Origin of the sequence: Azospirillum picis, from assembly GCF_017876115.1 — a bacterium.
Classification (GTDB): domain Bacteria; phylum Pseudomonadota; class Alphaproteobacteria; order Azospirillales; family Azospirillaceae; genus Azospirillum; species Azospirillum picis.
In genome coordinates this window covers 335865-392592 of the sequence record NZ_JAGINO010000002.1, presented here as the reverse complement: position 1 = coordinate 392592, position 56728 = coordinate 335865, and the positions used below count along the sequence as shown (strand labels likewise).

The 56728-nt window shown below is 69.4% G+C and carries 49 protein-coding genes and 1 pseudogene (1 of these 50 running past the window's edge); 24 read left to right on the top strand and 26 right to left on the bottom strand.

All coding sequences use genetic code 11. The features are described 5' to 3' along the window. Together J2850_RS04310 and J2850_RS04305 are read right to left on the bottom strand one after the other, a co-directional pair. Positions 1-1691, bottom strand: partial view of a cache domain-containing protein gene (locus tag J2850_RS04310; RefSeq protein ID WP_209979096.1) — the 5' portion only. 496 nt of this gene lie to the left of the window's left edge; 1691 of the gene's 2187 nt are visible here — the first part of the coding sequence; it begins with the start codon at positions 1689-1691; the stop codon falls past the left edge of the window. A 264-nt stretch (positions 1692-1955) separates the two neighbouring features. Next, positions 1956-2708, bottom strand: coding sequence for a PhoH family protein (locus tag J2850_RS04305; protein ID WP_209979094.1), 753 nt, complete (start codon positions 2706-2708; stop codon positions 1956-1958). A 955-nt stretch (positions 2709-3663) separates the two neighbouring features. Between J2850_RS04305 and minC the strand changes: the two genes are divergently transcribed. The 8 genes and pseudogenes from minC to dgcA all read left to right on the top strand — a co-directional run bounded on the left by minC (position 3664) and on the right by dgcA (position 12188). Further along, a complete protein-coding gene (minC, locus tag J2850_RS04300) occupies positions 3664-4455 on the top strand; it encodes a septum site-determining protein MinC (protein WP_209979093.1) in 792 nt (263 codons plus the stop codon). Positions 4456-4549: 94 nt separating this feature from the next. After that, a complete protein-coding gene (gene minD, locus J2850_RS04295; protein WP_209979090.1) occupies positions 4550-5365 on the top strand; it encodes a septum site-determining protein MinD in 816 nt (271 codons plus the stop codon). After that, complete coding sequence (minE, locus tag J2850_RS04290) at positions 5362-5733, top strand: cell division topological specificity factor MinE (protein WP_209979088.1); 372 nt, start codon at positions 5362-5364, stop codon at positions 5731-5733. Before minD ends, minE begins: the two co-directional genes overlap by 4 nt. Before the next feature lie 334 nt (positions 5734-6067). Beyond that, positions 6068-7435 carry a CRTAC1 family protein gene (locus tag J2850_RS04285; RefSeq protein ID WP_209979086.1) on the top strand — a complete coding sequence of 456 codons (1368 nt, stop codon included), beginning with the start codon at positions 6068-6070 and terminating at the stop codon, positions 7433-7435. A gap of 382 nt (positions 7436-7817) precedes the next feature. Continuing rightward, positions 7818-8342, top strand: a complete 525-nt coding sequence (locus J2850_RS04280; RefSeq protein ID WP_209979085.1) for a PAS domain-containing protein — start codon at positions 7818-7820, stop codon at positions 8340-8342. A 793-nt stretch (positions 8343-9135) separates the two neighbouring features. Beyond that, positions 9136-9627: pseudogene (locus J2850_RS32300) on the top strand (methyl-accepting chemotaxis protein); the annotation flags it as partial. A 385-nt stretch (positions 9628-10012) separates the two neighbouring features. Continuing rightward, the gene (locus J2850_RS04270; RefSeq protein WP_209979080.1) at positions 10013-11047 is read left to right on the top strand and encodes a methyl-accepting chemotaxis protein; all 1035 of its coding nucleotides are present in this window, start codon (positions 10013-10015) and stop codon (positions 11045-11047) included. 148 nt (positions 11048-11195) lie between these two features. Beyond that, positions 11196-12188: an N-acetyl-D-Glu racemase DgcA gene (gene dgcA / locus J2850_RS04265; protein WP_209979078.1), complete on the top strand. Its 993-nt coding sequence runs from the start codon at positions 11196-11198 to the stop codon at positions 12186-12188. 13 nt (positions 12189-12201) lie between these two features. Here the strand turns inward: dgcA and J2850_RS04260 are convergent, their stop codons facing one another. Then, entirely contained in the window at positions 12202-12612 is a 411-nt protein-coding gene (locus J2850_RS04260; protein WP_209979076.1) for a 4a-hydroxytetrahydrobiopterin dehydratase, read from the bottom strand. A 208-nt stretch (positions 12613-12820) separates the two neighbouring features. On the opposite strand from J2850_RS04260, the gene J2850_RS04255 reads away from it, so the two are divergent. Next, complete coding sequence (locus tag J2850_RS04255; protein ID WP_209979073.1) at positions 12821-13426, top strand: uracil-DNA glycosylase; 606 nt, start codon at positions 12821-12823, stop codon at positions 13424-13426. A 159-nt stretch (positions 13427-13585) separates the two neighbouring features. On the opposite strand, the gene J2850_RS04250 is transcribed toward J2850_RS04255, so the two are convergent. After that, entirely contained in the window at positions 13586-14245 is a 660-nt protein-coding gene (locus J2850_RS04250; protein ID WP_209979071.1) for a class I SAM-dependent methyltransferase, read from the bottom strand. A gap of 239 nt (positions 14246-14484) precedes the next feature. On the opposite strand from J2850_RS04250, the gene J2850_RS04245 reads away from it, so the two are divergent. Next, positions 14485-15237 (top strand): CHAP domain-containing protein, encoded by a 753-nt coding sequence (locus J2850_RS04245; RefSeq protein ID WP_307353943.1) that lies wholly within the window; start codon positions 14485-14487, stop codon positions 15235-15237. A 35-nt stretch (positions 15238-15272) separates the two neighbouring features. Further along, the gene (locus tag J2850_RS04240; RefSeq protein WP_209979067.1) at positions 15273-15704 is read left to right on the top strand and encodes a hypothetical protein; all 432 of its coding nucleotides are present in this window, start codon (positions 15273-15275) and stop codon (positions 15702-15704) included. Between the two features lie 556 nt (positions 15705-16260). Here the strand turns inward: J2850_RS04240 and ubiA are convergent. Beyond that, the gene (ubiA, locus tag J2850_RS04235; RefSeq protein WP_209979065.1) at positions 16261-17208 is read right to left on the bottom strand and encodes a 4-hydroxybenzoate octaprenyltransferase; all 948 of its coding nucleotides are present in this window, start codon (positions 17206-17208) and stop codon (positions 16261-16263) included. Between the two features lie 126 nt (positions 17209-17334). Here ubiA and J2850_RS04230 point away from each other — a divergent pair, with 126 nt between their 5' ends. From J2850_RS04230 to J2850_RS04220, 3 genes are all read left to right on the top strand, one after another. Then, positions 17335-17805: a response regulator gene (locus J2850_RS04230; protein ID WP_307353942.1), complete on the top strand. Its 471-nt coding sequence runs from the start codon at positions 17335-17337 to the stop codon at positions 17803-17805. Positions 17806-17891: 86 nt separating this feature from the next. Then, complete coding sequence (locus J2850_RS04225) at positions 17892-18704, top strand: 16S rRNA (uracil(1498)-N(3))-methyltransferase (RefSeq protein ID WP_209979063.1); 813 nt, start codon at positions 17892-17894, stop codon at positions 18702-18704. 36 nt (positions 18705-18740) lie between these two features. Further along, positions 18741-20105 carry a glutamate--cysteine ligase gene (locus tag J2850_RS04220; protein ID WP_209979060.1) on the top strand — a complete coding sequence of 455 codons (1365 nt, stop codon included), beginning with the start codon at positions 18741-18743 and terminating at the stop codon, positions 20103-20105. Between the two features lie 144 nt (positions 20106-20249). On the opposite strand, the gene fdxB is transcribed toward J2850_RS04220, so the two are convergent. The 11 genes from fdxB to J2850_RS04165 form a co-directional block, all read right to left on the bottom strand. Then, positions 20250-20543 carry a ferredoxin III, nif-specific gene (fdxB, locus tag J2850_RS04215; protein ID WP_209979058.1) on the bottom strand — a complete coding sequence of 98 codons (294 nt, stop codon included), beginning with the start codon at positions 20541-20543 and terminating at the stop codon, positions 20250-20252. Between the two features lie 56 nt (positions 20544-20599). Beyond that, positions 20600-20800 (bottom strand): CCE_0567 family metalloprotein, encoded by a 201-nt coding sequence (locus J2850_RS04210; RefSeq protein WP_209979056.1) that lies wholly within the window; start codon positions 20798-20800, stop codon positions 20600-20602. Positions 20801-20818: 18 nt separating this feature from the next. Beyond that, positions 20819-21295, bottom strand: coding sequence for a NifX-associated nitrogen fixation protein (locus tag J2850_RS04205; RefSeq protein ID WP_209979054.1), 477 nt, complete (start codon positions 21293-21295; stop codon positions 20819-20821). Between the two features lie 4 nt (positions 21296-21299). Continuing rightward, positions 21300-21695 (bottom strand): nitrogen fixation protein NifX, encoded by a 396-nt coding sequence (gene nifX, locus J2850_RS04200; RefSeq protein ID WP_209979051.1) that lies wholly within the window; start codon positions 21693-21695, stop codon positions 21300-21302. Between the two features lie 38 nt (positions 21696-21733). Next, positions 21734-23125 carry a nitrogenase iron-molybdenum cofactor biosynthesis protein NifN gene (nifN, locus tag J2850_RS04195; protein ID WP_209979049.1) on the bottom strand — a complete coding sequence of 464 codons (1392 nt, stop codon included), beginning with the start codon at positions 23123-23125 and terminating at the stop codon, positions 21734-21736. A 5-nt stretch (positions 23126-23130) separates the two neighbouring features. Then, complete coding sequence (gene nifE / locus J2850_RS04190; protein WP_209979047.1) at positions 23131-24537, bottom strand: nitrogenase iron-molybdenum cofactor biosynthesis protein NifE; 1407 nt, start codon at positions 24535-24537, stop codon at positions 23131-23133. Between the two features lie 166 nt (positions 24538-24703). Next, the gene (locus tag J2850_RS04185) at positions 24704-26194 is read right to left on the bottom strand and encodes a methyl-accepting chemotaxis protein (protein WP_209979045.1); all 1491 of its coding nucleotides are present in this window, start codon (positions 26192-26194) and stop codon (positions 24704-24706) included. Between the two features lie 419 nt (positions 26195-26613). Beyond that, the gene (gene nifK / locus J2850_RS04180; RefSeq protein ID WP_209979044.1) at positions 26614-28173 is read right to left on the bottom strand and encodes a nitrogenase molybdenum-iron protein subunit beta; all 1560 of its coding nucleotides are present in this window, start codon (positions 28171-28173) and stop codon (positions 26614-26616) included. Positions 28174-28204: 31 nt separating this feature from the next. After that, on the bottom strand, positions 28205-29644 hold the full coding sequence (gene nifD / locus J2850_RS04175) for a nitrogenase molybdenum-iron protein alpha chain (protein WP_209979042.1): 1440 nt from the start codon (positions 29642-29644) through the stop codon (positions 28205-28207). Between the two features lie 199 nt (positions 29645-29843). Continuing rightward, on the bottom strand, positions 29844-30740 hold the full coding sequence (nifH, locus tag J2850_RS04170) for a nitrogenase iron protein (RefSeq protein ID WP_209979040.1): 897 nt from the start codon (positions 30738-30740) through the stop codon (positions 29844-29846). Positions 30741-31000: 260 nt separating this feature from the next. Next, complete coding sequence (locus tag J2850_RS04165) at positions 31001-32350, bottom strand: hypothetical protein (RefSeq protein ID WP_209979038.1); 1350 nt, start codon at positions 32348-32350, stop codon at positions 31001-31003. Positions 32351-32536: 186 nt separating this feature from the next. Here J2850_RS04165 and J2850_RS04160 point away from each other — a divergent pair, with 186 nt between their 5' ends. From J2850_RS04160 to J2850_RS04140, 5 genes are all read left to right on the top strand, one after another. Then, positions 32537-33415 carry an NAD(+)--dinitrogen-reductase ADP-D-ribosyltransferase gene (locus J2850_RS04160; protein ID WP_209979036.1) on the top strand — a complete coding sequence of 293 codons (879 nt, stop codon included), beginning with the start codon at positions 32537-32539 and terminating at the stop codon, positions 33413-33415. Between the two features lie 61 nt (positions 33416-33476). Beyond that, entirely contained in the window at positions 33477-34385 is a 909-nt protein-coding gene (draG, locus tag J2850_RS04155; protein ID WP_209979035.1) for an ADP-ribosyl-[dinitrogen reductase] hydrolase, read from the top strand. Between the two features lie 4 nt (positions 34386-34389). Further along, on the top strand, positions 34390-34875 hold the full coding sequence (locus J2850_RS04150) for an ArsC/Spx/MgsR family protein (RefSeq protein ID WP_209979033.1): 486 nt from the start codon (positions 34390-34392) through the stop codon (positions 34873-34875). 66 nt (positions 34876-34941) lie between these two features. Continuing rightward, a complete protein-coding gene (locus J2850_RS04145) occupies positions 34942-35712 on the top strand; it encodes a class II glutamine amidotransferase (RefSeq protein ID WP_209979031.1) in 771 nt (256 codons plus the stop codon). Between the two features lie 142 nt (positions 35713-35854). Next, complete coding sequence (locus J2850_RS04140) at positions 35855-36478, top strand: FMN-dependent NADH-azoreductase (protein ID WP_209979030.1); 624 nt, start codon at positions 35855-35857, stop codon at positions 36476-36478. Positions 36479-36606: 128 nt separating this feature from the next. Here J2850_RS04140 and J2850_RS04135 read toward each other — a convergent pair whose 3' ends face one another. From J2850_RS04135 to J2850_RS04105, 7 genes are all read right to left on the bottom strand, one after another. Beyond that, positions 36607-38115: an AMP nucleosidase gene (locus J2850_RS04135; RefSeq protein ID WP_209979028.1), complete on the bottom strand. Its 1509-nt coding sequence runs from the start codon at positions 38113-38115 to the stop codon at positions 36607-36609. A gap of 71 nt (positions 38116-38186) precedes the next feature. Then, the gene (gene ftsY, locus J2850_RS04130; protein WP_209979026.1) at positions 38187-39575 is read right to left on the bottom strand and encodes a signal recognition particle-docking protein FtsY; all 1389 of its coding nucleotides are present in this window, start codon (positions 39573-39575) and stop codon (positions 38187-38189) included. A 43-nt stretch (positions 39576-39618) separates the two neighbouring features. Next, positions 39619-40890, bottom strand: a complete 1272-nt coding sequence (mtaB, locus tag J2850_RS04125) for a tRNA (N(6)-L-threonylcarbamoyladenosine(37)-C(2))-methylthiotransferase MtaB (RefSeq protein ID WP_209979024.1) — start codon at positions 40888-40890, stop codon at positions 39619-39621. After that, positions 40887-41738: a diaminopimelate epimerase gene (gene dapF / locus J2850_RS04120; RefSeq protein WP_209979022.1), complete on the bottom strand. Its 852-nt coding sequence runs from the start codon at positions 41736-41738 to the stop codon at positions 40887-40889. The genes mtaB and dapF overlap by 4 nt, the downstream gene beginning before the upstream one ends. Positions 41739-41876: 138 nt before the next feature. Next, positions 41877-42320 (bottom strand): GtrA family protein, encoded by a 444-nt coding sequence (locus J2850_RS04115; protein ID WP_307353933.1) that lies wholly within the window; start codon positions 42318-42320, stop codon positions 41877-41879. Beyond that, a complete protein-coding gene (locus J2850_RS04110) occupies positions 42317-43471 on the bottom strand; it encodes a glycosyltransferase family 2 protein (protein WP_246512789.1) in 1155 nt (384 codons plus the stop codon). Before J2850_RS04110 ends, J2850_RS04115 begins: the two co-directional genes overlap by 4 nt. A gap of 102 nt (positions 43472-43573) precedes the next feature. Continuing rightward, a complete protein-coding gene (locus J2850_RS04105) occupies positions 43574-45199 on the bottom strand; it encodes a hypothetical protein (RefSeq protein WP_209979019.1) in 1626 nt (541 codons plus the stop codon). Positions 45200-45487: 288 nt separating this feature from the next. Between J2850_RS04105 and leuD the strand changes: the two genes are divergently transcribed. Together leuD and leuB are read left to right on the top strand one after the other, a co-directional pair. Beyond that, positions 45488-46099, top strand: a complete 612-nt coding sequence (gene leuD, locus J2850_RS04100) for a 3-isopropylmalate dehydratase small subunit (RefSeq protein WP_209979017.1) — start codon at positions 45488-45490, stop codon at positions 46097-46099. 69 nt (positions 46100-46168) lie between these two features. Continuing rightward, complete coding sequence (gene leuB / locus J2850_RS04095; protein WP_209979015.1) at positions 46169-47284, top strand: 3-isopropylmalate dehydrogenase; 1116 nt, start codon at positions 46169-46171, stop codon at positions 47282-47284. Positions 47285-47377: 93 nt separating this feature from the next. On the opposite strand, the gene J2850_RS04090 is transcribed toward leuB, so the two are convergent. Together J2850_RS04090 and J2850_RS04085 are read right to left on the bottom strand one after the other, a co-directional pair. After that, positions 47378-47668 (bottom strand): con-10 family general stress protein, encoded by a 291-nt coding sequence (locus tag J2850_RS04090; RefSeq protein WP_209979014.1) that lies wholly within the window; start codon positions 47666-47668, stop codon positions 47378-47380. Positions 47669-47794: 126 nt separating this feature from the next. Continuing rightward, on the bottom strand, positions 47795-48682 hold the full coding sequence (locus J2850_RS04085) for an HpcH/HpaI aldolase/citrate lyase family protein (protein ID WP_209979012.1): 888 nt from the start codon (positions 48680-48682) through the stop codon (positions 47795-47797). Positions 48683-48900: 218 nt separating this feature from the next. Here J2850_RS04085 and J2850_RS04080 point away from each other — a divergent pair, with 218 nt between their 5' ends. From J2850_RS04080 to pdxY, 3 genes are all read left to right on the top strand, one after another. Then, positions 48901-49575 carry a phosphatase PAP2 family protein gene (locus J2850_RS04080; protein WP_209979011.1) on the top strand — a complete coding sequence of 225 codons (675 nt, stop codon included), beginning with the start codon at positions 48901-48903 and terminating at the stop codon, positions 49573-49575. Positions 49576-49821: 246 nt separating this feature from the next. After that, positions 49822-53403: a DEAD/DEAH box helicase gene (locus J2850_RS04075; protein ID WP_209979009.1), complete on the top strand. Its 3582-nt coding sequence runs from the start codon at positions 49822-49824 to the stop codon at positions 53401-53403. Positions 53404-53499: 96 nt separating this feature from the next. Beyond that, a complete protein-coding gene (gene pdxY / locus J2850_RS04070; protein WP_209979007.1) occupies positions 53500-54360 on the top strand; it encodes a pyridoxal kinase PdxY in 861 nt (286 codons plus the stop codon). Positions 54361-54424: 64 nt separating this feature from the next. Here the strand turns inward: pdxY and J2850_RS04065 are convergent, their stop codons facing one another. Then, entirely contained in the window at positions 54425-56662 is a 2238-nt protein-coding gene (locus J2850_RS04065; RefSeq protein WP_209979005.1) for an ATP-binding protein, read from the bottom strand. Positions 56663-56728: the final 66 nt, after the last annotated feature.

Below are 56728 nucleotides of genomic sequence, written 5' to 3'. Positions count from 1 at the left end.
GGCGCGGCGTTGATCGCGGCGACGTTGAGCAGGAAGGCGTCGACCATGCCGTGCAGGCCGTCCGCCTGCCGGGACAGGGCGGCGGCGGCATCGAGCAGCGCGCCGGCCGAGCGTTCGGTCTCCCGCGCCGCGTCCGACACCGCGTCGATGCTGCTGGAAACCTGCCGGGTTCCCTCCGCCGCCTCGCCGGCGCTGCGGGCGATCTCGCCGGTCGCGGCCCCCTGCTGCTGGACGGCGGCGGCGATCGAGGTGCCGATCTCGTCGCCGCGGGCCACGACCGATCCGATCTCGCGGATGGCGCTCACGGCGGCGCCGGTCGCCGCCTGCACGTCGGCGATGTGCTGGACGATCTCCTCGGTCGCCCTGGCGGTCTGGCCGGCGAGCTGCTTCACCTCGCCCGCGACGACGGCGAAGCCTTTTCCCATCTCGCCGGCGCGCGCCGCCTCGATGGTCGCGTTGAGGGCCAGCAGGTTGGTCTGGCCGGCGATGCCGGCGATCAGGTCCGCCACCTCGCCGATCCGGCGGGCGGCACTGCCCAGCCCGTCGATCCGGGCGCCGGCGCGCTGCGAGGCTTCGACGGCCTCGGTCGAGATGGCCGACGAGGTCACCACCTGCTCGCCGATCACCGCGATGGACCCGGTGAGCTGCTCGGCCGCCGCCGCCACCGTCTGCACGTTGGTGGTGGCCTGCTGCGAGGCGCCGGCGACACGGGCGGCGTCGCGGCGGTTGCGATCGGCGGTGGCCGACAGGCTGCGGGCGGTCGACTCCAACGTTCCGACGGCGCTGCCGACGGTGCGGATCGTCTCAGCCACTGTGGCCTCGAAGCGGCCGGTCAGCCGCTGCATCGCGTTGGCGCGCTGCCCGGCCACCCGGTGCTCGATCCTCTGCCGCTCCCAGTGGCGGGCGAGGTCGATCTGCTGCACCCGGAAGACCTCGACGGTGCGCGCCATGGCGCCGATCTCGTCGCCGCGCGCGGTGCCGGGCACCGTGGCGGCGCTGTCGCCGCCGGCCAGCGCCTGCATGGCGCCGCCGAGCGCGCCAAGCGGCCGGACGATGGCGCGGCTGACCAGGAACGCCAGCAGGACGGCCGCCAGCCCGATGCCGAGCCCGATGCCGGCCAGCCGCAGCGCCGCCGCCCGGAACGCGTCCTCCACGTCGTCGATGTAGATGCCGGAGCCGATCAGCCAGCCCCAGGGCGCGAATCCCATGACGTAGGACAGCTTGGCGACCGGCCGGGCCGTGTCCGGCTTCGGCCAGAGATAGTCGACGAAGCCGGCCCCGTCGGCCTTCACCACCCGTACGAACTCCGCGAACAGCCGCTTGCCGTCGGGGTCGGCGGTCCGCGACACGTCGCTGCCGTCCAGCTCCGGCTTGATCGGGTGCATGACCATGCGCGGCGTCAGGTCGGTGAGGAAGAAGTATTCGCCGCCGTTGTGGCGCAGCGCCTTCAGCGCATCCTTCGCCGCCCTCTGCGCCGCTTCCCGGTTCAGCGCGCCGGAGCGTTCCTGCGCCTCGAAATGGGCCAGCAGGCCGTGGGCCACCTCCACCACCGTGCGCGTCTTGTCCCGGCGGTCGCCCATCATTTCCGCGCGCAGGCCCAGCAGGCTGACCGCGGCCAGCAGGACCAGCCCGGCCCCAGCCGCCGCCAGGATCAGCCCGATCTTCCCCCTGATGCTGATGCGTTCGAACATGACGACGCCCCCTCCCCCCGCGGGGCGCTGATGCCCCTGGATTTCGTGGGGACCTTTGCCGGGGCGGGAATCGCCGTCAAGGCGGAATGCCGGTCATGCCGATTTTCTGTTTAAATGAATGTCATTTTTGCAACCATAAAACGGTGTGGTCCCGCAGCGGTCCCATCCCATCCCGTCCCGGACCGGGAGGCGGTGAAACCCGCCGGAGGCAGGGCGGGAGACGGGGCCGGAGGGGGCGGCGCCGGGGCGCCACCCCCGTGCCGGTCACAGGACGGTGAGCATGCTGGCGACCAGCGGGTGGCGGACGATGTCCTTCTCGTCGAGCCGCATGACCGCGATGCCCTCGACCGCCTCCAGCCGGCGGGCGATGTCGGCCAGTCCCGACAGGTTGTCCAGCAGGTCGGTCTGGTCGGGGTCGCCGGTCAGCACCATGGTGGAATGCCAGCCCAGCCGGGTCAGCAGCATCTTGATCTGGGCATAGGTGCAGTTCTGCGCCTCGTCGATCACGACGAAGGCGTTGTTCAGGGTCCGGCCGCGCATGAAGCCGACCGGCGCGATCTCGATGGTGCCGTCGGCCATCATGGTGCGCAGCCGCTTCGACCCCAGCCGGTCGGTCAGCGCGTCGTAGAGCGGGCGCAGGAAGGGCGCCATCTTCTCGTGCAGGTCGCCCGGCAGGTAGCCGATGCTCTCGCCGGCCTCGATGGCCGGGCGCGACAGGACGATGCGGTCGACGCTGCCCGACTCCAGCGCCTCCACCGCCGAGGAGATGGCGAGGTAGGTCTTGCCGGTGCCGGCCGGACCGAGAGCCAGCACCAGGTTGTGGGTGCGGATCGCCTCCATCAGCAGCTTCTGGTTCGGGTTCTGCGGCTTGACTTTGCGGAGATAGCTCTGGTCGCGGCGATCATCGTTCCCGAGCGGATCCCAGCCGTAGGCGGCAGGGCCCCCGACGCCCGGAAACAGCGGGTGGACGGTGGAGTCGTCCGCCGTGGCGATGCCTTTGCTCGAACGCTTGGCCATGTCGCATCTCCTTGAAGGATGGGGGTGGCGCCGGTTCCGGGCACAAAAAAAGCCTCCCGCAGGGGGAGGCTCGATCGGCCGCATGGCTGGAAGTGGGTCAGGGCTGCCGCCGGGCGCTGTGCCGGAACCGGATGTGCCGGTGCGGGCCGGCGATGCGGGCTCGCGCACGGGGTGCCGCCACGCCCGAGTCCGCTTCCCGGGCCGCCGCTCGCTGGCCGGATGGTGCCGGAGCGGTCGGGGTGGGGCAGGCGGGTCCCGGAGGGCGGAACAAGGTGCAAGAGAACCTCATCGTCGATGGAGGCCACGCAACACGACTGTACCGGTGATAACGTCCGCCGTCAGGCAGAATTGCGTCCGACGCAAAATATTCATACCAGATGTGGTGGGGGTGCCGCAGGAATCCCGATGGAGCGGCGATGGTAACCCTTTTCGCAGAGGCGCCGGCGTCCGGTCGCTGGCCTTCCGGCCGATACCCCCGAAAGGTTTTGCCGCTATCGGCGGCATTCATTACTATGACCGTCCTTGGGGGAAATCGGACGTTTCGCTGCAACCCGTTCCCATCGCTCTCCGGCCCGTCGCCGCCGTCGACGGTCGTGCCTGTCGCGACCGCCGTGCCCGGTGCGGGACGACCGCATGCGGCCGGCCGGCTCCGGCCGGTGCCCGCACCTCGCCGCCTTATCCGGTGGCCGGGTCGCGGCGGCATGGGAAGGGGGTGCTGGGGATGGACGGCTTGGCTTTCGATTGTCACCTGGGCATACCGGGAAAGTCTTGAAAGCGAGCGGCGCTGACGGCTAGAAGGCGCGGATTGGCTGACCAAGATGCCGGCGTCGGGGGCCGACGGCCCTCCGGCGGGTCCGGGCCGCGGGTGTGTGCTCGCGTGCGGCATCCGCACGATCGGGCCGCGCGTCGCGGACGCCCGGCAGATGGGACGGCGGGAACGAACGGGAAGGCTACGGTGAGCAGCGCCAGTCAGGTCGCCGAACGGGATGTGCCGTTCCAGTTGCGTGGCAATTCCTTCACCATGATGGTGCTGAAGGTCTTCGCCCCGGCATCTCCGGATTTCTTTACCCTGCTGAACGTCAAGGTGCGCCAGGCACCGAACTTCTTCCGCAACGCGCCGGTGGTGCTGGACTTCGACGACCTGCCGGAGTCCGTCGTCTTCGATCTCGGCGCCTTCGTGGCGCAGGTCAGGGCGCAGCACCTGCTGCCGGTGGGCTTCCAGGGCGGGCCGCAGAGCGTGCGCGAGGCGGCGATGGCCGTCGGGCTGACGCCGATGCCCTCGGGCCGCGCCGCCCGGCTGGAAGAGGTGGTGAAGGCCCCCGACCCGCGGGCCGGCGAGCAGCCGGGCTCCGGTGCGGCCTCCGGCGGGGCGGCGGTGGCGGCGCCCCAGGTGCTGATCGAGGTGGTGCACCGCCCGGCGGTGATGGTGACCGAGCCGGTCCGCTCCGGCATGCGGGTCTATGCCGAGAAGACCGACCTGATCGTCGCCAGCTCGGTTTCCCCGGGGGCGGAGCTGCTGGCCGACGGCAACATCCATGTGTATGGCGCACTGCGCGGGCGGGCGCTCGCCGGCTTCTCCGGCGATCCCAACGCCCGCATCTTCTGCCACAGCCTGGAGGCGGAGCTGCTATCCGTCGCAGGCAACTATCGGGTTAGTGAAGACATTGGCAGTGACTTCCACAAGAAAGCCGTGCAGATTTTCCTGCGCGAGGGCGTGCTGAGCATGGAGTTGCTGAAGGGCGTCTAAGGGTTCGAGCGACAGGGTCTTCTCCGGGGGCGGCAATCCCCGGAATTTCTATCGTATCGGTGACGGCAACTTTGGGATTATGGGAGAGGCTCCGTTGAGCAAGATCATCGTCATGACCTCCGGCAAGGGCGGTGTCGGCAAGACGACCTCGTCCGCGGCCTTTGCGACCGGGCTGGCGCTTCGCGGCTTCAAGACGGTCGTCATCGACTTCGACGTGGGTCTGCGCAACCTCGACCTCGTGATGGGCTGCGAGCGCCGGGTCGTCTTCGACTTCATCAACGTCATCAATGGCGAAGCGAAGCTGAACCAGGCCCTCATCAAGGACAAGCGGATCGAGAACCTGTACATCCTCCCGACCTCGCAGACGCGCGACAAGGACGCGCTGACCCGCGAGGGGGTGGAGAAGGTGCTGAACGAGCTGTCGAAGGAGTTCGACTACATCCTGTGCGACAGCCCGGCCGGCATCGAGCGCGGCGCGCTGATGTCGCTCTATTTCGCCGACCACGCCATCATCGTCACCAACCCCGAGGTGTCGTCGGTGCGCGACAGCGACCGCATCCTCGGCGTGCTGAACTCGCGGTCCCGCCGGGCCGAGCAGGGGCTGGAACCGGTGACCCAGCAGCTCCTGCTGACCCGCTACGACCCGGAGCGCGTCGAGAAGGGCGAGATGCTGAAGGTGGACGACGTGCTGGAGATCCTGGCGATCCCGCTGCTCGGCGTCATCCCGGAAAGCCAGGCGGTGCTGCGCGCCTCCAACGTCGGCATGCCGGTGATCCTCGACGAGGCGTCCAACGCCGGGCTGGCCTACTCCGACGCGGTCGGCCGCTTCCTCGGCGAGGACATCGACCACCGCTTCGTCACCCCCCAGAAGAAGGGCCTGTTCAGCCGGCTCCTGCGGAGGAGCGCATGAGCATCTTCAACTTCTTCCGCGCGGCCCCGCGGGCATCGGCGGTGCAGGCCAAGGAGCGGCTGCAGATCGTCATGGCGCACGAGCGCGCCGGGCGCAGCGGTCCCGACTATCTGCCGATGCTCCAGCAGGAGCTGCTGGCGGTCATCGCCAAGTACGTCAACATCGACGAGAACAAGGTCGAGGTGAAGCTCGACCGCGGCGGCGACTGCTCGACGCTGGAGGTCAACATCGAGCTTCCGGCCCGCGAGCAGGCCAAGGCGGCCTCCGCCGCCAAGCCGGCGGCCGACAAGCCCGGCAACGACCACGCGGCGGCCAAGCGGTCGGTCGGCGGCTCCGTCGGCAACGCCGGCGCGAAGAAGCGGATTTGACCGGTACCGGTTCGGCCTGAGCCGGCTCGTTCCGGCTGGCCCGGGCCGGGCCGGTTCAGTCCGGGCCGGGCCGGCGCGGGATCGGACGTCATCCGGCGCGGCCTTGCCCCATGACCGCCGCCCGCCCGGCTTTGCGGTACCCGCATTGCGGTCGGGCGGCGGCCACCATACCCTGGCGGGCATAGGCGGTCCCTGATCGTCCGTCCGGCTTTACGCCGGTGCGGGGACGGGGTATCAACGGGGATACGCCGCTCGAAAGGCCAATGGCTCCAATGGGCTGTGGCGGCGGCTGACCGATACGGGACAAGACCGACCACCGGACAAGAGGGTGCCGATGTTCCTGGATTGCTCGTCGCTGCTCGTCGAGAACCCGCCGCGCCAGTCGAACGGGATGGCGGTCACGGACATCGACGGCGATGGCGCCCTCGAACTGGTCGTGACGGGCTTCCGCACCGCCAACCTCGTGTTGAAATGGGTGGATGGCCGCCTCGTCGACGTCGCCGACCCGCTGGTCGCCGACCCGTCGGGGCCGGCGCTCGGGCTGGCGGCCGCCGACATCGACGGCGACGGGCGCGAGGAGCTGTATGTCGTCAACTGCGACCGCGCCACCGGCAGCAAGGACATGGCCGATCGGCTGTTCGCCTGTTTCGGCAGCCACTGGCTCGACCTCTGCGCGCAGGCCGGCAACGCCGGGGCTGCCAACCACACCGCGGCCGGTGCCGTGGCCGCCCTGGACCGCTGGGGGCATGGCCGCTACGGCTTCCTGGTGGCGACCGACGGCGGGCCGCTCCGGCTCTATGAGCTGACCCGTCGCGGCCGGCTGGAGGACGGGGCCGAGGAGGCGGGGCTCGACGCCATCGGCGCGGCACGCGGCGTCACGGCGCTTCCCATCGTGTCCGACCACATGGATGTGGTCACCGTCAACGACGGCGGGCCCAACCAGCTCTTCCGCAACCTGGGCGACGGCAATTTCGAGGAGATCGCCGAGGAGCGCGGGATCGCCGATTCGCGCCCGTCGGGCCGCGCGGTGGCAGCACTCGATGCCGACGGCGATGGGCTGTTCGACCTGCTGGTCGGCACCTGGGACGGGGCGCAGCGCCTGTTCCTCCAGCGCATGGGCGGCGGTTTCGTCGAATCCGCCGGCCCGGACCTGTCGATGCCCGGACGCATCTTCACCGTCGTCGTCGCCGACTTCGACAATGACGGGTACGAGGAGCTGTTCTTCCATGCCCATGGCGAGCCCAACCGGCTGTTCGGCTGGCGCCATGACCAGTGGCAGGAACTGGAGACGGGCGACGCGGCGGAGCCCAAGGGCATGGGCACCGGCGCGGTGGCCATGGACATCGACGGCGACGGCCGGCTCGAACTGGTGCTGGCCCATGGCGACGGCACCGCGCAGCCGCTGTCCGTCTTCCGTCCGGCGGCGAACCACAATGGCTGGCTCCGGGTGCAGCCGCTGACCCCCTTCGGCGCACCGGCCCGCGGCGCCGTGGTCGACCTGACCGCCGGGGGGCGGCGCCAGCGCCGGGTCGTCTGCGCCGGGTCCGGCTATCTCTGCCAGGGCGAGCCGGTGGCCCATTTCGGCTTGGGGCCGCTGCATCAGGTGGAGCAGATCGAGGTGCGCTGGCCGGACGGCACCGTGGTGACGGTCGACAACCCGCCGGCCGGACGCCTGCTGACCATTCCCTATCCGCCGGAATGAAGGCCCGTCCGCCCGACCTCCCGCAGCGCCGGCCCGCTTGAGCAGGTTTTCCGGCCTCCGCCCGCGGACGGGCGGGCTCGGAAAACCTGAAAAACCATGGAGCCCGGAGTTTTCTCCAGGCCGGGCCTGTGGCCGGAACTGGAGAACCCTGCCTGGCGGTCCGTCCGGTCGGCTGGCCAGGCCGATCATCCGGAGTCGGATATTTCACCGTTGCAATCCGTAGGGTCTTTCGCGAACGCTTCCACCAATTTACAGTGACGGCGATTGCGGCACCCGCATTACGGGTTTTCGCGCGGCGCGCCGATCCGGACAGGGGTTGTCCGTCTCCCGCCCTGCGCTCTCGCCGCTGCGGACGCGATGCGGGCGGGAGGCCTGAAGTCACATGGCACGGCGCGACGTTCCCCTGACCGGGGTGGAACGCTTCTTCGACCCGGACGAAGTCATCGTCTCGAAGACCGACCTGAAGGGTCGGATCACCTATGCGAACCGGGTGTTCCAGCGTGTCGCCGGATACAGCGAGGCCGACCTGATGGGCGCCCCCCACTCGATCGTCCGCCATCCGGACATGCCGCGCTGCGTCTTCAAGCTGCTGTGGGACACGCTGGCGGCCGGGGCGGAGATTTTCGCCTACGTCGTCAACCGGGCCGCCAACGGTGACCATTACTGGGTCTTCGCCCATGTCACACCAAGTTTCGACGCTGACGGGCGGGTGATCGGCTATCACTCCTCGCGCCGGGTGCCGGAGCGGTCGGCGCTGGACAAGGTGGTCCCGCTCTATCGCCGGCTGCTGGAAATCGAGAACGGCCACGCCGACCGCAAGCTGGGGATGGAGGCGGGATTCGCCGCCGTCGTCGCCCTGCTCGCCGAAAAAGGGATCGGGTATGACGAATTCGTCTTCTCTCTCTAAGGCGGGCCTGCTCACCGCCCTCTGTGCGGCGGCGGTGGCGGCGGGGATCGTCCTCGACGCCCTCGACCTTGGCGGCGCCGGCCCGCGTGCCCTCCTCGGGGTGCTGGCCCTGGCCGCGGTGGCGGCGGCGGCGGTCCATCTCCGCCGCGTCGGCGCGGTGGTGGAGCGGCTGGCGGCGGTGAACCGGTCGATCGCCGCCGGCGACTTCGAGGCGCGGGTGACCGGCATCCGCGAGGGCGGCGGCCTCGGCGCGCTGATGCATGCCACCAACGACGCCATCGACCGCACCGACGCCTTCGTGCGCGAGGCCACCGCGTCGATGCACGCGGTGTCGGAGCACAAGTATTTCCGCCGGATCATGCTGCGCGGCATGAACGGCGGCTTCCTTCACGCCAGCCGGACCATCAACGCCGCCACCGAGAGCATCGCGCGGAAGGTGACGGGCTTCGCCGGAGTGACGGTGCGCTTCGAGGGCGAGATCCAGAGCGTCTGCACCGGGGTCGCGGAAACCGCCCACCGGCTGGAGGTGTCCGCCCGGCTGATGGAGACCGACGCCACCCACGCGACCGGCAAGGCCTCGTCGGTCGCCGCATCGGCGGCGCAGACCGGCGGCAATGTCGGCAGCGTCGCCGAGGCGACCGAGGAACTGTCGGCCTCGATCTCGGACATCGCGCGGCAGATCGCCGAGGTCGCCCGCGTCGCCGAGACGGCGGCCGGCGAGGCCGAGCGGTCGAACGCGCTGGTCGGCACCCTGTCGGGGGCGGCGCGCACGGTCGGCGACGTGGTGACGCTGATCAACGACATCGCCACCCAGACCAACCTTCTGGCGCTGAATGCCACCATCGAGGCCGCGCGCGCCGGCGAGGCCGGCAAGGGCTTCGCGGTCGTGGCGCAGGAGGTCAAGCGCCTGGCCGACCAGACCGCCATGGCCACCGGCGAGATCGCCGGGCAGATCGCCGGCATCCAGTCCTCCACCGACGAGGCGGTGGGCGCCATCGTCGGCATCGGCCGCACCATCCAGTCGATCAACCGGATCGCCGCCGGCATCAGCGCCGGCATCGAGCAGCAGGGATCGGCGGTGCGCGAGATCGTCGCCAACATGGAGCAGGCCGCCGTCGGCACCCGTGCGGTGTCCGACGACATCCAGCAGGTCACAGACGCCGCCTGCCGCACCAGCGGCACGGCGCACGAGGTGTTCGCCGCCTCCGAACGCATGGCCGCCGAGGCCGACCGCCTGACGCGCGAGGTCCAGCATTTTCTGGAGGAAATGCACCGCGTCGCCTGACGACGCCCCGATGGCGAGCCGGCGCCGGGCAAGGCAACTGCCTGGCGAATGTGCATGAGGCATGGGGGGATTTTTGCGATGCGGAATGGTTCTGGCGTCTTTTCGAGATTCACAGCATTTTTGTTGCGTATTTTTGAAGAAATCATATTACGTTCCGGCAACACAAATGCCGCGTCCACGAACGGTTGAGCAGGCGGTCGCCAGTTTGCCCGCTGTTTCAGCATCTTAACCGAACGCTACTTCCGAGAGTCAGGGTGCCCACCCGCCGCCCGCGGCCGAATGCCGCGGAAATGATGATCGGCGCGCGGGGAACGGGCCTCCGGCAACCGTTGGCATGGCTTTTGATGGGATGACGGCAGGGACGGTCAAGACGGGGGACAAGACGATGAGCATGGCGGGCACCGATCTGTTCGAACTGTCGCGTGGCGTGCTGGATGTGGCGTCCAAGAAGGTGTCCTTGATCGAGGACATCACCCGGCGCACCAAGATGCTGGCGATGAACGCCCTCATCGAGGCGGCACGGGCCGGCGACGCCGGGCGCGGCTTCGCCGTCGTCGCCAACGAGGTCTCGGAGATTTCCACCCAGGTCAACAGCATCACCAAGGAGCTGCGCTCGGAGATCGTCGCCCGCGTCGATCATCTCACCACCACCGGCAGCGCCATGGTGCAGGAGATGCATGGCAAGCGGCTGGCCGACCTGTCGCTCAACATGATCGAGATCATCGACCGCAACCTTTACGAGCGATCCTGCGACGTGCGCTGGTGGGCGACCGACAGCGCGGTGGTCGATTGTGCCGCCGATCCTGCGGCGGAGGCGCGCCGCCATGCCTCGCGCCGGCTCGGCGTGATCCTGGAGTCCTACACCGTCTATCTCGACCTGTGGATCGCCGACCGCAACGGCGTGGTGATCGCCAACGGGCGCCCCGACCGCTATGCCGGCGCCGTCGGCTCGCGGGTGTCGGACGAGGCCTGGTTCCGCCAAGCGCTGGCCACCCGCAACGGCGGCGAGTTCACGGTGGGTGACGTCGCCCGCAACCGTGCGCTGGAGGACCGCGTCGTCGCGACCTATGCCACCGCCATCCGCCGCGACGGCGAAGCCGACGGCGAGGCCATCGGCGTGCTCGGAATCTTCTTCGATTGGGAGCCGCAGGCCGCGGCGGTCGTCGAAGGGGTCCGCCTGGAGGAGGGCGAGCGCGAACGGTCGCGCTGCCTGCTGCTCGATGCCCGCCACCGGGTGATCGCCTCCTCCGACGGCCGCGGCCTGCTGACCGAGACGGTGCCGCTGCGCCGCAATGCCGCGACCATGGGCCACTATATCGACGACAAGGGCAGGTTCGTCGGCTACGCCCTGACCCCCGGCTACGAAACCTACAAGGGCCTCGGCTGGTACGGCGTGATCATCCAGGACCAAAAGGGCTAGCGTCGGGACCGCGGTTGGGGCCACCGCCGGGGCGCAGACGCTCGAACCGCGGATCCTCCGGGAAGGCCCGGCGCGTTCGCGCCTGTCGCATTGCCGGGCGGGGCCGGGATACACTCCCGGCCCCGTTCCGATTCTGGGTGCCCGTGCCATGTCCGCCATCCGCCTGACCGTCAGCCGCGAAGCCTTCCCCATCCGCGGCGCCTTCCGCATCTCGCGCGGGGCGAAGACCGAAGCCCATGTCGTGGTGGCGGAGGTCTCGGACGGCGAACACCGCGGGCGCGGCGAATGCGTGCCCTATGCCCGCTATGGCGAGAGCGTCGACGGCGTGGCGGCGGCGTTGGAGGCGATGGCCGAGGCGGTAGCCGGCGGGCTGGACCGGCAGGCGCTGTCGCGGGCGATGGCTCCGGGAGCAGCGCGCAATGCGCTGGACTGTGCGCTCTGGGATCTGGAGGCCAAGCGCTCGGGCATGCCGGTCTGGCGCTTGGCCGGGCTGGACCGTCCGCCGGAGCCGCTGGTCACCTGCTACACGCTGAGCGTCGACGAGCCGGCGGCGATGGCCGAAGCGGCGCGCGGCCGGGCGGCCCGCCATCCGTTGCTGAAGATGAAGCTGACCGGCGACGGCGACCTGGAGCGCGTGGCCGCCGTCCGCGCCGCCGCCCCGGCCGCCCGGCTGGTGGTGGATGCCAACGAGGGCTGGACACTCGACCAGTTGCACCGCTTCGCGCCGGTCCTCGCCGGCCTCGGCGTCGAGATGATCGAGCAGCCGCTGCCCGCCGGCCGGGACGAGGCGCTGCGCGGGATCGACTGCCCGGTGCCGCTCGGGGCCGACGAATCCTGTCACGGCCTGGAGTCGCTGGAGCGGCTGCGCGGGCTCTACCGGGTGGTGAACGTCAAGCTGGACAAGACCGGCGGGCTGACGGAGGCGCTGGCGATGACCCGGGCCGCCCGCGCCTCCGGCTTCGAGGTGATGGTCGGCTGCATGGTCGCGACCTCGCTCGCCATGGCCCCGGCGGTGCTGGCCGGGCAGGGCGCACGCTGGGTCGACCTCGACGGCCCGCTGCTGCTGGCCAGGGACCGGGAGCCGGGGCTGGTCTATGACGGCGCCGTCCTGCAGCCGCCGGCGCCGGAGCTGTGGGGATAGGGGCGCGCCGGCCTCACCCCTCCTGCACGTAGGGCGGCGGCTCGGTGCCGACCGCGGCGGGGACGTAGGGCGCGTCGGCCAGACCGTTGACCTTGGCGGCCATCACGAAGTCGTTCTCGTGCAGGCCCCTGATCTTGTGGGTCCAGAAGGCGACGGTGCAGTGGCCCCAGCCGTAGCGGATCTCGGCATGATGGCCCTCCGCCTCGCAGAGCGTGCCGACCTGGGACGCGAAGGCCTGGGCCTGGGCGAAGTCGGGGAAGCGGAAGTCGCGCTCGATGCGGTCGGGATCCTCCTTCAGGACCCAGCCCGGAACCTGGACCAGGTAGGAGGCGGCCATGGCGCGGTCCATCGGTGGTATCCCGCCACGGCAGGGCTCGCAGGTCCTGGCGGCGAGATCCTGTGTCGACGGTGCTTGCGGTGTCATTCCGGTTTCTCCTTTGTTGATGGCCCTTGATGGTGGCGCTTGCGGTCTCGGGCCGGAGTGTGATCGGTTCGGGCGAACCCGCCTGAACCGTGAATCACGCGGAAAACCAAAAACTTAGAGTTCCGCCTGGAATGGTGGGTTCGGGCGCCCGCTCCGGCAAGTCCGGCTGTCCGCCTGCTCCCCTCGCTCGACCAAATGGAAGCCGACCATGACCGATCTCCGTACCGATATGCCGTTCGCCGACTACCAGTTCCCGGCCAAGCCCGTCGACGGGCCGCGGCTCGCCATCGTCGGCGAGGCGCCGGGGGCCGAGGAGGCCCGCCGGGGCACGCCCTTCGTCGGCCGCAGCGGCAAGCTGCTGGACGAGTCGCTGGCCGCGGTGGGGATCGAGCGTGCGGAGTGCCTCGTCGCCAACGTCTTCCGCTACCAGCCGCCCGGCAACAAGGTCGGCCACTTCTTCGCCTCGCGCGCCCGTGCCCGCAAGGAGGGCAGGGAGATCGACGAAAGCTGGGGCGCCTTCGGCACTTCGGACCGGTTGCTCGCCGAGTTCGCCGGCGAGATCGAACACCTGCGCGCGACCCTGGCCGACTACCGCCCATCGGTCATCGTGGCGCTCGGCCGCACCCCGACCTGGGCGCTGACCGGCGAGAACGGCATCATGCAGCTCCGCGGCAAGGTCCTGCCCTGCCGCCTGCTGGACGGGGTGGAGGTCGTGCCGACCTTCCATCCCAGCTACCTGCTGCGCGGCCAACTGGTCGAACAGCCCACCTTCCTCGCGGACCTGCGCCTGGCGGTGTCACGGCTGAACCGCTGACACGCCCGTCCTTTGATACGCCCGCCTGTTGAAATGCCGGCCCATAGAAAGGCCGGGCGCCTGGAGTGTGATCGTTTCAAGCGGTATCGCTTGAAACGAACACACGGAAAACCAAAAGCCTAGACTCTGTCTGTTGCGTCAATAAGCACCAGGCAGAGTCTAGGCGTCCGGCAGCAGGCGCCAGATGGTGGTGTCGCGCGCCTCGCGGTCCTCCAGTTCCAGCGAGGTTGGGACGGTGTAGGCGCCGACCCGCTCGATGCCGCTGGTCGGGACGTAGGCGCGGCCGGGGTCGCCCAGCAGCACCAGCGTGCCGGTGGCCGCGACGCCGCGCAGCCATGCGGTCACCCGTTCGGCCATCGGGCGCTCGTAGCAGACGTCGCCGGCCAGCACGACGTCGATGCCCGGCAACGGGCGGTCGACCAGATCGGCGCTGACCGGCTTGACCTCCACACCGTTGGCCCCGGCGTTGAGGGCGATGGCGGACAGGGCGAAGCGGTCGATGTCGCAGGACTGCACCCGTGCCGCCCCGGCCCTGGCCGCGGCGATGCCGACCAGCCCGGTCCCTGCGGCAAAATCGAGCACCGACTTGCCGGCCACCAGCTCGGGCCGGTCGAGCAGAAGCCGCGCCACCGCCTGGCCGCCGGGCCAGGCAAAAGCCCAGTAAGGCGGCGGCAGATTCGTGGCGGCCAAGGTCTCCTCGGTGGCTTGCCAGAGCGCAGTCACTTCGGTAGCAAGATGAAGCTGGATTTCCGGCAACAGCGGCGTGGTCGTCAGCGTCGTGTTGTCGCGGACGAAATCATGTGGCGACTGGTTGTTCATACGAGGATTCCCAAGGAGCTCCGCTGTTGGCGGGATGACCGTCGGCGGCCCATGAATGTTACATAATTCAAACGGTGTAGACACAGCTCTAAACCCGTGTTACCCGTTCCAACAGGGAACACAACGGGATTGGGGGAGTCATGCGGCAGAGGGGAACCGCCATCGGCCTTTCGTTTGCGGCTTTGATCGCGCTGAGCCCCCTTACCGTGTCGACGGCCGCCGCACAAGACGGCGATTGCGTGCGTACCGTCCGCTCGCTCTCCGATTTCACCATCCGCGGCGATGCCTGGACCTGGTGGGACCATGCGGCCGGCAGGTACGACCGCGAGCACCGCCCCAGCATCGGCTCCGTCCTCGTCTTCAAGCGCACCGGCATCATGCGCCGCGGCCACGTCTCCCTGGTCAGCGCGGTGATCGACCGCCGCACCATCGAGGTCGACCACACCTGGATCGCCGGCGACGGCCTCCAGCGCGGCATGCGCGTTGTCGACGTTTCCAAGAACAACGACTGGTCCTCCGTCCGCGTCTGGCACGAGCCGACCGACCAACTCGGCCTGCGCGTCTACGCCGCCTACGGCTTCATCATGCCGGAGGACGGGGACGAGTCTGAGTCGCGCGAAAACCGGATGCTGGATGCCGGCGACCGCGGCATGGACCATGGCTTCAGCAGCGCGCCGCGCGGCCGCGGGAAGGCGGGCGATGGCCCGCGCATCGTCGAGGCGTCGCTGCACCCGCAGAAGGGCGTGACAGTGTCCGCCCGCAATCGCGGCAAGTCGCACTCCGCCACGGTCGTCGCGTCGCACGCCCCGCAGAGGCCGCAGCGCACCGACGTCGCCGTGCTGCCGTCCCGCAAGCCCGGCGCCTCGCACGCCGCGCCGGCCGCGACCACCGAGGTCGCCGCCCTTCCGACCATCCGGCATGGCGCCCCTCCGTCCCGCAAGCCGGGAGCCGGCAATTCCGTCGCCCAGCTCGCCGACCGGAACGAACGCTGAGCGTTTCTTCGAACGTCGTGGTGGAGGCCAAGCCGATGCCAAAGAAGAGCTTGCTTCTGTTTCTTGTCCTCTTGAGCGGCTGTATCACCACCAGCCGCGAAGGCGAAGTGGTTAACTCGCTGAAGGGGAAAACCCTGGCGGAAGCCAGGGCGCGGCTTGATCCGATCATGGGAGCGCCGATATACCCCAGGCCTCCCCCCGCCATCATTGCCGATGCGTTCCCTCCCGATATGGATCGGAATGCCGATGGGACGATCACCTATATCTGGCAGAGAGATACGGGATACTATGACGTGACCCGCCCGGCCGGTGGCTACGTGGACACGTCGCAGGGCCGGCCGATTGTGGTCGAAAATTACCAGAACGAGCGGACCTACACGGCGTGCAGGGTGACGATCAGAGTCGATCGCCAAGACGTCATTGTACGTTCGAGCGTCGCAGGCTGTGGTTCCTCTCTCCCCTTCTAGAGTGTGATCGGTTCAAGCGGACACGCTCGAACCGTGAATCATACGGGAAAGACAAAAGGCTAGAGTCTGTCAGAGGCTTCAATGAGCATCTGACAGACTCTAAGCAGCGTTCGCAGGATTTTCGAGCGCGCCGAGCTGTGTAAGAGGTTCGGAGATCCTGGCATCCCGGCGGTCCTAAACCAGCGGTCATTGATGATGCCCACTGGTCTCCGCAAGAGCGGCGCGGTGCCGGCCCGTGCCCCCGCACGGTCGCTCCCGGCCGCAGGCTTCACGAACTCCGTCGCCCGGTTCACCGATTGCCGCGAGCGGATTCCCACGAGTGCTGAGCGGGCTTTTCCGGAATTCCGGGACGGGACGGCCCCCGTCCTGTTGCTTCCCATCCGGTCCGGCGGTGCCGGGTCTCCGAACCCGTCTCACATGCTCCTCTTCCGCGAAAGCGGAGAAAGGTCGGGGAGGGGGCCGGCTCGCGCGATCGGGTGGCGGACAGCGGGGCGGGCGCCAAATCCCAACGGCCCCTCAAATCCATCGCCCAAATCCATCGCCGGGGAATCCGTCGTCAGAGCTTCCCGGCCAGGATCGCCGCCAGTACCAGCCAGCCGAACCAGCGGTTCGACTTGAACTTGTCCAGGCAATCCCCCTGGTCGTCGGGCCGCCATGTGGCGACCTGCCAGGCCAGTTGCAGGCAGGCCAGCGACAGCACCGGCAGGAACAGCCCGCCCAGCCCAGCGAGCCTGCCGCTGATGCCGATCCCGGCATAGGTCAGCGTATAGAAGCCGTAGATCCAGATCTTGCTTTGGTCGCCGAGCCGCAGCGCCGTCGACTTGACGCCGATCCGCGCGTCGTCCTCCTTGTCCTGGTGGGCATAGATGGTGTCGTAGCCGAGCGTCCAGGCGACGCCCGTCGCGTACAGCACCAGGGCCGGCCAACCGACCTCGTCCTGCACCGCCGCCCAGCCCATCAGGGCGCCCCAGTTGAAGGTCAGGCCGAGAAACGCCTGCGGCCACCAGGTGATGCGCTTCATCAGCGGATAGGTGAAGACCAGCGCCAGCGACAGGACGCCGAGCCCGATGGCGGTGGTCCCCAGTTGCACCAGGATCAGCAGCGACACCAGCAACTGGAGTCCCAGGAAAACCAGCGCCTGTCGGACCGACACCTGTCCAGACGGGATCGGGCGCGACCGGGTGCGCTCCACCATCGCATCGAACTTGCGGTCCAGGATGTCGTTGACCGTGCAACCGGCACCGCGCATCAGCACCGCCCCGACCGCGAACAGCGCCATCAGCCACAGGAGCGTCGGCCAGTTCCGGAAGGGCTGCGGCATGGCCAGCGCGACGCTCCACCAGCACGGGAACAGCAGCAGCCAGGTGCCGATCGGACGGTCGAGCCGCGCCAGCGTGACATAAGGCCGCAGGCGGGCCGGGACCAATCGGGCGACCCAGCCGTTCTGTCGGATGTCCGTGAAGCCCGGCTGTGGAATGCCGGGACCGGGAATGGGGGTGGGCATGACGGCGGCGTTTCCGCTGTGCTATGGAAGAAGGGTGAACGGTGATCGGGGCGAAGGTATCGGGCGGCTGTTCGGCCGGCAAGCGCCACTGGCCTGGGGGAAGGCAAGACGGATCGCTGTGACATTGTGCTCGTAGGGCTTGCGCCCGCCAAAATCGCACCAATACTGTTTATTCGGCACAACTTCAGCGAATCGCAACCATCGATGGACATGAGCGCAACAGCGGATCGTTTCGCCGTCGTGATCGACGACGAGTCGATCATCCTGGCCGGAATGGAAATCATGCTGGATACCTGGGGATACCGGGTGCTCGCCGCTGAAGACGTCGAGACCGTGCTGGCGAGGCTCCCCGCCGGATCGGCTCCAGATGTGATCCTGTCCGATTACCGCCTGCGCGACGGCTGGTCGGGCATCTCCGCGATCCGCGCGGTGCGCGAGGTCTGCAAGGCCGAGGTGCCGGCGATCATCCTGACCGGAGACACCGGTCCGGAGCTGATGGCCGCCGCGAAGGCCGAACAGGTGACGATCCTGCACAAGCCGGTCCAGCCCAACGATCTGCGCCGCAAGATCGACGCCCTGCTTGCCGGGCCGGGCTGACCCCCGCTGCCTTGCTCCCGCTGCCCTGCTGACTTGGCTGCCGGCTGACGGCTATAGTCTGCGCGCCCCCCGCGGAGACGACAGCCATGGCCGACCCGATCAAGACCCGCCTCTATGTCGACAGCCCCCTGGCCGATGGCCAGTCGGTTGGCCTCGACCATGAGCGCGCCCATTTCCTGCGCCATGTCCTGCGCCTGGACCGCGGCGATTCGGTCGCGGTGTTCAACGGCCGCGACGGCGAGTGGCGCGCGGCGATCGACGGCTTCGGCAAGGGCTGGTGCTCGCTGACCGTCGCCGAGCAGCGGCGCGGGCAGGACACCACCCCCGACCTCTGGCTGCTGTTCGCGCCGCTGAAGAAGGGGCGGATCGACTTCGTCGCCGAGAAGGCGACGGAGATGGGCGTGTCCCGCCTCTGGCCGGTCTTCACCCGCCGCACCGACCCCAACCGGGTCAACCTCGACCGGCTGCGCGCCAACGCGGTGGAGGCGGCCGAACAGTGCGAGCGGCTCGGCGTGCCGGAGATGGGCGATCCGCTGCCGCTCGACCGGGTGCTGGCCGGCTGGCCGGCGGAGCGGCGCCTCTACCTGTGCGCGGAGGCCGGGATGGCCCGCCCCTTCGCCGAGGTGCTGCGGGACGCGCCGGGCGCCTCCGGCCCCGCCGCGCTGCTGGTCGGGCCGGAGGGCGGCTTCGACCAGTCGGAACTTGACGAACTCGTCAAACTCCCCTTTGTTGTTCCGGTGGGATTGGGTCCGCGCATCCTGCGGGCCGACACGGCCGTGGTGGCGGCGCTGGCTTGCTGGCAGTCCTTGGCCGGGGACTGGACTGCCGGGGGAAGCGACCGGCGCCCGCCTTTCCGCGCGCCGGCCCACTCACCGCCCGGCCAGCCCTCCGCTGACTGACCGGCCGCCCTCCGTCCACTTCCCGCGAGAGACTTCATGTCCGCACCCCCGACCACGCGCGGCGAACCCGTCACCGACCGCCGGCAACTGGTGGCCTATCTCGAGTCCGGCTGCAAACCGGCCGCCGACTGGCGCATCGGGACGGAGCACGAGAAATTCGCCTACCGCACCTCCGACCTGCGGCCGCTGCCCTATGACGGGCCGGACGGCATCGGCGAGCTGCTGACCCGGCTGACCCGGTTCGGCTGGCAGCCGGTGGAGGAGAACGGCAAGGTCATCGCGCTGGTCCAGGACAACGCCAACATCACGCTGGAGCCGGGCGGGCAGGTCGAGCTGTCCGGCGCGCCGCTGGAGACCCTGCACCAGACCTGTGCGGAGGTGCACCGCCACCTGCGCCAGGTGAAGGAGGTCGGGGCCGAGCTGGGCATCGCCATGATGGGGCTGGGCTTCCAGCCGAAGTGGCGGCGCGACGAGATCCCGTGGATGCCCAAGGGCCGCTACAAGATCATGCGCGACTACATGCCGAAGGTCGGCTCGCTCGGTCTCGACATGATGACGCGGACCTGCACCGTGCAGGTGAACCTGGACTACGCCTCCGAAGCCGACATGGTGAAGAAGTTCCGGGTGTCGCTGGCCCTGCAGCCGATCGCCACCGCGCTGTTCGCCAACTCGCCCTTCACCGAGGGCCGTCCGAACGGCTTCCAGAGCTTCCGCAGCCACATCTGGACCGATACCGACCCGGACCGCACCGGCGACATCCCCTTCGTCTTCGAGGACGGCTTCGGCTTCGAGCGTTACGTCGAGTATCTGCTCGACACCCCGATGTACTTCGTCTACCGCGACGGCACCTACATCGACGCCGCCGGCCAGTCCTTCCGCGACTTCCTGGACGGCCGGCTGCCGGCGCTTCCCGGCGAGGTGCCGCTGCTGACCGACTGGGCCGACCACACCACCACCGCCTTCCCGGAAGTGCGGCTGAAGAAGTACCTGGAGATGCGCGGCGCCGACGGCGGTCCGTGGCGCAGCCTGTGCGCCCTGCCGGCGCTGTGGGTCGGGCTGCTCTACGACCAGGTGGCGCTGGACGCCGCCTGGGACCTGGTCAAGGACTGGACGGCGGACGAGCGCGCCCACCTGCGCGCCGAAGTGCCGCGGACCGGCCTGCACACCGGCTTCCGCGGCCGGACGGTGCGCGACGTCGCGCTGGAGGTGGTGGCGATCGCCCGCGACGGCCTGGCCCGCCGCGCCCGCAACGACAACTGGGGCGACGACGAGACCCACTTCCTCGACACCCTGCAGGTCATCGCCGAGAGCAACCGCAGCCCGGCCGACGAGCTGCTGGAGAAGTTCCACGGCCCGTGGGGCGGCAGCGTCGACCCGGTGTTCAAGGAGTATGCCTACTGAGTGTTCGCTGGTGGGGGAAGGTTAGACCCCCACCCCGACCCTTCCCCGCTGGGCGGGGGAGGGGGATAAGCGCTTCTTCGGGAAAGTGGCGGCAGTCCCTCCCCCGCCCAGCGGGGGAGGATAGGTGGGGGTCTAAATCTGCCCCTACGCCGCCACCGGCGCATGGCTGATGCAGCTCTTCGAGCAGACCTTGGAGCAGCTCTCGCAGCCGATGCAGTTGGCCGCCTCCTTGACCGTCATGATCTTCTTCTCGGCCTCGTCGTCGAAGGCGTCGACGATGTCGCCGTCCTCGGTGAGGCCGATCATGTCGAGCACGCCGCGCCCGCAAACCTTGAAGCAGCGGCCGCAGCCGATGCACTGCTTCTGATCGATGGATTGGACGAACTTCGGGGTCCAGCTCTGGCCGCCGCGGGTGGTGCCGGTCAGGAACTCAGCCATGGGAATGCTCCTCTCGGAAAAGGGTGCGCCTAAGCGTTTCTTTGGAAATCGAAGGGCTACGCCTTCTCCAGCGCCTTCAGCGCCGCCCGCTTCTCGGTCAGGATGCGGAAGGCGTCGTAGGTCTCCTGCGCCACCGTCAGGATGATCTGCCAGTTCTGCGGAAGCTCCTCCGACAGGTCGTGCAGGTCCATCTTCTTCTGGGTGGCGCGGGCGTTCAGCTTCCTGATCTCGTCCTTCAGGGCGTCGATGTCGCTCATGCTTGCGGTCCCCGGGGCTCAGAGGTTCGCGACGTCGGGGTATTCCCGGATCAGCGCCACCGCGTCGCCGACCAGCTTCGCACCGTCGGCGGCCAGCTTCTCCAGGCTGGGGAAGCCGAAACGGTGGACGTCGCGCAGCGTCTTCGACACCACGACCAGCCGGCCGGTGGTGAGGATCATGCGGCCGAAGCCCTCATGGCTCATCTTCATCATCGGCGAGGCCATCAGGCCGGTCTGCTTCTCGACCGTCACGCCGACCGCCTTGTAGAACAGCTCCAGCCGCCACAGCGTGTCCGGGTCGGGGTCGCCGATGATCGGGATGGCGGCGCGGGCCTCCCGGTCGAGGATGAAGGGGGCGAGCAGGGCCTCGTCCGGCTTGCCCTCCCAGGCACCGTAGCTGTCCTCGGCCCGGAACAGCAGGACCAGCGTCTTGACGAACTGGTCGGCGACGGACGGTTCCGCAAGGGCGGCGGTGTCGGCGTTTTCGGCGGCCATGGCCTCACTCCTCCTCATCGAAATGGAATTCCGGCGTTTCGCCCATCGCCTTGCGCAGCCAGGGCGGCGGTTTGCCGTTCAGCGTCTCGACCAGCCGGTCGAGCAGGGCCGGGATGGTTTCGCTGGCCTCGACCTTCACCGGATGGATGCGCTTGGCCACCACGCGGGCGGCGGCCGAGGCGCCGATGGCCGACAGGTAGACGATGGCGACGTCAGCCAGCGCCTCCAGCTTGGGCAGCAGCTTGTCCTCGTTGCCGTCCTCGAACATCGAGCCGCCGAACTGGAAGGTCTCCAGGAAGGCGTGGCCCTGGCGGTCGACCCGGTAGACGGCGATGTTCTTGGCCCAGCCGAAATGCGCGTCGACGTGCTGCATGTCCTGGGTGCAGAAAGCGACCTTCATCGATCCTCCTTTGCTCGGGCGTGGCTGCTGCACCACGCTCAGACGGCGTTGCATCCGCATGATCCGCCTCCGCAGCGCGACGGCTCCCCGTGGTCGCCATATCCGTGGCGGCCATGCCCATGGTCGTGGTCCATCTCGCCGGCGAGGAACAGGTTGCCGATCTCGCACAGCAGCTCGCGCGTGCCGCGATAGCCGACCTGGACGCGCAGGCCGGCGCCCAGGCGGTCGAACATCGGCAGCCCCATGCGGTGCAGCGGCACGCCGATCCGCGCCGCCCCCTGCCGCCCGTGCGAGTTGGAGACGATCAGGTCGGCGTCGCGGGCCAACGCCTCGACGTCGGAATGGTCGCCGACCATGATGGTGGCCGCCTTGAGCCGCTCCAGGACCGGGCTCTGCGTCGGCGACACCGCGGCGATGACCTCCGCGCCCATGTCGGACAGGAAGCCGGACACGGCGTACAGCAGGTCGGGTTCCAGCGCGACGGCGATGCGCTTGCGGCTGTAGAAGAAATGCCCGTCCAGCATGGCGTCGACCAGGCTCTCGCGCTGGCGGCGCAGGCGGGCGGGGACCGGCCGGCCGGAGATCTCCATCAGCAGACGGACCAGCCTGTCCGACGCCTCCAGCCCGGTCAGCCGGCTGAAGAAATGGCTGGGCACGTCGGTCTTCAGCTCCAGCGCGTTGCCGGCCACCCGCATGTGCTCGCCGATCACGATGGTGGCGGCCGAGGCGCCCATGGCGCGGATCTGCTCCACCGTGACCCCGCCCAGCGAGGTGGCGGTGAAGTCGGCCGGCTGGCGCCCGGCCATCGACAGCGACAGGTCGGGCAGGAAGATCGGCGACAGGCCGAACCCCTCGATGATGTCGCGCAGTTCCTCGACGTCGCCCGGCGACAGGTGGCTGCCGGCCAGCACGTTGACCTGCGTCCTGATGGTCACCGGCGAGGGCTCGACCAGCCGCTCCACCATGGCGGTGACCGCGGCGGCGAAGCCGTCCTCGAAGCCGCCGGCGAAGTCGGGGGTGTTGGCGAAGACCAGCGCCGTGCCGGCCAGGTCGGGGTTGCGCTGGCGGAACAGCGTGTACTGTCCGCCCATGTCCTCGCCCTTGGTCTCGGTGACGCCGGTGGTGGCGACGCCGATCATGGCCGGCCTGTTGCGCTCGACGATGGTGCGGATCGCCTGTTCCAGGTTGTCGTAGCCGCCGAGGATGGTGGAGACCTGGTCCATCGCCGTGGTCTGCAGCGGGATCGCCTCGCGGAAATGGCGCACCAGCAGGACCAGCCCGAAGGCGGTGCAGCCCTGCGAGCCATGGAACAGCGGCAGGCAGCGGTCGACGCCGAGATAGGCCAGCGCCGCCCCCAGCGGCTGGCTCATCTTCAAGGGGTTGGTCGAGGCGGCCTTGGCGGCGGAGGGAAAGCGCTGGATGTGCGACATCGGCCTCACTCCGCCGCCAGGAGGGTGGAGGAGGGGCCGGACTCCCACGGCGCCGGCTGGCGGACCTGGCGCCAGATCGGGTTGGACAGCGTCTTGTCGATTTCCTCGCAGAGATTGACGATGCCGTCATAGCCGGCATAGGCGTGGTGGCGCTCCTGGTTGATGTCGAGCCAGGGAACCTTGGCCTTCAGCGAGATGAACTGCGACCGGCCGCCGGACATCATGATATCGGCCTGGTTGTCGGCCAGCATCCTGTGGATGTCGCGCGGCTTCAGGTCGTCCCACTGGTGGAACTCCTCGCCCTTCATCTTCTTGATGCGCTCCTTGTCCTCCTTCGTCGACTTCTTGGTCGAGGTGCCGAGGATGGTCAGGCCGGCGCCCTCCAGCGCGCTGACCATCGACCAGCTCTTGACGCCGCCGGTGAACAGCAGGACGCGCTTGTCCTCGAAGCGCGGCCGGAAAGGTTCCAGCCGGCGCCACACCCGGCTTTCCTCGCGGGCGATGACGCCCTCGGCGCGGTCGATCAGGCCCTTGTCGGCGCCGCGCTCCACCAGCATGCGGGCCATGGTGCGCAGGCTGTCCGACATGTCCGACACGCCGTAGAAGGAGCCCTCGAAATAGGGGATGCCGTAGCGCTCCTGCATCTTGCGCCCGACATTCACCAGCGCCTGGCTGCACACCATCATGGTGACGCGGGCGCGATGGGCCTGGGCCACCTCCTTGTAGCGGCCGTCGCCGGAGATGCAGGACAGGAGGCGGATGCCGATCTCGTCCAGCAGCGGCTTGACCAGCCACAGCTCGCCGGCGAGGTTGTATTCGCCGATGATGCAGACGTCGGTGGGGGTGGTGTGGTCCGGCTCGACCGTCCCGATGACATGCTCCAGCAGGGCTTCGCCGGCCAGCTTGTTGCCGAGGTTCTTGGAGCCGACGAAGCCCGGCGCCTCCACCGGGATCACCGGCTTGCCGAGCTTTTCCGATGCGAACTTGCAGACCGCGCCGATGTCGTCGCCGGTCATGGCGGGTACGCAGGTCTGGTAGACGAAGACGGCCGGCGGGTCGTACTGCTGCACGATCTCCTTGATCGCGCGGTAGAGCTTCTTCTCGCCGCCGCCGATGACGTCCAGTTCCGACAGGTCGGTGGTGAATCCGGTGCGGTAGAGCTGCGGGCCAGACGAGCGGGTGCCGCGGTTGTCCCAGGCGTTGCCGAGGCAGGCGATGGGGCCGTGCACCAGGTGGGCGGCGTCGGCGATCGGCTGCAGCACGATCATCGCGCCGTCATAGGCGCAGCCGCCGGCCGCCGCACCGGGCTTCAGGGACTTGGTGCAGCCCTTCTTCTTCTCCTTGGCCGACTTGGCCTGGTTGGTCGCGCAGCCCGGTTCGTTGAAGACGTCCTGGATCTTGTCCTGGAGCATGCCCGCTCTCCCATCCTGGCGCCGGAAATGGCTCTGAGGACGGGCTTTGCAGGGAGCATGCCACCAGGTCAGGGGACTGTTTTCAAAAGATTGTCCGGTTCGGCGGCCTGTGTGATACCTGACAATCCGCGGCCATTGTCGGGTCTGCTACAGCCGGCGCGGGCGGTCAGCGCGTCAGGATGCGGGTTGCCTCCTTGGTCTCGGCGACGGCGCGGGCGACCTGGGTGAAGGCCGTGGTGATGGAACCGATGTTGTGGTCGACCTGGGCGACCGAGCCGGAGGCCGACTGCATGTTGACCGACATGTCGTCGGTCACCGTGGTCTGCTCCTCGACCGCGCCGGCCGACATGACGACGAACTCGCGCAGGTTGGTCATCGCCGACCGGATGGCGCCGAGGGAGGATACCACGTCGGTCGACACCGCCTGCATGCCGTCGATCTCGCGCGAGATCTGGGCGGTGGCCTTGGCCGACTGGCTGGCGAGGTTCTTGACCTCGTTGGCGACGACCGCGAAGCCGCGGCCGGCCTCGCCCGCCCGTGCCGCCTCGATGGTGGCGTTCAGCGCCAGCATGTTGATCTGGCCGGCGATGGACCGGATCAGGTCGACGATCCCGCCCATCGCCAGCGCCACCTCCGACAGGCGGGCGGCGGCACGGTCGGCGGTCTCCGCCTCGATCACTGCGGTGTCCGCCGCCTGCTGCGAGCGCGACATGCTGCCGGCGATCTCGCGGGCGGCAGCCGCCAGCTCCTCCGCCCCGGCGGCGATGGTCTGCACGGTGGACCGCGTGTCGGCCGATGCCGCCGTCGCGGCGGCGGCCTGGTCGTGGGCCGACCCCATCGCCTGCTCGATGTCGGCGAAATTGGTGTCGATCATCACCTTCAGCCGCTCCAGCAGGGTGACCTGCTCGGTGATGTCGGTTGCGAACTTCACCACCTTGGTCAGGCGGCCGGCATCGTCGAAGACCGGGTTGTAGCTGGCCTGGATCCAGACCACACGGCCGCCCTTGCCGATGCGGCGATACTGGGCGATCTGGAAATCGCCCCGGTTCAGCCGCTGCCAGAACTCGCGGTAGGCCGCGCCGTCACGCTCGGCGGGGGCGACGAACATGGAGTGATGCCGGCCCTGGATTTCCCCCAGGCCATAGCCGAGGACCCTGAGGAAATTCTCGTTCGCGCTGAGGATGGTGCCGTCCGGCATGAACTCGATCACCGCCTGCGACCGCGAGATGGCCTCGACCTTGCTCTTGATGTCGGCGTTGATCTTCTGCCGCTCGGTGACGTCGGTGGCGATCTTGACCACCTTGGCCGGACTGCCGTCGCGCCCGGTTACGGGATTGTAGGTCGCCTCGATCCACACCTCCCGCCCGCCCTTGCCGATCCTCTGGAACAGGGCGGTCTGATGCTCGCCGCGGCGCAGCGCTTCCCAGAAGGCGCGGTACTCCGCGCCGTCCCGCTGCGCCGGCGGAACGAACATGCTGTGGTGGCGGCCGGCGATCTCGGGCAGGGTGTAATCCATCACCGCGAGGAAATTGGCGTTGGCGGCGAGGATCGTTCCGTCCATCGAAAACTCGATCACGGCATGGGAGCGGTCGAGGGCCGCCATGACCCCCTGGCTGTCGGAGCCTGTCCCCTTGACCGATTGAATGAAACCGAACATCGCCTCCCCCGTCTTCCGGCTTGATCCCGATGATAGAAGCGTAGCAGGCGAAACCGGTCAATAAGGGTTGTACCAATGTACCGCCAGTGAAACCGACTGCGGAACACCGATGACGAAGATCGGATGCCGGTTTTCTAATCTGCTCCGGCGCTCGGCGAGGGGTTGTTTTTTTCCTACCGGGGCGTTGTTGTTTCCTTAACTTTGATACGCAAAGACCAACTGAACGGATCGGCCGGCGTTGCCGAAGGGATCGCGATGACCGGCATGTCGGTCCGCCACGCGCTGACCATCCATCCGGCCGACAGGAAAAAACCCGGGGGGCGCCGAATGGGGCGCCCTCCGGGCTGGAAGGTCTCCGGTGGCCGGGGGATGGATGTCCGGCCGCCGGTCTGGCTGGAACCGCCGGCCGGCGGCACCGGTCAGCGGATCAGGTCGAACGAGTAGTCGGTTTCGCCGACGATGTTGGTGTTGGCGTCGATGTCCTCGAAGATCCGGTCGAGGATGCGCACCAGCACGTTCAGCGCGCCCTGGTAGCCCCAGGTCGGGTAGCGGTGGTGGTGGTGGCGGTCGAAGATCGGGTAGGTCAAGCGGATCAGCGGGACCTTGGTGTCGCGCTCCAGATACTTGCCGTAGCTGTTGCCGATGATGTAGTCGACCTTGTCGGTGAAGATCAGCGAGCGCAGGTGCCACAGGTCCTTGCCGCCGTAGGCCGCGCCCGACTTGCCGAAGGGGGAGCCGTCCAGGACCTTCTGGACCTGCTTCTCCCACTTCTTGGAGCCGGAGGTCGACAGGATGTGCACCGGCTCGGCACCCAGCTCCAGGAGGAAGCGGGTCATGCCCAGGCAGAAGTCCGGGTCGCCGTAGACGGCGAAGCGCTTGCCGTGCAGGTGGGTGTGGCTGTCGGCGATGGCGTCGACCAGACGGCCGCGCTCCAGCTTGAGGCTGGCCGGCACCGGCTTGCCCGACAGGTCCGCCAGCTTCAGCAGCAGCTCGTCGGTGGCGGTGACGCCCATCGGGTAGTTGAACTTGGCGGTTTCCTGGCCCTTCTCCTTGCAGAATTGCAGGGTCTGGGTGGTGTTGTACTCCTGCATGGAGAGGGTGGCCTTGGCATGCAGGGCCTGCTTGGTCTCCTCGATGGTGGTGCCGCCGTCATACATGCGGTACTCGCCATCCATCGGCGTGTCGAAGTTGTCGGACACGTCGGACAGGATCTGCAGCTTCACGCCGAATTCGCCGGCGATGCGCTTCAGTTCGCGGTTGTTGCCGACGGCGAAGCCGTCGAAGCCCGGGATCAGGTTGATCTGCTCGGTCTTGGGCGTGTCGAAATTCTCCGAATTGCCCCAGAAGTTCGACAGGATCCCCTTGATCATGTTGTCGTAGCCGACGATGTGGCTGCCGACGAAGGCCGGGGTGTGGGCGTAGGGCACCGGGAAATCGGCCGGGACGCTGTCCTTGTTCTTGGCGTTGGCGATGAAGCCCTGCAGGTCGTCGCCGATGACCTCGGCCATGCAGGTGGTCATCACCGCGATCATCTTCGGCTTGTAGAGCGCATAGGCGTTCGCCAGGCCGTCGATCATGTTGTTCAGGCCGCCGAACACCGCCGCGTCTTCGGTCATCGACGAGGAGACCGCGCTGTTCGGCTCCTTGAAGTGGCGGGTCAGATGGGTGCGGTAATAGGCGACGCAGCCCTGGGAGCCATGGACGAAGGGCAGGGTGCCTTCGAAGCCCTGGGCGGCGAACATCGCGCCGATCGGCTGGCAGGCCTTGGTCGGGTTGATGACCACCGCTTCACGGGCGAAGTTCTTCGCCTTGTAGTCCTCGGACTTGGTCCATTCGGACACGCGGGCGACCTCCGCGTCCGAATGGCCGTACTCGAACTCGGTCTTCTTCTTCTCGAACATCGCCGCATATTCGGGCTGCCGGAAGAGGGTGTAGTGGTCGAGGACCTTGTCGGCGCTCTGCGAAAGCTTGTCGGTCATTCTCAAATTCTCCAGTTCCAGAGGCCGCTGGTCAGAACGGGGCCTTCATCACGCCCCAGACGGGGTTGTTGATGGCCAGGTCCATGTCGCGGGCGAAGATCGCGAAGCCGTCATAGCCGTGATACGGGCCGGAATAGTCCCAGCTATGCATCTGGCGGAACGGCAGGCCCATCTTCTGGAACACGTACTTTTCCTTGATGCCCGACGCGACGAGGTCGGGACGCATCGCCTCGACGAACTTCTCCAGCTCGAACGCGGTGACGTCGTCGTAGATCAGCGTGCCTTCCTTCACGTAGTGGGGCGTGCGCTGATAGTCGTCGTTGTGGGCGAACTCGTAACCGGTGCCGATGATCTCCATGCCCAGGTCATGGTAGGCATCGACGACGTGGCGGGGACGCAGGCCGCCGACGTAGATCATGACCTTCTTGCCTTCCAGCCGCGGCTTGTACTTGGCGATGACCGCATCGACCATCGGCTGGTAGCGGGCGATGACCCTCTCGGCGTTCTCCTTGATCTTGTCGTCGAAGAGAGCGGCGATCTTGCGCAGGGACTCGGCGATCTGGCTTGGGCCGAAGAAGTTGTATTCCATCCACGGAATGTTGAACTTCTCTTCCATGTGGCGCGCGATGTAGTTCATCGAGCGGTAGCAGTGGATCAGGTTGACCTTGGCCTTCGGCGTGTTCTCCAGCTCGGCCATCGTGCCGTCGCCCGACCACTGGGCGATCACGCGCAGGCCGATCTCCTCCAGCAGAATGCGGGACGACCAGGCGTCGCCGCCGATGTTGTAGTCGCCGATGATGGTGACGTCATAGGGGGTGGAAACGAAGTCGGCCTTGGGTTCCGTCTTCTCGAACACCCAGTCGCGGATGGCGTCGTTGGCGATGTGGTGGCCCAGCGACTGGGACACGCCGCGGAAGCCTTCGCAGCGCACGGGGATGACCGGCTTGCCGATTTCCGCCGACTTGGCGCGGGCGACCGCCTCGATGTCGTCGCCGATCAGGCCGATCGGGCATTCCGACTGGATCGAGATGCCGTTCACCAGCGGGAACAGCTCGTTGATTTCCTCGATGACCTTGTGCAGCTTCTTGTCGCCGCCGAAGACGATGTCCTTCTCCTGGAAGTCGGAGGTGAAGTGCATCGTGCCCCAGCTATCCACGCCGGTGTCGCCGATGTAGTAGTTGCGGCGGCCGGACCAGGAGTAGTAGCCGCAGCCCACGGGGCCGTGGGAGATGTGGATCATGTCCTTGATCGGACCCCACACCACGCCCTTGGAGCCGGCATAGGCGCAGCCGCGGATGGTCATGACGCCGGGGATGGACTTGACGTTCGACTTGACGCCGCAGTCCTTGGCCTCGGCCTCCAGCACGTTCAGGTGCTTGGCGCGGCGCTTGCGGGACTTTTCGGGATAGGCTTCGAGGACTTCGTTGACGAGGTTCTTGACGTCGACCGTGGTGTTCTCGGACAGGCTCATAGCCGGCCTCCTGCTTGAATATTCGCGCCACTGCAGCGCGTGACCGAGCCCCTCCCTCCCACGCCGTCGCCCCTGGGCGTGTCCATGCGGACCGTCTTGGGTCGGCGTTGTGCGGGGCTGGGGATGGGGCCAGTGTTCAGGCGGTCCCCCCTGCATGGGCGGCAGGGGGGCCGGTAGGCAACCGTCGCTAGGCCTGGGGTCAGGCGCCGGCCTTGGCCGCTTCCTTGGCGGCCAGCTCGGCGAGCTGCTGCTCCTCGGTCTTCATGATGCCGAAGTCCATCAGCATCTCTTCCAGCTCTTCCATGGTGATGGGGGTCGGGATGCAGCCCTGGCCGGAGTTGTTGTGCACCTTGCTGGCGAGCTGGCGGTACTCTTCCGCCTGCTTGCTCTCCGGCGCGTACTCGATGACGGTCATGCGGCGCAGCTCGGCGTGCTGCACGATGTTGTCGCGCGGCACGAAGTGGATCAGCTTGGAGCCCAGGCGCTTGGCCAGGGCCTCGGCCAGATCAAGCTCCTTGTCGGTCTGGCGCTCGTTGCAGATCAGGCCGCCGAGGCGCACGCCGCCGCTGTGGGCGTATTTCAGGATGCCCTTGGCGATGTTGTTGGCGGCGTAGAGCGCCATCATCTCGCCCGACATGACGATGTAGATTTCCTGGGCCTTGTTCTCGCGGATCGGCATGGCGAAGCCGCCGCAGACCACGTCGCCCAGCACGTCGTAGGACACATAGTCCACGTCGTCGTAGGCGCCGTTCTCTTCCAGGAAGTTGATCGAGGTGATGACGCCGCGGCCGGCGCAGCCGACTCCCGGCTCCGGACCGCCGGACTCGACGCACTTGATGCCCTTGTAGCCGATCTTGACGACGTCCTCGAGCTCCAGGTCCTCGACCGAACCGGCCTCGGCGGCCAGATGCAGCACGGTGTCCTGGGCCTTTGCGTGCAGGATCAGGCGGGTCGAGTCGGCCTTCGGGTCGCAGCCGACGATCAGGATCTTCTGGCCGAGTTCGACCAGGGCTGCCAGCGTGTTCTGGGAGGTGGTGGACTTGCCGATACCGCCCTTGCCGTAAAAGGCGATCTGACGCAGAGGCGCTTTGGCCATGTGGGTCGCTCCTGTGCTTGGGTCGTGGAGTTTCGCTTCGATCCGGTGCGGCCGGTTCCTGGCCGCTTCGGAATTCATGGACTGCACGGCCCGTGCCAGAGCGGAAAAATATGCTAAACGCTTGACGTATAAGGGAAAATTTTTGAACTGATGCCATGCCTCCCTTTGTCGGGGTCCCGACACACACGACAAAGCCCGACATTTTGTCTGGTCTTTATGGTGGGGAGATTCCAAGGGAGGAGGCGCCTCAAGGCCGAAGCCTAACGCTCCTCGCCCAGGGCCTCCGCCGCCAAGACGAGGCGCAGGGCCAACGCCTCCACCGCCTCGTCGCGGCCCATGTCGTAGAGAAGCTGTGCCAGCAGCCGGCCGCGCGCGAGAAGGCGGCGGGCCAGCGCCGGGTCGGCGGGTTTGCCCAGCAGTGCCTCGACCAGCCGCTCGCCGGTCAGGCGGGCCAGCGTGTCGCAGCGGTCGGTCAGGCGCCGCTTCAGCGTGTCGACCGCGGCGGGACGGCCGGCGTGGGTCAGGTCGGCGCAGAAATGGTGCAGGCTGCGCAACTGGCGCAGCAGGGCGGCGAACAGCAGGTCGTCCAGCTCGCCGCCGGCGGCGGCCCGCCCGACCAGATCGAACAATGTGTCGGAAAGCCGCCATGCCGCCGACAGCCAGTCGTTCATCGCCTTGCGGTCGGCCGGCTCGACGAAGGGGCCTGATTCCTCCTTCGTCTCCTCCTGGTCGTCCAGGTTGCGCAGCGCGATGACGATCAGCCCGTCCGCCTGCGCCAGCGTGGCGAGGCTGGCGTGCAGGGCCTTCAGTCCACGCCCTCCTGCGCTTTGAGGTGCGGCGAAGCCGTCGATGGCCTCGGTGGCGCGGCGCAGCGAATAGCGGGCGAGCCGCCGCGACTGGTAGACGACGTCCTGGAGCGCGCCGTCGCCGCCCAGCGCCTCCAGCACCATGCGCCGCACCTCGAAACGCAGCAGGGCGCGGGCCAGCAGATCGATGCCGCCGACGTCGATCGGGCGGCGGTCGCGGGTCAGCGCGTCGGCGGTGGCGCGGGCGTCCGTCCCGATCGCCGCGATCACAGCCTGGAGATGGGCCTTGCCGCCGCCGCGCATGCGGCCGACGAGCGACCGCATCGCCTCGGCGAGGTCGACGGCATTGGGCAGGCTGTCCTCGCGGTCGGTGCGGCCGGCCACCAGCCGGTCGACCAGATGGTCGCGCAGGCCCGGCAGCAGCACGTCGGTGACGATCTGCCCGATCGGCCGCATCAGGGCATCCAGCATGCGGCCCGGCGGCTGTCCGCCCATCCCCGCCAGCGGGTTCACCGGCTTGGGCACCAGCCGCGGCCGGTGCGGTTCGAGCAGTTCGATCACCGCGTCGCCGCGCATCGGCGTCAAATTGCCGCGCAGGAGCTGTGCAAGCCGCAACGCGGTGCGGACCTCCTCGATGCCGCGCGGCGGCCGGAGGTCCGGTACCGGCTTGGGCGATGACGGCTTGGGCGATGCCGGCTTGGGCGGTGCCGACGGTTCGGCGGCCGGCGGCGTCGCCTTGCGCGCGAGCGCCGGCGTGGCGCGCCGGCGCCGGCTGTCGTCGTACTTGGTCGGCCAGAAGGCCATGCGGGTGCCGCCGGATCGTAAGCGTGGCTGCATCAGAGTATGGGGACCATGCCGTTCGCCTTCAAACGGACATTCTTGGGACAAGCCGCCATGGACCGGTGAGGTGCAGGATTTCCAGGCTTGGCGGCTGCCGCGATCCGCATTATCCATATAAAAAATAGCAGTATAGCCGTGGAGTGGGCGGGAATGGCGGACGGTCGGGTGTTGCGCGAGGCGGACGGCCGGAGCATCGATCCCGACTCGCCGCTGGCGCTGCGCGGCCATCGCACCAACCTCGTCAACGTGCCGGCGGCGCTGCTGTGTGCGGAAGCCTACAACGACGAGCCGCGGCGCCTGCGCATCGGCGCCACCCGCAGCGAGCACGCCCTCCTGTTCGAGGCGCTGGACGAAAGTCCCGACGCCTTGACGGCGTCGGACGTCTTCCAGCGCTACATGGCCGGCGTCTTCGGGGTGAACCCGGATTTCTCCGGCTCGCAGGGGCCGGATGGCAGGCGCCGCTTCCGTGCCAGCTACCTGCGCCTGCTGAAGGGCTGGATGTTCGACAGCAACCGGGCCGAGGGGGCGGTGCTGAAGGGATGGGTGGAGAGCCGATTCGGCCTGCTTCCGACCTTCCATGGCGAGCCGATCCGCCGCTTTTCCTCCGATGCCTGGCGGGCCTACGGCGAGCAGAAGCTGTCGACCCGCTTCCACAACAACAACATCCACCTGCAACTCGACCTGCTCTACGAATTCTGCCAGTGGACCATCCGCCGCGGCTGGCCGGAGGCGCCGATGCCGAACTGGGCCTCGCACATCCGTCTCTACCGCGGCGTCAACGATTTCGCGGAACACCATGTCGTCGAGCGGCCCGACCGGCGGACGGCGGTGCTGCGGCTGAACAACCTGTGTTCCTTCTCCATCGACCGCGACCTCGCCGGCCAGTTCGGCGACCATATCCTGGAGGCCTGGGTCCCTTTGCCCAAGGTCGTCTTCTTCCGCGACATTCTGCCGCGCTACCCATTCCAGGGCGAAGGGGAGTATCTGGTGATTGGCGGGGATTACCGGGTGGGTGTGTCGCTTCTCTGACAACCTCACGTCCGGCGGCGGCCGCGTGCCGGCGCGCCTGCGGGGCGGACCAGGACATCGCATGACCGATCCGACGATCCTTACGCCAGAGATCCGCTCCAGGGCGCTCGGGGCCTATCTGGGCCTGGCCTGCGGCGACGCGCTCGGCGCCACCGTGGAGTTCCTGACCAGGGGCGAGATCGCCCACCAGTTCGGCGTCCACAAGCACATCAAGGGCGGCGGCTGGCTGAAGCTGGGCGCCGGCCAGGTGACCGACGACACCGAGATGTCGCTGCACCTCGGCCGCGCCATCCTGTCCGGTCCCGACTGGGATGTCCGCCGCGCAGCCGGGGAGTTCGCGGACTGGCTGAAGTCTGTGCCGGTCGACGTCGGCGACACGACCCGCCGCGGCATCCGCCGCTTCATCATGCACGGCACGCTGGAGGAGCCGGAGTCGGAATACCATGCCGGCAACGGCGCGGCGATGCGCAACCTGCCGGTGGCGCTGGCGACGCTGGGCGACGACGCGGCGTTCGAGCGCTGGTCGGTCGAGCAGTCGCACATCACCCATTGCAACCAGCTCTCCGACGCCGCGGTGATCGCGCTGGGACGGATGGTGAGGCGGCTGGTGCTGGGCGGCGGCATCGTCGCGGCGCGGGAGGAGGCGAACGCCCTGGTCGCCAGCCATCGGCAGTTCAGGTTCGAGCCCTACCGCGGCCTGTCGACCGCCTTCGTCGTCGATACGGTGCAGACGGTCTTCCACTACTATTTCCAGACCGACTCGGTCGAAAGCTGCGTGGTGGAGACGGTGAACCAGGGCGGCGACGCCGACACCACCGGAGCCATCGCCGGCATGCTGGCCGGTGCCACCTATGGGGCGGATTCGATCCCGCCGCGCTGGCTGCGCAAGCTCGACCACAAGGTCCATGAGGAAATCCGCCAGCAGACCGACGCGCTGCTGGCCCGCGCACCGCTTTTCCGGGGGAGATGACCAGATGGCCGAGGTGGTTTTCTATGAGAAGCCGGGCTGCGGCGGCAACGCGCGGCAGAAGGCGATGCTGGAGCAGGCGGGCCACCGGGTGATCGCCCGCGACCTGCTGTCCGAGGAGTGGACGCCGGCGACGCTGCGTCCCTTCTTCGGCAATCGTCCGGTGGCGGAGTGGTTCAACCGTGCGGCACCCGCCGTGAAGAGCGGCGAGGTCGTGCCGGAGGCGATGGACGAGGCGGCGGCACTGGCCGCCATGGTCGCCCGGCCGCTGCTGGTCCGCCGCCCGCTGATGCGGGTCGGCGACCGCCGGGAATGCGGGTTCGACACCAGCCTCGTGGATGCCTGGATCGGGCTGGGCGGCGCGGCGGGGCAGGGGCCGATGGAGGGATGCCTCAGGCCGGACATGCCGCCCTGCCCGAAGCCCTGGCCCCGCCGCCGCTCCCGCCCCTGGCGCCGGACGGCCATCGCCGCGGCGCCTCAAGTCAGAAGGTGACGTTGTCCGCCGCCTGTCGTAGCTTGTCCGCCCCCGAGGCGTCGACAAGCGGCAGACGAGGACACCATGTGCGAACTCCTGGGCATGAGCGCCAACGTGCCCACGGACATCTGCTTCAGCTTCGCCGGTCTGATGCGCCGCGGCGGCCAGACCGGGCCGCACCGCGACGGCTGGGGCATCGCCTTCTACGAGGGCAAGGGCTGCCGCAGCTTCCACGACCCGGCGCCCAGTGCCGAATCGGAGATCGCCCGGCTGGTCAGCCAATATTCGATCAAGTCCTGCACGGTGATCTCGCACATCCGGCGGGCCAACCGCGGCCGCGTCGCGCTGGAGAACACGCATCCCTTCACCCGGGAGTTATGGGGTCGGCTGTGGACCTTCGCCCACAACGGCCAGCTCAAGGGCATCAAGGACCGGCTGCTCACCTTCTACGAGCCGGTCGGCAGCACCGACAGCGAGCACGCCTTCTGCTGGCTGCTCGACCAGATCCGCATGCAGTATCCCGAGCCGCCGAAGACCACCGCCGGGCTGATGAAGCTGATCCGCCATCTCGCCGCCGACCTGGGATCGCTCGGCGTGTTCAACATGCTGCTCAGCGACGGGCGCTACCTGTGGTGCCATTGCGCCACCAACCTCGCTTGGCTGACCCGCAAGGCCCCCTTCGGGCCGGCGACCCTGGTCGACGCCGACATGAGCGTCGACTTCTCGCAGGAGACCACTCCCGACGATGTCGTCACCGTCATCGCCACCCGCCCGCTGACCCGTGACGAGTCATGGACGGTGATGCGGCCGGGGCAGATGGCGGTCTTCCGCAACGGCGCCCTGGTTTCGCGCTGACCCCATCGCACGGAGCGGATTGTTGCGCGCACGAGGACGCTCTTTCGCGCACGCGGCAGCTTAATCCTTGCGGGGCAACGGGGCATGCTGCCTTTCGGAAAACGGCCGCGAAGGCCGCAACAACCCGAAGGCTTCTCCCGTCATGACCACGATCCTGCACGTCGACTCCAGCCCGCTGGGCGCGGCGTCCGTCACCCGTCAGTTGACCGCCTCGATCGTCGAGGCGCTGGTGAAGGCCGAGCCGTCGGCCACCGTCGTCGCCCGTGACGTCGCCGCCAACCCGCCCGACCACCTGTCCGGCGAGCTGCTGCAGGTCGTCAAGTTCCGCAACCTGGAGAGCCTCAACGAGCGCCAGCGCGAGGAGCTCGCCCTGACCGACGCGCTGGTCGACGAGTTCCTGGCCGCCGACGTCGTGGTGATCGGCGCGCCGATGTACAACTTCTCGGTCCCGACCCAGCTCAAGGCGTGGATCGACCGCCTCGCCCAGGCCGGCCGCACCTTCCGCTACACCGAGAAGGGCCCCGAGGGCCTGGCCGGCGGCAAGCGCGTGATCATCGCCTCGGCCCGCGGCGGCGTCTATTCGACCAACCCGGCGCTGGCCGGCTTCGACCACCAGGAGGCCTACCTGCGCTCGGTCCTGGCCTTCTTCGGCGTCACCGACGTGACCTTCATCCGCGCCGAGGGCATCGGCATGGGTCCGGAGGCCAAGGACAAGGCGCTGGCCGACGCCGCCGCCGCCATCGACGGCCTGTTCGCCGCGGCGTAAGGCCGAAGCGGCGGCCCCCTCCCTAACCCTCCCCCGCTTCGCGGGAGAGGGGACTGCCGCCGCTTCGCAGAAGGCACCCTCTCCCGCGAAGCGGGGGAGGGTCGGGGAGGGGGCATCGAACCTTCCCCCTACTGGAACGCCACCTCCGCCAGGCTGCGCAGCTTGCGGGAATGCAGCGTCTCCATCCCGTGCTCGCGCAGCAGCTCCATCGCCAGCACGCCGATCTTCAGGTGCTGGTCGACCCGCTCGCGGTAGAAGCGGTCGGCCATGCCCGGCAGCTTGAGCTGGCCGTGCATCGGCTTGTCCGACACGCACAGCAGCGTGCCGTAGGGCACGCGGAAGCGGAAGCCGTTGGCGGCGATGGTCGCGCTCTCCATGTCCAGCGCGATGGCGCGGCTCTGGCTGAAGCGCATCAGCGGCTCGCGGTGGTCGCGAAGCTCCCAGTTGCGGTTGTCGATGGTGGCGACCGTGCCGGTGCGCATGATGCTCTTGAGGTCGAAGCCGGACAGGCCGGTCACCCGTTCGACCGCGGTCTCCAGCGCGCGCTGCACCTCGGCCAGCGCCGGCACCGGCACCCACAGCGGCAGGTCGGCGTCGAGCACATGGTCCTCGCGGACATAGCCGTGGGCCAGCACATAGTCGCCCAGCCGCTGGGTGTGGCGCAGGCCGGCGCAATGGCCCAGCATCAGCCAGGCATGCGGCCGCAGCACCGCGATGTGGTCGGTGATCGTCTTGGCGTTGGACGGGCCGACGCCGATGTTGACCAGGGTGATGCCGTTGCCGTCGGGCCGCTTCAGGTGGTAGGCCGGCATCTGCGGCATGCGCGCCAGCCGGCCGTTCGGCAGGTCGGCCGCGCCGCCCAGGTTCTGGTTGGTCGTGACGATGTCGCCCGGCTCGACGAAGCTGTCGTACTGGGCGCGATAGGCGGCGAGGTCGGCGTCGCCGGTCGGCTCCATGATCTCGCGCGACAGCCGGATGAACTCGTCGACGTAGAACTGATAGTTGGTGAACAGGACGAAGTTCTGGAAATGCTCCGGCGCGGTCGCCGTGTAATGGCGCAGCCGGTGCAGCGAGAAATCGACCCGCGGCCCGGTGAACAGCGCCAGCGGCTTCACCGCGTCGGCACCGGTGTCGCAGGTGCCGTTGACGATGGTGTCGTCCATCCGCGCCAGGTCGGGCAGGTCGAACAGGTCCGGCAGCCGGGTCAGCCGGTCGGGCGGCAGGTCGCCTTCCACATACATGCCCTGGGGGAAGGCGAAATGGATCGGGATCGCCTCCTCGCTGACGCCGACCTCCAGCGGGACGCCGTGGTTGCGCAGCAGCAGCGTGAACTGCTCCATCAGGTAGCGTTCGAACAGGTCCGGCCGGGTGACCGTGGTTGAATGGGCGCCCACCCCCTCCACGAAGCCGTAGGCCAGCCGTGTGTCGACGGCGGCGCCCGACGTCACCGATAACCGTACGTACGGGTAGCAGGCCCGGTTGCGCCCGCCTTCCTCCTCGCCCTGCGTATAGGCGGCGAAGCGCTCGCGCAGGAAGGCGGTGTTGCGCTCGTAGATGTCGCGCACACAGGCCAGTGCGGCTTTGGCGTCGGTGAAGCGCCCGGCCGACCCGGGCTGGAGCGGGGCTTTTTCGATCATGCTTTCAGAAATGGCATGCGGATGCCCGGCTGAAAAGGGCGATTTTCAGCCAATGCCGCCCACTCTACGGCTTACTCCGCGTTCAACCCCATCAGCGACTTCGCGAAGGCGTCGGCATCGAACGGCCGCAGGTCGTAGACTCCCTCGCCGACGCCGATGGCGTGCACGGGGATCTTGAACTTCTCCGCCAGCGAGACCAGCACGCCCCCGCGGGCGGAGCCGTCGAGCTTGGTCAGGATCAGCCCGTTGACGCTGACCATGTCGCGGAAGATCTCCACCTGGCTGTGCGCGTTCTGGCCGGTGGTGGCGTCCAGCGTCAGCAGGGTGGTGTGCGGCGCCGTCTCGTCCAGCTTCTTGATGACCCGGACGATCTTGCGCAACTCCTCCATCAGGCCGGTCTTGTTCTGCAGGCGGCCGGCGGTGTCGATCAGCAGCACGTCGACCTTCTCGGTCCGCGCCCGCTCCAGCGCGTCGTAGGCCAGCCCGGCAGCGTCGGCGCCGGTGTCGCGGGCGACGACCGGGCAGCCGGTGCGCTCGCCCCAGATCTTGAGCTGGCTGACCGCGGCGGCGCGGAAGGTGTCGCCGGCGGCCAGCATCACGCTCTTGCCCTCGGCCTTGAACTGGCGCGCGAGCTTGCCGATGGTGGTGGTCTTACCGGTGCCGTTGACGCCGACGACCAGGATGACATGCGGTTTCAGGGCCGGATCGAGGACCAGCGGCTTCGCGACCGGGCCGACGATCTTCGCCACCTCGGCGGCCAGCGTCGTTCTGACCTCGTCCGGCGAGACCTCCTTGCCGAAGCGGGTGCGCGCCAGCTCCGCTGTGACCTTCGCCGCGGTGACCGGGCCGAGGTCGGCGGTGATCAGCAGCTCCTCCAGCTCCTCCAGCGCCTCGTCGTCGAGCTTGCGCTTGGTGAAGATGCCGGTGATGCCGTCGGTCAGCTTGGAGGAGGACTTCGACAGCCCTTCCTTCAGCCGGGCGAACCAGCCCTTCCTGGTCGGCGGCGCCTCTTCGGCGGCGGCGGTTTCCGGGTCCTGCTCCGGCTCTGCGGGGGCAGGCGGCAGTTCGGGAACCGGCTCCGGCTCCGGCTCCGGTGCCGGCACCAGCGGGGCCGAGGCCGGGGCGGCCGGCGGCTCGGCTGCCGGGGGCGGCGCCGGTTGGGCGGCCGGGACGGTCGGGACGGCCGGCGCCACGGGGACCGCCACCGGCGCGTCAGCGTGCAGCGGCGCGGGCGGCAGTTCCGGGACCGCCTCGACCTCCGGCTTGGGCGCGGGCGGCAGGGTCACCGGCGTGGGAGCGGCTGGCGTGAAAGCCGGCGATGCCGCTTCGGCCGCAGGCTCCGCGGCCTTCTCCTCTTCCGGCGCCGGCGTGGCGGACTCCAGCGTCGCCGACTCGTCCTTCGCCTCCTCCTTGGGAGCGGTCTCTTCGGGCTTCTTGCGGCCGAACCAGCGGAAGATCATGGAGTGTCCACTATCAGAGAGGCGGGTGGCAAAGAGGCAAATGTCAGAGGGGCGTGCCGGTCAGGACGCCGTTCGCGATGCCGGTGATGGCGGCGGGCACCAGCGAACCGGGCGGGAAGGGGCGGCCGAGGCGGGTCGCCGCGAAATGCTCGGTGCGGCCGAGGTCGTCCTTCTCCACCAGCACCGTCGCGGTGCGGCCGACCAGGCCGGCCAGCGTGCGGGCCTCCGCCGCTTCGCCGGCGGCGCGCAGGCGGGCGGCGCGCTCCTTGCGGACGCCGCCGTCGACCTGCGGCATGCGGGCGGCGGGGGTGCCGGGACGCGGGCTGTAGGGGAAGACGTGCAGCCAGGTCAGGCCGCACTCCTCGACCAGCCGCAGGGTGTTCCCGAACATCTCCTCGGTCTCCGTCGGGAAACCGGCGATGAAGTCGGCGCCGAACACCACGTCGGGGCGGATCGACCGCACCCGCTCGCAGAAGGCGACGGCGTCGGCGCGGCCGTGGCGGCGCTTCATCCGCTTCAGGACCATGTCGTCGCCGGCCTGGAGCGACAGGTGCAGGTGCGGCATCAGCCGCGGCTCGTTTTCGATCAGGCGCCAGAGGTCGTCGTCCATCTCGATGCAGTCGAGCGACGACAGCCGCAGCCGCGGCAGCTCCGGCACGCAGGCCAGCAGCCGGCGCACCATCTGCCCCAGCGACGGCGACCCCGGCAGGTCGGGGCCGTAGCTGGTGATGTCGACGCCGGACAGCACCACCTCGTTGTAGCCGGCCTTCACCAGCGCCTGGACCTGTTCGACGATGCCGCCGATCGGCACCGAGCGCGACGGCCCGCGGCCGTAGGGGATGATGCAGAAGGTGCAGCGGTGGTCGCAGCCCTGCTGCACCTGGACGAAGGCGCGGGCGCGGTCCTCGAAGCCGCCGATCAGGTGGCCGGCGGTCTCCTTCACCGACATGATGTCGTTGACCAGCACCTTCTCGGCCGGCGGCAGGCCCCAGCTTTCCGGCTGCAGCTTCTCCTGGTTGCCCAGCACCTGGTCGACCTCGGGCATCGCGGCGAAGCGCTGCGGGTCGATCTGGGCGGCGCAGCCGGTGACGACGATGCGGGCGTCGGGCCGCTCGCGCCGCAGCTTGCGGATGGTCTGGCGCGCCTGACGCTCGGCTTCCGAGGTGACGGCGCAGGTGTTGACGATCACCACGTCGTCCAGCCCGGCGCTGCGCACATGGTTGCGCATCACCTCGGATTCGTAGGTGTTCAGCCGGCAGCCGAAGGTGACGATCTCGGGGCCGGACTGGGTGGCGATGTCGGGGGCGTCGCTCATTCCGATACCGGCTGGACGGACGTCAGCTCGGGCGCCAGCCGGCCGCTGAAGGCCAGCGCGACCGGGCCGGTCATCAGGACGCGGTCGTCCTCGGTCCACTCGATGGTCAGGGTGCCGCCGTCGAGGATGATGTCGGCCTTGCGGCTGGTCAGGCCGCGGCGGACCGCGGCGACCAGCGTGGCGCAGGAGCCCGAGCCGCAGGCCTGGGTGATGCCGGCCCCGCGCTCCCAGACCCGCATGCGGATGGCGGTGGGGGACAGCACCTGCGCGAACTCGATGTTGGCGCGCTCGGGAAACGCCGGGTGGTTCTCGAACACCGGGCCGACCTCGTCCAGCGGCACCGCCTCCGCGTCGTCGACGAAGAAGACGGCATGCGGGTTGCCCATGTTGACCGCGACCGGGGCGGCGAAGCCGCCATGCTCCACCGCTTCGACCCGCAGCGTGTCGGCGGGAGCGGCCAGCGGAATCGCGGCCCAGTCCAGCCGGGGGGCGCCCATGTCGACGGTGATGCGGCCATTGTCGGCGCGGCTCGCGTGCAGCAGACCCGCGGCGGTCTGGAAGCTGGCGCGGTCGCGTCCGCTTTCCTCCATCAGCAGCCAGCCGACGCAGCGCGACGCGTTGCCGCAGGCGGCCGCCTCGCTGCCGTCGGCGTTGCGGATGCGCATGAAGGCGTCGGCACCGGGCGCGTCGGTCTGTTCCAGCACGATGAACTGGTCGCAGCCGACCCCCATCCGGCGGTCGGCGATCGCGCGCACCTCCGCAGCCGGGGGGCTGTAGGGCTCGGAACGGGCGTCGATCACGACGAAGTCGTTGCCGAGGCCGTGCATCTTCAGGAATTCGCGGGTCATGGCCGCCGTTATATGGCGAGCCGTGGGGATAAGTCCATAAGAGGCCGTGCAGGGCAGAATCGCGGGCGCCCCGGGGATCCTAGAGGCATCCGCGCCCGGAACCCGCGCCCGGAACCCGGCGCCCATGCGGGGCCGCGGCTAGGCCCCCTTGAACACCAGATGCTTCGATGCCGCGAAGTTGAAGAACATCCCGGCGATCGATCCGGCGGCCACCGCCAGGAACGGATGCTCGGCGACGGTCTGCACGCCGGACTCCAGCGCCACCGAGACGCCATAGTTCACCACGCCGCCGAAGGCGTTGGCGACGATGAACTTGGCCCACTGGCGGTGCAGCGGCTCGTCGGCGGCGCCGCGGAAGGTGAAGGCGCGGTTCAGTGCCCAGGTCGCCGTCGCCGCCGCGAAGAAGGACGGCACGCGGGCGGCGAAGAACTCAAGGCCCATCCCCAGCCCGGCATAGAGCACGACGGTGTCGACCAGCAGCCCGACGATGCCGACGGCGCCGAACTTGGCGAACTGGACCGCCAGGCGGCCGAGCCGGCTGTCGGCCAGGGTTCCGCGCAGGGTGCCGGAGCTGCCGCTCACCGGTCCTGGTCCCCGCGGGCGCCGGCCAGCGGCGGGTGGCCGCCCGGTGCCCGCAGCGCCAGATAGTGCATGCGCTTGGCCTCGCGGCGGCCGTGGGTGACGGTGTCGAGGATCAGCCCGCAGGTCAGGCTGAGGAAGGCCAGCACCATCAGGCCGGTCGCCAGCACGGCGGTCGGCAGCCGCGGCACCAGCCCGGTCTGGAAGTAGGTGGCGATCACCGGCACGCCGAGGATCACCGCCAGCAGCGCCAGGATGCCGAAGATGGCGGAGAAGAAGGGCAGCGGCCGCTCCTCCTTCACCAGATGGACGATGGTGCGCAGGATGCGGATGCCGTCGCGGATGGTGTTCAGCTTGCTGTGCGACCCCGGCGGGCGATCCTTGTAGGGGGTCTTCACCTCGGCGATCGGCATGCGCAGCTCCAGCGCATGGACGGTCAGCTCGGTCTCGGTCTCGAAGCCGCTGGCCAGCGCCGGAAAGGACTTGACGAAGCGGCGGGAGAAGACCCGGTAGCCCGACAGCATGTCGTTGATGCGGCTACCGAAGATCTTGGCGACCATTCCGGTCAGCAGCAGGTTGCCGAAACGGTGGCCGGGGCGGTAGGCGGCGACGATCTCGGTGACCCGGGCGCCGTTGACCATGTCCAGCCGCTCTTCCCACAGCCGCTTGACCAGCAGCGGTGCGCTCGGCGCGTGGTAGGTGTCGTCGCCGTCGACCAGCACATAGACGTCGGCCTCGATGTCGGCGAACATCCGCCGCATCACGTTGCCCTTGCCCTGCAGCGGCTCGCTGCGCACCACCGCGCCGGCCGCGCGCGCCACCTCGACCGTCCGGTCCTTGGAGTTGTTGTCGTAGACGTAGACGACGGCATCCGGCAGGGCGGCGCGGAAGTCGGCGACCACCGTACCGATCGCCGCCTCCTCGTTGTAGCAGGGGATCAGCACCGCGACGGTCGGTGCCGGCCCGGCGTCCGGTCCGGCAATCGGCGTTCCCGACGCGCCGGCGCGCGGGCCGGGGCTGGCGGCGGGATCGGCGGCAGAGCGATCAGAAGGCGCGCGATCAGAAGGCGCGCGATCAGAAGGCGCGCGATCAGAAGGCGCGCGATCGGCGGGTGCGCGATCGGGGACGGGGCGGTCGAGGGTCGATTGCATCATCGTCGGGTGCTTCGCTCTGCCAGGGCCGGGAACGGCTCGCGCCTGCCGGCTCACATTGGGCTCTCATGGAGGCTGTGGCGATAAACAGCACAGGCCCGCCGATTATTCCACTGCCGCGTGGGTGATTCCGCACAGGTTCAGGGGCTCGCCCAGGTTGTTGGGAATCGCCCGGCAACTCGCGGGATCCAGCCGCAGGCCGAGCAGCGCCGCCGCCTTGGCGCCGCCGGGGGTGTCGGGGATGGTGCTCAGCATCATCAGCGGGCCGCGGTGGGCCGCCACCTTGTCCTTCATGATGGCGAGATAGCCGTTGCCGACGGAATCCGGCTGCAGGAAGTTCGACTGGATGCGCACGAAGGTGACGCCGGCCGGGAAGGACGGGACGACGTGCGAGATCGCCCAGTAGCCGGCCATCAGCACCATGGTGTCGTCGGGGTCCTCGATCGGCGGCACCTCGGCCGTCACCCAGCGGTCGGCCCAGGCGACGCGCCCCCAGTCGGCCGGCTGCACGGTCAGTTGCACCAGCGCCAGCACCGCCACCGCCAGCCCGATGCGCAACCGGCGCGCCAGCGGCAGCAGCCCGACCGCCATCACCAGCGCCAGTGGCGCCAGCATCTCCAGCGGCACCAGGTAGCGGTAGATGCAGAACATCGCCACCCACAGCGCGTAGGTGATGCTGATCGCCACCAGCAGGAAGCGGGTCGCCGGCCCGTCGGTCAGCCAGCCGGCCCGCTCCCGGGACGCGGAGCCGCCGGCCGCTTGGCCGATGAGGGCGCAGACGGCGCCGAGGGGGACCAGAACGAACAGCGCCAGCACCCGCAGGTCGAAATAGGGCACCTCGCCCACCGTCAGCGGGGAGAAGGTGAAGACGAAGGGGAAGAACAGCCGTTGCAGCACGCCCGGCGGGAAGAAGCTGACGTTGACGTAGTCGGAGATCGCGGCGAAGGGCGACTTGAAGATGTGGTTCATGTGCGGGAAGACCGGGTTCCCGTAGTCGTGCCACAGATGCGCCATCCACAGGCCGCCGCCCGCCGCCAGCCCGGCCAGCACGCCGATCCCGAAGAAGAAGGCCAGCCACAGCCGCCGCCATGGGCGCGCCGGCAGCGCCAGGAAGGCCAGGCACAGCCCGACCGCGTAGATCACCGTCGGGTTCTTCAGCCCCATCGCCGCCCCGGCCAGCAGCCCGGCGGCGCCGGCGCGGGCGAAGGCGGGAAGCGCCCGTCCCCCCAGCATGCCCGGCAGGCTGGCGGCGACCACCGCCAGCGCCCCCAGGACGCCCAGGCTGACCACATTGTCCTGGAAGGTGGTGCCGATCAGCCCCAGCGTGCCGCCGCCCAGCCCGCCCATCGCCGCCAGCGCCATGGCGACCGAGGTCCGTTTCGGCAGGGGAACGGTCCGCAGGCAGGACGATGCCAGCACGTACAGCAGCGACAGGTTGACGCCCTGCAGGGCTCCCCACAGGAACCCCGCCAGCCGCGCCGGCAGGTGCGCCGCCAGCAGGTAGAAGGGAACGTCGAGGACGGGGCTGTAGAAGGTCGGCATCTGCGCCGCCAGCAGGTCGCGCCCCAGCCGGCCGGTCAGCAGCGCATAGGCGTTGTACCAGTGGTAGTTCCGCAGGTCCCAGTTGGCGTCCATGCCGAAGGCCAGCGTCAGCAGGCCATAGGCGACGGGCGCCAGCAACAGGAAGGCGCGGCCCGCCAGGCGGGCACGTCGGTCGGCGGGTGTCGTCATGGCGGCGGAAGGACTCGTGGGGGCGGGACGGGGCATCGGGAGGTCTTGGTAGGGGAGGGGAGGGGTTTCCGCAAGATGTCGCGCAAGGCTCGGCCAGGGTGTCTCCTGCGTTCCCGCGCGATGCCTGCGCGCAACATTCATGCGCCAGGACGCGCCCGCGCATACCTGTTCGCTCGTGGCGCGCAGGGAAAACGGCAAGCTTCCTCTGGCAATGGCTGGATGGGTCTGCTATTCACCACCCTCTGCATGCGCACGCTTGCGCCTTCTTGCGCGACAGGATTTCTGGCGATGGATAAGTTCACGGTTCTCACCGGCGTTGCGGCGCCGCTGCCGATGATCAACGTCGACACCGACATGATCATTCCCAAGCAGTTCCTGAAGACCATCAAGCGGACGGGGCTGGGCAAGCATCTGTTCGACGAGATGCGCTACACCGCGGACGGGCAGGAGATCCCGGACTTCGTCCTGAACAAGCCGGCCTACCGCAAGGCCAGCATCCTGGTGGCGGGCGACAATTTCGGCTGCGGCTCCTCGCGCGAGCATGCGCCGTGGGCGCTGGCCGACTACGGCATCCGCTGCATCATCGCCCCCAGCTTCGCCGACATCTTCTACAACAACTGTTTCAAGAACGGCATCCTGCCGATCAAGTTGCCGAAGGAGCAGGTCGACCTGCTGCTCGACGACGCGTCGCGCGGGTCGAACGCCGTCATCACGGTCGACCTTGAGAAGCAGACCATCACCGGGCCGGACGGCGGCACCATCAGCTTCGACCTCGACCCGTTCCGCCGGCACTGCCTGCTGAACGGCCTGGACGACATCGGCCTGACCATGCAGCAGTCCGGCCAGATCGACGGGTACGAGGGCAGGCAGCGCGCCGCCCAGCCCTGGATGTGGGCCTGACCGCCCCGTCCGCCGATCCCCGTTCACCTTCTGTCTTCTTGACGTCAGATATTTGGGAGTGCGCCCGCCATGGCCGCCAATAAGAAGCTTCTGTTCCTCCCCGGCGACGGCATCGGCCCGGAAGTGATGCGCCAGGTGCGCCGGGTCATCGACTGGATGGACCGCAAGCGCAAAATCACCTTCGACGTGTCCGAGGGGCTGGTCGGCGGTGCGGCCATCGACGCCTACGGCGTGCCGCTGTCGGACGCCACGCTGGCCGAGGCGCTGGCGGTGGACGCCGTCATGCTGGGCGCCGTCGGCGGCCCCAAGTGGGACAACCCGACCGACTACACCAAGCGCCCGGAAGCCGGCCTGCTGGCCCTGCGCAAGGAACTCGGCCTGTTCGCCAACCTGCGCCCGGCCGTGGTGTTCGACGCGCTGGTCGACGCCTCGACCCTGAAGGCCGACGTCATCCGCGGCCTCGACATTCTGATCGTGCGCGAGCTGACCGGCGGCGTCTATTTCGGTGAGCCGCGCGGCATTACCGAGATCGGCGACGGCGAGCGCCGCGGCGTCAACACCCAGGTCTACACCACCTCGGAAATCCGCCGCGTCGCCCGCGTCGCCTTCGAGTTGGCCCGCAAGCGCGGGAACAAGCTGTGCTCGATGGAGAAGGCGAACGTCATGGAATCCGGCCTGCTGTGGCGGCAGGAAGTGACCAGGCTGCACCAGGAGGAGTTCCAGGATGTCGAGCTGAGCCACATGTACGCCGACAACGGCGCCATGCAGCTCCTGAAGAACCCCAGGCAGTTCGACGTGATCGTCACCGACAACCTGTTCGGCGACATCCTGTCGGACGAGGCGGCGATGATGACCGGCTCGCTCGGCATGCTGCCGTCGGCGTCGCTGGGCGCGCCGGACGCCAACGGCAACCGCAAGGCGCTGTACGAGCCGGTGCACGGCTCCGCCCCGGACATCGCCGGGCGCGACCTCGCCAATCCCTGCGCCACGCTGCTGTCCTTCGCGATGTGCCTGCGCTACTCGTTCAACCTGGACGAGGAAGCCAGGATGATCGAGAAGTCCATCCAGACCGTGCTGGGCGGCGGCATGCGCACCGCCGACATCATGGCACCGGGCATGGCGCGCTGCTCGACCACCGTCATGGGCGACTCGATCCTGCGCGAGCTGGACAAGCTGTCCTCCTGACCGCGCGCGTCCTCGCGGCGGGAAACGCCCTCGGAAAAGAGAAAGCCCCCGTCCACCGGACGGGGGCTTTTTCGTCTGCACGGGTGCAGCGGCTCAATCGCCCCCGGCCGGACGGTCGGCCGGTCGGCCGCCATGGCTCGCCTGTCCGCCCTTGCGGCCGGCTTCCGCCGCCAGCGAGGGGTTGCGCGAGAAGCTGCGCGAGGAGGCAGGCACGCTGCGTCCCCCCTTGCGCCCTGCTTCCGCGGCAAGCTCCGGGTTCTTCGAGAAGCTGCGCTTGTCGGCCGGCACGCTTTCACCGCCTTTGCTGGCGATCTGGCGTTGCCGATCCGGGTCCATCGATGCAAAACCGCGGCCCGAAGTACGGCCGCTCTCTTTCGAGGCCATAACCAACCTCCGACTGTGCCTTGTTGGTTTGTCAACCGGACAGCCGGGTGGTTGGTTCCAAGTTATAAACAGATTCTGCAACCGAAATTTTCGGTCATCTCCCATCAGGCCGCAATCGCGCCGATATCAGCCCTCCGCCCCGCCCTCAAGCACCGCGATGGCATCGGCCAACGCCACCAGCCGGCGGGCGTTCTCGACATGCAGGTTCTCCACCAGCTTGCCGTCGACCAGCACCACCCCCTTGCCGGCCGCCGCCGCCTCGGCATGGGCGGCGATGATGCGGTGGGCGTGGGCGATGTCCTCCGCGCTCGGGGCGAAGGCGGCGTTGCAGGCGGCGATGGTTTTGGGGTGGATCAGCGTCTTGCCGTCGAAGCCCAGCTCGCGCCCCTGGCGGCAGGAGGCGGCGAAGCCCTCGTCGTCGTTCAGGTCCAGGTGCACCCCGTCCAGCACCGCCAGCCCATAGGCGCGCGCCGCCAGCAGGCAGAGGCCGAGGCTGGTGATCATCGGCAGCCGCTGGGCGGTGTGGGCGGCATGCAAGTCCTTGGCAAGGTCGGAGGTCCCCAGCACCAGCGCCCCGACGGCGGGGGAGGCGGCGGCGATCTCGCGGGCGTTGAGGATGCCGAGCGGCGTCTCCATCATGCACCAGATCCTCTGGCTGCCGGGGGAACCCGACGCGCGCAGCAGCGCCTCGGCCTGGCGGACGGCGTCGGCGCTCTCCACCTTGGGCAGCAGCACGGCGTCGGCGCCGCAGGCCGCCGCCATCCGCAGGTCCTCGAAGCCCCAGGGGGTGTTCAGCCCGTTGGTGCGGACCACCAGCTCCCGCCCGCCATAGCCGCCGTCCGCCAGCGCCCGCGCGATGGTGTCGCGCGCCGCCGCCTTGGCGTCCGGCGTGACGGCATCCTCCAGGTCCAGGATCAGCCCGTCGGCCGGCAGGCTACGGCCCTTCTCCAGGGCGCGGGCGTTCGAACCCGGCATGTAGAGCACGCTGCGGCGGGGGCGGACGGTCATGGCCATGGGCGAAGTCCCTGTGCGGTTCGGGGGGAGGAGGGGCGGATGGTCGGTGCGGCCAGCATTAGCCCCGCCGCCGCCGGCCGTCCACAACTTACCCCTTCCTTCCGCGCAGCCTCGCGGTGCAAGGTACCCCGGACGGGTCGGGACCTTGCGGCGCTTGCTGCGTCGCACCATGTGCCAGAGCCGTCCGTCCATTCCCAACCCACATCCATGGGGACCCGATGCTCGCCACTGCCAGCGTCGCCATCACCCACCTCGGCAGCAGCAGCCTCCTCGTGCCGCTGTCGGCGCTCTATGCCACCGCGCTGTGGCGGCGGCATTCGGCGCCGATGGCGATGCGCTGGCTGCTGGCGCTCGCCGTCTGCCTGGGGGTGATGGTGGTGCTGAAGCTGGTCGGCCACGGCTGCGGCCTGCCGGAATTCCCGCTCTACGAGGCGCTGTTCCCCGGCGACCGCTTCATCAGCCCGAGCGGCCATGCCGCCTTCTCGGCGGTGTTCTACGGGTCGGTGGCGGCGCTGGCCGCCCGCAACGCCGACTCCCGCTGGCTGCGGCTCGGGCTGCCGGCGGCGGCCGTGGCGCTGGTGCTGGCGATCTCCGCCTCGCGTGTCGTCGTCTCCGCCCATTCCCGGGCCGAGGTGGCCGTCGGGCTGCTGGTCGGCGGGCTGTCGGTGCTGCTGTTCCTGTGGACCAGCCGGAAGGACCGGGCACCGCGCCTGCGCACCCCGCTCTGGCTGCTGGGGATCATGGCGATCGGGCTGGCGCTGCTGGTCCATGCCGGCGATCCCTCCTTCGTCGAGGCGGTGATCCGCCGGGTCGCCTACCAGCTCGCCTACCATGTCCAGGGCGGCGGGCTGTGCGCCTTCGCCGGCCTGCCGCTGCCCGGCCATCCCGGTTGACGTCCGACAACCTGACGGACAACAGGGGTGCGGCCAGCCTGATGATGGCCAACAGGGTGAAGCCGGCGCCATCCTGTGCTATGACGGTCAGCCGGGGGCGCGTCGCCGGCCGGCGCCACCGCCGCCGTGCCGGACGCTGCGGCGCCCAAGCCGGGGCTTGCGCGCCGTAGCGCAAGATCCTATACCGACGCCCCCGTTTTCGTTTCGTTCCGACCACTCTGTCCCGCCGGGTTCCGTCCGCACCGCATGTCGCTGTTCGATGCCTTGCCGCGTGGCCCCTCGGGCGGCGCTGCCGTCCCCTTCTCGCAGGAAGACCTGACGCGCGTCTTTGATGCCAAGACGCTGCAGCGCGGACGCACGCTCATCATGACCGGTGCGGTGACGCTGGCGCCGCCCGGCGGCCACCGCGTCGAGGCCGAGGTCAGCGACCTGGGGCGCCGGCTGTCGGTGAGGGTGACCCCCGTGCAGGGCAAGCGCAGCGTCGTGCTGGAGCGGAGCTGCACCTGCGGCCGCAATGCCTGTGCCCACATGGCGGCGGCGGCGATGCTCGCGTTGGAAAGCCGCCCGGAATGGCGCCGCGCCTCGCTGTTCGACGTGGCCGACGTCAAGGCGCCGCTGGCCCCGCCGCCGCCACCCGTTCTGCCGCCCCCCGCCCTTGCGGCTCCTCCCGCCGCCCCACCGCCCGCTCCGGCTACCCGCCCGGCGGCGGCGCCGCTCAGCCTGGTCCGCCAACCCTCCAACCCGCCGTCGCCCACGCACCCGCCCGCGCACCCGCCCGCTCCCCGCCCACCCGCCATCCGCCCGCCCGCCATCCGTCCGGGGGCGGTTCCCGCTCCCCCGGCGCCACCGGCTCCGGCAGCGGCGCGCAGCCTGCGCTGGACGATCGAGCCGGGGCAGGGCGAGGTCGCCTGCTACATCCTTGCCGAGTTCGTGGCCGAGGGGGGAGCGGCCGACGGCCATGCCGCCAGCCCGCGCGACGTGCTGGCCGGTGCGCCGCGCAACCTCGACGGCGATGCCGACCGCGCCATCGCCCGCCTGCTGGGGGGCGGCGGGGCGGAGCGCACGCCGGTGGCCAGGAACCGGGGCGAAGCGATCGACCGCCTGCTGCGCCGGCTGCTGGCCACCGGCCGGCTGCGCTGGCGCGACGGCACCCCGCTGGCCGAGGCGCCGGCCCGCGCCATCCGTGCCTTCCGCGATCCGGCCACCCGCAAGCTCCGCCCGACCGGCCTGCCGGAGCGCAGCGTGCTGGTGAAGGGCCAGACCTACTGGTGCGTCGATTCGGCGACCGGCACCGTCTTTCCGGTCGACCTCCAGGTGGTCGAGGTGCCGAAGGCCAAGCCGGCCCCGCCGGCACCGCCGCCCCCACCCCCGATCCACAAGCCGCCGGCCCAAAAACCATCCGCCTCCCGCCTGTTCGGGCCGTCCCGCTCCGCACCTGCGGCGATGCCGCGCATCACCCCGCCGCCGTCGAGCTTCCGCGACAACCCGATCCCCGGCGTGCGCGGCGGCGGCGGCGATGCGGCGGCCATCGTCGAACGGTCGCCGGGCATCATCGCCCGGCTCGGCCGGGTGGTGACGCCGGCCGACGGGCTGGTCGACGTGCTGCGCCTGTCCTTCGACTATGGCGAGCCCGGCCGGCCGGTAGAGATCGAGCCCGACGACCAGCGCCAGTTCGCCCGCCACGAGGACGAGGCCGGCGCCGTCACCTTCATCCGCCGCGACAAGGCCGACGAGCAGGCGGCGCTGGAGCGCCTGTCCGGCCTCGGCTTCGCCCAGGCGCGGATCGAGCCGGCGAAGGGGTCGCTGAACGCGCGCGGCACCCGCGTCCACTGGCTGACCGGCCGCGACGTCGAGGAGCGCTGGGCGCATTTCCTCGCCAACGAGGTCCCGGCCCTGACCAAGGCCGGCTGGACGGTCGAGGTCGGCGCCGATTTCGGCACCAAAGTGATCGCACCCGGCGCCGAGGTCGAGGTCGCGGTGCGCGACGCCGGTGACGGTTGGTTCGACCTGGACGTCGGGGTGGAGATCGACGGGGAGCGCCGGCCGCTGCTGCCGATCCTCGCCCGCCTGGTCGAGAAGGGCGGCCTGTCGACCACTCGCGTCATCGACGGCCGTGCCCACATCGTGCTCGACGACGGCAACGTCCTGGCGCTGCCGGCCGAGCGGATCGAGCGGCTGCTCAGCGTGCTGGAGGCCATGCTGGACAGCGGGCGCAGCAGCGGTGACCGGCTGAAGGTGCCGCTGGCCGAGGCCGACAACCTGCTGGACATCGACGACCTGATCGCCCGGCGCGGCGACGAGACGGCGCAGATCGACGGCTACCTGCGGCGGCTGCGCGCCGACGAGGTGGTGGGCGACATGACCCCGCCGCCGGGCTTCCGCGGCGAGCTGCGCGACTACCAGCGCGCCGGGCTGGCCTGGATGCAGAGCCTGCGCGCCAACAGCGTCGCCGGCATCCTCGCCGACGACATGGGGCTGGGCAAGACCGCCCAGACGCTCGCCCACATCGCCATGGAGGAGCATGAGGGCCGGCTGACCGCCCCCTGCCTGGTGGTGGTGCCGACCAGCCTGGTGCCCAACTGGGTGGCGGAGGCCGGGCGCTTCACCCCGCACCTGCGCGTCGTCGTGCTGCACGGCGTCGACCGCCACGGCCGGCTGGCCGAGGTCGGCCGCGCCCACATCGTCGTCACCACCTACGGCGTGGTGGCGCGCGACGTCGACCTGCTGAAGCGGCTCGACTGGCACATGATCGTGCTCGACGAGGCGCAGGCGATCAAGAACCCCGACGGCAAGGCGACGCGCGCGGTGGCGGCGCTGCCGGCGCGCCACCGGCTCTGCCTGTCCGGCACGCCGGTGGAGAACAACCTGGGCGAGCTGTGGAGCCAGTTCGCCTTCCTGATGCCGGGGCTGCTCGGCGACCGCAAGGAGTTCGGCAAGCGCTACCGCGTGCCGATCGAGAAGCGCGGCGACAACACCCGCGCCGGCCTGCTGATGCGCCGCATCCGCCCCTTCCTGCTCCGCCGCACCAAGGAGGCGGTGGCCAAGGAGCTGCCGCCCAAGACCGAGGTGGTGGTGCGCATCGACCTGGAGCGCGACCAGCGCGACCTCTACGAGACCATCCGCCTGTCGGTGAACGAGACGGTGCGCGCGGCGCTGGCCGCCAACGCCGCCGCCAGCGGCAAGGGGCTGGGCCAGAACGCCATCGCGGTGATCGACGCGCTGCTGAAGCTGCGCCAGGTCTGCTGCGACCCGCGCCTGCTGAAGTCGCTCGCGGCGACCCCCGGCAAGCACAAGCAGAGCGCCAAGCTGGCGGCGCTGGTCGGGATGGTGCGGGAGATGGTGCCGGAAGGCCGGCGCATCCTGATCTTCTCGCAGTTCACCACCATGCTCGACCTGATCAAGGTGGAGCTGGAGAAGGCAGCCGTTCCCTATGTCGAGCTGACGGGCCGCACGCTGGACCGCGCCGAGCCGGTGAACCGCTTCCAGAACCGCGAGGTGCCGGTCTTCCTCATCAGCCTGAAGGCCGGCGGCCGCGGCCTCAACCTGACCGCCGCCGACACGGTGATCCACTACGACCCCTGGTGGAACCCGGCGGCCGAGGACCAGGCGACCGACCGCGCCTACCGCATCGGCCAGGACAAGCCGGTCTTCGTCTACAAGCTGATCGCCGCCAACACGGTGGAGGAGCGCATCCTCGACCTTCAGCGCCGCAAGGGCAGCCTGTCGGCGGCCACCATCGAGGGCAAGGGCCTGGTCAGCGCGCTCGACGGCGGCGACATCGACTTCCTGCTGGGCGGCGGCGACGACGACGGCGACGAGGCGGCCTGATCTCCCCTCCGCATGGCAGCCATGCCACCGCCCGGGCCTGCGCCGACCGGCAGGGCGGCTTTACGCCCGGCGAGGCGTCGCTTACGCTCCCTGGCCATGAAGAGCGTCCTCACCATCCAATCGCACGTCGCCTACGGCTATGTCGGCAACCGGGCCGCGGTGTTCCCGCTGCAGCGGCTGGGGATCGACGCCACGGCGGTCAACACCGTCCAGTTCTCCAACCACACCGGCTACGGCGCCTGGACCGGGCAGGTCTTCACCGCGGAGCACATCGCCGACGTGGTCGACGGCATCGCCGCCCGCGGCGCGCTGCCGGTGCAGGACGCGGTTCTGTCCGGCTACATGGGCGACGTCGGGCTGGGCCGGGTGATCGTCGAGACGGCGGCACGGGTGAAGGCGGCCAATCCCAAGGCGGTCTATTGCTGCGATCCGGTGATGGGCGATGTCGGCCGCGGCTTCTTCGTGCGGCCGGGCCTGCCGGACTTTATCAAGGAGCATGCGGTCCCCGCCGCCGACCTGATGACGCCCAACCAGTTCGAGCTGGAATACCTGACCGACCGCAAGGTGGCGACGCTGGACGACGCGCTGGCGGCGACCGCCGCCCTGCGCGCCCGCGGGCCGCGGCTGGTGCTGGTGACCAGCCTGACCCGCAGCGACGCCGATCCCGACAGCATCGAGATGCTGGTCGACGCCACCGATGGCGCCTGGCTGGTCGCGACGCCGCGCCTGACCTTCGACCCGCCGCCCAGCGGCTCGGGCGACGCGGTGGCGGCGCTGTTCCTCGCCCATTACCTGGCCGCCTTCGATCCCGCCGACGCGCTGGAGAAGGCGGCCGCGGCGATCTTCGCCATCTTCGAGACGACGAGGCGGCTGGGCACGCGCGAGCTTCAGCTCATCGCCGCCCAGGACGATTTCGTCGACCCGCCCCGCCGCTTCACCGCCACCCGCCTGCGCTGACGCCCGCCCCTGGCGACCCCAGGCCGCCGCCCGGCCGCGTCACGGCAATGACGGGGGACGCCGGCTACACCGATGGACCGCCGGGCGGCTTGCCGATACCGGCCGCCGCGGCGGCGATCGGCTGGTCGAGCACCCGCTCCGCCGGCAGCCGCACCGTCATGCAGGTGCCTTCGCCCGGCCGGCTGTCGCAGGTCAGGCTGCCGCCGTGCAGGTCGATGAAGTTCTTGGAGATCGACAGCCCCAGCCCGGTGCCCTCGTAGCGGCGGTTGGCCGCGTTCTCCGCCTGGCGGAAGGGCTGGAACAGGTGGGGCATGAAGTCGGCGGGGATGCCGATGCCGGTGTCGGCCACCGCCAGCCGGAAGCCGCCGTCGGCCTCCCGCCCGGCGGTGATGGTGACGCGGCCGCCGGCGGGCGTGAACTTCACGGCATTGGACAGCAGGTTCAGCACCACCTGCTTGAAGGCGCGGCGGTCGACCCACAGGGTGGCGACCGCGGCGGCCACCTCGTTGTCGATCGCGATCCCGCCGGAGGCGGCGCGGTCGCGCACCATCATCAGGCATTGGGCGACCGCCTCGTGGGCCTCGATCGCCTCCTCGGCCAGGTCGAACTGGCCGGCTTCCAGCTTCGACATGTCCAGCACGGCGTTGACGATGTCCAGCAGGTGGCGGCCGCTCTCGTGGATGTCGGAAATGCAGGATTTCTGCCGCTCGTTCGCCGCGCCGAAATAGCCGCTGTCCAGCACCTCGGCGAAGCCGATGATGGCGTTCAGCGGGGTGCGCAACTCGTGGCTCATGTTGGCCAGGAATTCGCTCTTGGCCCGGTTGGCCAACTCGGCCTGGGTCTTGGAGGCGACCAGCTCCGCCTCCTGCTGCTTGCGGCGTGTCATGTCGCGGATGACGCCGACGAAGACGCGCGGCTCTTCCGGCCCCGATTCTTGCCCGGAGCCCTGCCCCCAGCCGCCCAGCCGCAGGTCGCTGACGGTGAAGGCGACAGGGACGGCATGCCCGTCGCGGCGCCGGGCGGTCAGGTCGCTTTCGGCGCCGCTGTCGCGGGCGCCGGGGATCAGCGCCTCGATGGGCTGGCCGACCATCTCGCGCTCGGCGACGCCGAACATCGTCTCGGCCGCGCGGTTGAAGGTGATGATCCGGCCTCCGGTGTCGAAGGTCACCACGGCGTCCAGCATCGAATCGAGAATGCCGCGGATCCGCCGCGACACGCGGGCGAGCCGCGCCCGGTCCTCCTCCCGCCGCATATGCTGCCGGACGACGAAGGCGGTCAGCAGGGCGATGGCCAGCGTCATGACGATCGCGATGGCGGTCCAGGCGGCGGAATCGCGCCGCCAGTCGGCCAGCACCGCGGCGACTGGCAGGGTCGTCACCACGACGAACGGGTAACCCGGCACGCGGCGCACGCTGATGAGGCTGTCGATGCCGCCATGGTTGCCGCCATGCGCGCCGGCCGGGCCGGGGGCCACGCCGCGGGCGGTGAGTCCTTCCGCCAGCCCGTCGCGCCGCCGCTGCCCGGCGGACGCGTCCAGCATCGCCTGGGCCGCCGGCCAGCCGGACAGCGACCCGATGCCTGGTCGGCCCTGCGGCCGTTCGAGCAGCACGGTGCCGTCGTCCAGCGCCAGGAACATGCCGCCCTTGCGGTCGATTCCCTGCGATTCCAGGGTTGCCGCCAGCCGTGCCGGGTTCGCCATCGCCACCACCACGCCGCGGAAGTCACCCTCCGGCCCGCTGCGGCGCCGGCTGAAGGGGATGACCTGGGTGTCGGGGACCACCCTGCTGTCGATCAGCGCCCCGATGAACAGCCCGCTCCCCGGCTCGCGCTGCCGGGCGAAATAGGCGCGGTCGGTCAACGGGGAGAGGGGCGGGGGCGTTGCGGCGGAATGGTGCAGGACGCGCCCGTCCGCCCCGATCACCGCCAACCCGGCCAGTTCGGGGAAGGCGGCCAGCCGCCGCTTCAGGTAGTCGTGCATCGCCGGGCTGCCGCGGCTGGCCGCTTCCGCATGGGTGTCCAGCACGAAGGAAAGGTCCGACAGCAACTGGTCGGTGGCGAAGGCGGTGCGCAGGGCCTGCGCCTCCAGCATGCGGGCGAGGTCGCGGGTGGCACGCTCGCCGGCGACGATCGCCTCGCGCCGGCTTTGCAGCAGGCCGTAGCCGATCAGGGCGTTCACCACCAGGATGAAGGCGATGCCGGAGGCCGTCACCAGGAAACGGACCGAGCCCAGCCGCCTGCGCAGCGACCCCGCCATGGTGGCGGGGGTGCAGCGGGGCAGGGGGGCGGAGCCGGGAACGGCCATCGGCGTGTGGTTTCTTTTGAAAGACAATTGATACGGGTACTCTCCTTAACCGAGCCGCCCCTGTAA

What these genes read in the sequence shown, in the direction of transcription:
- nifH (WP_209979040.1), bottom strand. Translation starts at nt 30,740, where the DNA reads ATGGCCAAAGCGCCTCTGCGTCAGATCGCCTTTTACGGCAAGGGCGGT.
- J2850_RS04085 (WP_209979012.1), bottom strand. Translation starts at nt 48,682, where the DNA reads ATGGCCATGACCGTCCGCCCCCGCCGCAGCGTGCTCTACATGCCGGGT.
- J2850_RS04270 (WP_209979080.1), top strand. Translation starts at nt 10,013, where the DNA reads ATGAGCATGGCGGGCACCGATCTGTTCGAACTGTCGCGTGGCGTGCTG.
- nifK (WP_209979044.1), bottom strand. Translation starts at nt 28,173, where the DNA reads ATGACCGACAAGCTTTCGCAGAGCGCCGACAAGGTCCTCGACCACTAC.
- ftsY (WP_209979026.1), bottom strand. Translation starts at nt 39,575, where the DNA reads ATGATCTTCCGCTGGTTCGGCCGCAAGAAGCCCGAAGAGACCGCTCCC.
- J2850_RS04210 (WP_209979056.1), bottom strand. Translation starts at nt 20,800, where the DNA reads ATGAGCGACATCGACGCCCTGAAGGACGAGATCAGGAAGCTGAACGCC.
- J2850_RS04305 (WP_209979094.1), bottom strand. Translation starts at nt 2,708, where the DNA reads ATGGCCAAGCGTTCGAGCAAAGGCATCGCCACGGCGGACGACTCCACC.
- J2850_RS04205 (WP_209979054.1), bottom strand. Translation starts at nt 21,295, where the DNA reads ATGGCCGCCGAAAACGCCGACACCGCCGCCCTTGCGGAACCGTCCGTC.
- J2850_RS04260 (WP_209979076.1), bottom strand. Translation starts at nt 12,612, where the DNA reads ATGACACCGCAAGCACCGTCGACACAGGATCTCGCCGCCAGGACCTGC.
- J2850_RS04160 (WP_209979036.1), top strand. Translation starts at nt 32,537, where the DNA reads ATGGCGGACGGTCGGGTGTTGCGCGAGGCGGACGGCCGGAGCATCGAT.
- mtaB (WP_209979024.1), bottom strand. Translation starts at nt 40,890, where the DNA reads ATGAGCGACGCCCCCGACATCGCCACCCAGTCCGGCCCCGAGATCGTC.
- nifN (WP_209979049.1), bottom strand. Translation starts at nt 23,125, where the DNA reads ATGTCGCACATCCAGCGCTTTCCCTCCGCCGCCAAGGCCGCCTCGACC.
- J2850_RS04110 (WP_246512789.1), bottom strand. Translation starts at nt 43,471, where the DNA reads ATGATGCAATCGACCCTCGACCGCCCCGTCCCCGATCGCGCACCCGCC.
- draG (WP_209979035.1), top strand. Translation starts at nt 33,477, where the DNA reads ATGACCGATCCGACGATCCTTACGCCAGAGATCCGCTCCAGGGCGCTC.
- nifE (WP_209979047.1), bottom strand. Translation starts at nt 24,537, where the DNA reads ATGCTCCAGGACAAGATCCAGGACGTCTTCAACGAACCGGGCTGCGCG.
- J2850_RS04240 (WP_209979067.1), top strand. Translation starts at nt 15,273, where the DNA reads ATGCCAAAGAAGAGCTTGCTTCTGTTTCTTGTCCTCTTGAGCGGCTGT.
- dapF (WP_209979022.1), bottom strand. Translation starts at nt 41,738, where the DNA reads ATGACCCGCGAATTCCTGAAGATGCACGGCCTCGGCAACGACTTCGTC.
- dgcA (WP_209979078.1), top strand. Translation starts at nt 11,196, where the DNA reads ATGTCCGCCATCCGCCTGACCGTCAGCCGCGAAGCCTTCCCCATCCGC.
- J2850_RS04220 (WP_209979060.1), top strand. Translation starts at nt 18,741, where the DNA reads ATGTCCGCACCCCCGACCACGCGCGGCGAACCCGTCACCGACCGCCGG.
- J2850_RS04255 (WP_209979073.1), top strand. Translation starts at nt 12,821, where the DNA reads ATGACCGATCTCCGTACCGATATGCCGTTCGCCGACTACCAGTTCCCG.
- J2850_RS04225 (WP_209979063.1), top strand. Translation starts at nt 17,892, where the DNA reads ATGGCCGACCCGATCAAGACCCGCCTCTATGTCGACAGCCCCCTGGCC.
- nifD (WP_209979042.1), bottom strand. Translation starts at nt 29,644, where the DNA reads ATGAGCCTGTCCGAGAACACCACGGTCGACGTCAAGAACCTCGTCAAC.
- fdxB (WP_209979058.1), bottom strand. Translation starts at nt 20,543, where the DNA reads ATGGCTGAGTTCCTGACCGGCACCACCCGCGGCGGCCAGAGCTGGACC.
- J2850_RS04135 (WP_209979028.1), bottom strand. Translation starts at nt 38,115, where the DNA reads ATGATCGAAAAAGCCCCGCTCCAGCCCGGGTCGGCCGGGCGCTTCACC.
- J2850_RS04080 (WP_209979011.1), top strand. Translation starts at nt 48,901, where the DNA reads ATGCTCGCCACTGCCAGCGTCGCCATCACCCACCTCGGCAGCAGCAGC.
- J2850_RS04280 (WP_209979085.1), top strand. Translation starts at nt 7,818, where the DNA reads ATGGCACGGCGCGACGTTCCCCTGACCGGGGTGGAACGCTTCTTCGAC.
- J2850_RS04105 (WP_209979019.1), bottom strand. Translation starts at nt 45,199, where the DNA reads ATGACGACACCCGCCGACCGACGTGCCCGCCTGGCGGGCCGCGCCTTC.
- pdxY (WP_209979007.1), top strand. Translation starts at nt 53,500, where the DNA reads ATGAAGAGCGTCCTCACCATCCAATCGCACGTCGCCTACGGCTATGTC.
- ubiA (WP_209979065.1), bottom strand. Translation starts at nt 17,208, where the DNA reads ATGCCCACCCCCATTCCCGGTCCCGGCATTCCACAGCCGGGCTTCACG.
- J2850_RS04140 (WP_209979030.1), top strand. Translation starts at nt 35,855, where the DNA reads ATGACCACGATCCTGCACGTCGACTCCAGCCCGCTGGGCGCGGCGTCC.
- J2850_RS04065 (WP_209979005.1), bottom strand. Translation starts at nt 56,662, where the DNA reads ATGGCCGTTCCCGGCTCCGCCCCCCTGCCCCGCTGCACCCCCGCCACC.
- J2850_RS04165 (WP_209979038.1), bottom strand. Translation starts at nt 32,350, where the DNA reads ATGGCCTTCTGGCCGACCAAGTACGACGACAGCCGGCGCCGGCGCGCC.
- J2850_RS04150 (WP_209979033.1), top strand. Translation starts at nt 34,390, where the DNA reads ATGGCCGAGGTGGTTTTCTATGAGAAGCCGGGCTGCGGCGGCAACGCG.
- leuB (WP_209979015.1), top strand. Translation starts at nt 46,169, where the DNA reads ATGGCCGCCAATAAGAAGCTTCTGTTCCTCCCCGGCGACGGCATCGGC.
- nifX (WP_209979051.1), bottom strand. Translation starts at nt 21,695, where the DNA reads ATGAAGGTCGCTTTCTGCACCCAGGACATGCAGCACGTCGACGCGCAT.
- J2850_RS04185 (WP_209979045.1), bottom strand. Translation starts at nt 26,194, where the DNA reads ATGTTCGGTTTCATTCAATCGGTCAAGGGGACAGGCTCCGACAGCCAG.
- minE (WP_209979088.1), top strand. Translation starts at nt 5,362, where the DNA reads ATGAGCATCTTCAACTTCTTCCGCGCGGCCCCGCGGGCATCGGCGGTG.
- J2850_RS04075 (WP_209979009.1), top strand. Translation starts at nt 49,822, where the DNA reads ATGTCGCTGTTCGATGCCTTGCCGCGTGGCCCCTCGGGCGGCGCTGCC.
- J2850_RS04145 (WP_209979031.1), top strand. Translation starts at nt 34,942, where the DNA reads ATGTGCGAACTCCTGGGCATGAGCGCCAACGTGCCCACGGACATCTGC.
- leuD (WP_209979017.1), top strand. Translation starts at nt 45,488, where the DNA reads ATGGATAAGTTCACGGTTCTCACCGGCGTTGCGGCGCCGCTGCCGATG.
- J2850_RS04250 (WP_209979071.1), bottom strand. Translation starts at nt 14,245, where the DNA reads ATGAACAACCAGTCGCCACATGATTTCGTCCGCGACAACACGACGCTG.
- J2850_RS04090 (WP_209979014.1), bottom strand. Translation starts at nt 47,668, where the DNA reads ATGGCCTCGAAAGAGAGCGGCCGTACTTCGGGCCGCGGTTTTGCATCG.
- J2850_RS04285 (WP_209979086.1), top strand. Translation starts at nt 6,068, where the DNA reads ATGTTCCTGGATTGCTCGTCGCTGCTCGTCGAGAACCCGCCGCGCCAG.